At 60.6% G+C, this 57,671-nt stretch carries 47 protein-coding genes, 3 tRNA genes, 1 pseudogene and 3 riboswitches (1 of these 54 running past the window's edge); of the genes and pseudogenes, 29 read left to right on the top strand and 22 right to left on the bottom strand.

All coding sequences use genetic code 11. From position 1 onward, the window contains the following. The 3 genes in view from purS to purL are tightly spaced (each overlapping or abutting the next) and all read left to right on the top strand, a layout consistent with a single transcriptional unit that may run on beyond the window. Window positions 1-203, top strand: partial view of a phosphoribosylformylglycinamidine synthase subunit PurS gene (gene purS, locus CAY35_RS07425; RefSeq protein ID WP_109304001.1) — the 3' portion only. The gene continues 55 nt to the left of window position 1, outside the view; only the last 203 of its 258 coding nucleotides appear in the window; the start codon falls outside the window, past its left edge; its stop codon occupies window positions 201-203. Next, entirely contained in the window at window positions 203-964 is a 762-nt protein-coding gene (gene purQ, locus CAY35_RS07420) for a phosphoribosylformylglycinamidine synthase subunit PurQ (RefSeq protein WP_109304000.1), read from the top strand. Before purS ends, purQ begins: the two co-directional genes overlap by 1 nt. Further along, on the top strand, window positions 961-3,267 hold the full coding sequence (gene purL / locus CAY35_RS07415) for a phosphoribosylformylglycinamidine synthase subunit PurL (protein WP_109303999.1): 2,307 nt from the start codon (window positions 961-963) through the stop codon (window positions 3,265-3,267). The genes purQ and purL overlap by 4 nt, the downstream gene beginning before the upstream one ends. Window positions 3,268-3,389: 122 nt before the next feature. On the opposite strand, the gene CAY35_RS09505 is transcribed toward purL, so the two are convergent. Together CAY35_RS09505 and CAY35_RS07405 are read right to left on the bottom strand one after the other, a co-directional pair. Beyond that, entirely contained in the window at window positions 3,390-3,947 is a 558-nt protein-coding gene (locus CAY35_RS09505) for a hypothetical protein (RefSeq protein ID WP_146191942.1), read from the bottom strand. A 489-nt stretch (window positions 3,948-4,436) separates the two neighbouring features. After that, complete coding sequence (locus tag CAY35_RS07405) at window positions 4,437-5,873, bottom strand: LLM class flavin-dependent oxidoreductase (protein ID WP_109303997.1); 1,437 nt, start codon at window positions 5,871-5,873, stop codon at window positions 4,437-4,439. Between the two features lie 30 nt (window positions 5,874-5,903). Next, window positions 5,904-6,017, bottom strand: a riboswitch (SAM riboswitch). A gap of 194 nt (window positions 6,018-6,211) precedes the next feature. On the opposite strand from CAY35_RS07405, the gene CAY35_RS07400 reads away from it, so the two are divergent. From CAY35_RS07400 to CAY35_RS07385, 4 genes are all read left to right on the top strand, one after another. Next, entirely contained in the window at window positions 6,212-7,123 is a 912-nt protein-coding gene (locus CAY35_RS07400) for a trimeric intracellular cation channel family protein (RefSeq protein WP_146191941.1), read from the top strand. A 111-nt stretch (window positions 7,124-7,234) separates the two neighbouring features. Next, window positions 7,235-7,330, top strand: a riboswitch (SAM riboswitch). Window positions 7,331-7,338: 8 nt separating this feature from the next. Next, a complete protein-coding gene (acs, locus tag CAY35_RS07395) occupies window positions 7,339-9,348 on the top strand; it encodes an acetate--CoA ligase (RefSeq protein ID WP_109303995.1) in 2,010 nt (669 codons plus the stop codon). A gap of 149 nt (window positions 9,349-9,497) precedes the next feature. Next, the gene (locus tag CAY35_RS07390; protein WP_109303994.1) at window positions 9,498-10,949 is read left to right on the top strand and encodes an amino acid permease; all 1,452 of its coding nucleotides are present in this window, start codon (window positions 9,498-9,500) and stop codon (window positions 10,947-10,949) included. A 9-nt stretch (window positions 10,950-10,958) separates the two neighbouring features. After that, on the top strand, window positions 10,959-11,897 hold the full coding sequence (locus CAY35_RS07385) for an HpcH/HpaI aldolase/citrate lyase family protein (RefSeq protein WP_109303993.1): 939 nt from the start codon (window positions 10,959-10,961) through the stop codon (window positions 11,895-11,897). Window positions 11,898-11,987: 90 nt separating this feature from the next. On the opposite strand, the gene CAY35_RS07380 is transcribed toward CAY35_RS07385, so the two are convergent. Both CAY35_RS07380 and CAY35_RS07375 read right to left on the bottom strand, forming a co-directional pair. Then, window positions 11,988-13,226 (bottom strand): M20 metallopeptidase family protein, encoded by a 1,239-nt coding sequence (locus tag CAY35_RS07380; protein WP_109303992.1) that lies wholly within the window; start codon window positions 13,224-13,226, stop codon window positions 11,988-11,990. A 92-nt stretch (window positions 13,227-13,318) separates the two neighbouring features. Further along, window positions 13,319-13,978 (bottom strand): histidine phosphatase family protein, encoded by a 660-nt coding sequence (locus tag CAY35_RS07375; RefSeq protein WP_109303991.1) that lies wholly within the window; start codon window positions 13,976-13,978, stop codon window positions 13,319-13,321. A gap of 126 nt (window positions 13,979-14,104) precedes the next feature. Next, a riboswitch (SAM riboswitch) is annotated at window positions 14,105-14,209 on the top strand. 12 nt (window positions 14,210-14,221) lie between these two features. Between CAY35_RS07375 and CAY35_RS07370 the strand changes: the two genes are divergently transcribed. The 3 genes from CAY35_RS07370 to CAY35_RS07360 all read left to right on the top strand — a co-directional run bounded on the left by CAY35_RS07370 (window position 14,222) and on the right by CAY35_RS07360 (window position 17,256). Beyond that, complete coding sequence (locus tag CAY35_RS07370) at window positions 14,222-15,538, top strand: O-acetylhomoserine aminocarboxypropyltransferase/cysteine synthase family protein (protein ID WP_109303990.1); 1,317 nt, start codon at window positions 14,222-14,224, stop codon at window positions 15,536-15,538. Continuing rightward, a complete protein-coding gene (locus tag CAY35_RS07365; RefSeq protein WP_109303989.1) occupies window positions 15,538-16,050 on the top strand; it encodes a CoA-binding protein in 513 nt (170 codons plus the stop codon). Before CAY35_RS07370 ends, CAY35_RS07365 begins: the two co-directional genes overlap by 1 nt. Before the next feature lie 99 nt (window positions 16,051-16,149). Beyond that, window positions 16,150-17,256, top strand: coding sequence for a magnesium and cobalt transport protein CorA (locus CAY35_RS07360; RefSeq protein WP_109303988.1), 1,107 nt, complete (start codon window positions 16,150-16,152; stop codon window positions 17,254-17,256). A 107-nt stretch (window positions 17,257-17,363) separates the two neighbouring features. On the opposite strand, the gene CAY35_RS07355 is transcribed toward CAY35_RS07360, so the two are convergent. From CAY35_RS07355 to CAY35_RS09620, 5 genes are all read right to left on the bottom strand, one after another. Beyond that, the gene (locus CAY35_RS07355; protein WP_101629768.1) at window positions 17,364-18,164 is read right to left on the bottom strand and encodes a carbon-nitrogen hydrolase family protein; all 801 of its coding nucleotides are present in this window, start codon (window positions 18,162-18,164) and stop codon (window positions 17,364-17,366) included. Window positions 18,165-18,305: 141 nt separating this feature from the next. Continuing rightward, on the bottom strand, window positions 18,306-19,607 hold the full coding sequence (locus CAY35_RS07350) for an adenylosuccinate synthase (protein ID WP_109303987.1): 1,302 nt from the start codon (window positions 19,605-19,607) through the stop codon (window positions 18,306-18,308). 95 nt (window positions 19,608-19,702) lie between these two features. Then, window positions 19,703-21,139, bottom strand: a complete 1,437-nt coding sequence (locus tag CAY35_RS07345) for an MFS transporter (protein ID WP_109303986.1) — start codon at window positions 21,137-21,139, stop codon at window positions 19,703-19,705. Next, the gene (locus CAY35_RS07340; protein WP_109303985.1) at window positions 21,111-22,307 is read right to left on the bottom strand and encodes a CaiB/BaiF CoA transferase family protein; all 1,197 of its coding nucleotides are present in this window, start codon (window positions 22,305-22,307) and stop codon (window positions 21,111-21,113) included. The genes CAY35_RS07345 and CAY35_RS07340 overlap by 29 nt, the downstream gene beginning before the upstream one ends. 200 nt (window positions 22,308-22,507) lie before the next feature. After that, window positions 22,508-22,648: a hypothetical protein gene (locus CAY35_RS09620; RefSeq protein WP_181377524.1), complete on the bottom strand. Its 141-nt coding sequence runs from the start codon at window positions 22,646-22,648 to the stop codon at window positions 22,508-22,510. Here CAY35_RS09620 and CAY35_RS07335 point away from each other — a divergent pair. Beyond that, entirely contained in the window at window positions 22,642-23,868 is a 1,227-nt protein-coding gene (locus tag CAY35_RS07335) for an acyl-CoA dehydrogenase family protein (protein ID WP_109303984.1), read from the top strand. The genes CAY35_RS09620 and CAY35_RS07335 overlap by 7 nt on opposite strands. 134 nt (window positions 23,869-24,002) lie before the next feature. Here the strand turns inward: CAY35_RS07335 and CAY35_RS07330 are convergent, their stop codons facing one another. The 5 genes from CAY35_RS07330 to CAY35_RS07310 form a co-directional block, all read right to left on the bottom strand. Continuing rightward, on the bottom strand, window positions 24,003-24,416 hold the full coding sequence (locus tag CAY35_RS07330) for a DUF3151 domain-containing protein (RefSeq protein WP_101629764.1): 414 nt from the start codon (window positions 24,414-24,416) through the stop codon (window positions 24,003-24,005). Then, window positions 24,416-25,438 (bottom strand): class II fructose-bisphosphate aldolase, encoded by a 1,023-nt coding sequence (gene fbaA, locus CAY35_RS07325; protein ID WP_101629763.1) that lies wholly within the window; start codon window positions 25,436-25,438, stop codon window positions 24,416-24,418. The genes CAY35_RS07330 and fbaA overlap by 1 nt, the downstream gene beginning before the upstream one ends. Before the next feature lie 199 nt (window positions 25,439-25,637). Further along, window positions 25,638-26,288, bottom strand: a complete 651-nt coding sequence (locus tag CAY35_RS07320; RefSeq protein WP_258265693.1) for a TrmH family RNA methyltransferase — start codon at window positions 26,286-26,288, stop codon at window positions 25,638-25,640. A gap of 335 nt (window positions 26,289-26,623) precedes the next feature. After that, window positions 26,624-27,313: an FMN reductase gene (locus tag CAY35_RS07315; RefSeq protein ID WP_109303983.1), complete on the bottom strand. Its 690-nt coding sequence runs from the start codon at window positions 27,311-27,313 to the stop codon at window positions 26,624-26,626. A gap of 11 nt (window positions 27,314-27,324) precedes the next feature. Then, window positions 27,325-28,488, bottom strand: a complete 1,164-nt coding sequence (locus CAY35_RS07310; RefSeq protein WP_109303982.1) for a CE1758 family FMN-dependent luciferase-like monooxygenase — start codon at window positions 28,486-28,488, stop codon at window positions 27,325-27,327. Between the two features lie 390 nt (window positions 28,489-28,878). Between CAY35_RS07310 and CAY35_RS09500 the strand changes: the two genes are divergently transcribed. The 5 genes from CAY35_RS09500 to CAY35_RS07290 are packed head-to-tail and all read left to right on the top strand — an operon-like array spanning window position 28,879 to window position 32,571. Further along, window positions 28,879-29,736, top strand: coding sequence for a hypothetical protein (locus tag CAY35_RS09500; protein WP_146191939.1), 858 nt, complete (start codon window positions 28,879-28,881; stop codon window positions 29,734-29,736). Between the two features lie 51 nt (window positions 29,737-29,787). Further along, window positions 29,788-30,051, top strand: coding sequence for a hypothetical protein (locus CAY35_RS09725; protein WP_146191938.1), 264 nt, complete (start codon window positions 29,788-29,790; stop codon window positions 30,049-30,051). After that, window positions 30,041-31,036 carry an ABC transporter ATP-binding protein gene (locus tag CAY35_RS07300; RefSeq protein ID WP_109303980.1) on the top strand — a complete coding sequence of 332 codons (996 nt, stop codon included), beginning with the start codon at window positions 30,041-30,043 and terminating at the stop codon, window positions 31,034-31,036. Before CAY35_RS09725 ends, CAY35_RS07300 begins: the two co-directional genes overlap by 11 nt. After that, complete coding sequence (locus CAY35_RS07295; protein WP_219930464.1) at window positions 31,033-31,800, top strand: ABC transporter permease; 768 nt, start codon at window positions 31,033-31,035, stop codon at window positions 31,798-31,800. The genes CAY35_RS07300 and CAY35_RS07295 overlap by 4 nt, the downstream gene beginning before the upstream one ends. After that, window positions 31,801-32,571 carry an ABC transporter gene (locus tag CAY35_RS07290; RefSeq protein WP_109303979.1) on the top strand — a complete coding sequence of 257 codons (771 nt, stop codon included), beginning with the start codon at window positions 31,801-31,803 and terminating at the stop codon, window positions 32,569-32,571. Between the two features lie 303 nt (window positions 32,572-32,874). Here CAY35_RS07290 and pyrE read toward each other — a convergent pair. Then, window positions 32,875-33,428: pseudogene (gene pyrE, locus CAY35_RS07285) on the bottom strand (orotate phosphoribosyltransferase). A 94-nt stretch (window positions 33,429-33,522) separates the two neighbouring features. On the opposite strand from pyrE, the gene CAY35_RS09720 reads away from it, so the two are divergent. The 7 genes from CAY35_RS09720 to CAY35_RS07250 all read left to right on the top strand — a co-directional run bounded on the left by CAY35_RS09720 (window position 33,523) and on the right by CAY35_RS07250 (window position 42,096). Then, the gene (locus CAY35_RS09720; RefSeq protein ID WP_109303978.1) at window positions 33,523-34,314 is read left to right on the top strand and encodes a hypothetical protein; all 792 of its coding nucleotides are present in this window, start codon (window positions 33,523-33,525) and stop codon (window positions 34,312-34,314) included. Between the two features lie 69 nt (window positions 34,315-34,383). Further along, entirely contained in the window at window positions 34,384-35,211 is an 828-nt protein-coding gene (gene nadE / locus CAY35_RS07275; protein WP_109303977.1) for an ammonia-dependent NAD(+) synthetase, read from the top strand. A gap of 190 nt (window positions 35,212-35,401) precedes the next feature. Beyond that, window positions 35,402-37,132 carry an AMP-binding protein gene (locus CAY35_RS07270; protein WP_109303976.1) on the top strand — a complete coding sequence of 577 codons (1,731 nt, stop codon included), beginning with the start codon at window positions 35,402-35,404 and terminating at the stop codon, window positions 37,130-37,132. 61 nt (window positions 37,133-37,193) lie between these two features. Then, entirely contained in the window at window positions 37,194-37,997 is an 804-nt protein-coding gene (locus CAY35_RS07265) for an exodeoxyribonuclease III (RefSeq protein ID WP_109304030.1), read from the top strand. A 38-nt stretch (window positions 37,998-38,035) separates the two neighbouring features. Next, window positions 38,036-39,058, top strand: coding sequence for a hypothetical protein (locus tag CAY35_RS07260; protein ID WP_109303975.1), 1,023 nt, complete (start codon window positions 38,036-38,038; stop codon window positions 39,056-39,058). 804 nt (window positions 39,059-39,862) lie between these two features. After that, window positions 39,863-40,525 carry a MarR family winged helix-turn-helix transcriptional regulator gene (locus CAY35_RS07255; RefSeq protein ID WP_258265692.1) on the top strand — a complete coding sequence of 221 codons (663 nt, stop codon included), beginning with the start codon at window positions 39,863-39,865 and terminating at the stop codon, window positions 40,523-40,525. After that, window positions 40,522-42,096 (top strand): SDR family oxidoreductase, encoded by a 1,575-nt coding sequence (locus tag CAY35_RS07250; RefSeq protein WP_258265691.1) that lies wholly within the window; start codon window positions 40,522-40,524, stop codon window positions 42,094-42,096. Before CAY35_RS07255 ends, CAY35_RS07250 begins: the two co-directional genes overlap by 4 nt. 1,114 nt (window positions 42,097-43,210) lie before the next feature. On the opposite strand, the gene CAY35_RS09880 is transcribed toward CAY35_RS07250, so the two are convergent. Continuing rightward, window positions 43,211-43,408 carry a hypothetical protein gene (locus tag CAY35_RS09880; protein WP_258265690.1) on the bottom strand — a complete coding sequence of 66 codons (198 nt, stop codon included), beginning with the start codon at window positions 43,406-43,408 and terminating at the stop codon, window positions 43,211-43,213. Between the two features lie 166 nt (window positions 43,409-43,574). Between CAY35_RS09880 and CAY35_RS07240 the strand changes: the two genes are divergently transcribed. Beyond that, a complete protein-coding gene (locus CAY35_RS07240; RefSeq protein ID WP_109303974.1) occupies window positions 43,575-45,761 on the top strand; it encodes an MMPL family transporter in 2,187 nt (728 codons plus the stop codon). 660 nt (window positions 45,762-46,421) lie between these two features. Next, complete coding sequence (locus CAY35_RS07235) at window positions 46,422-47,600, top strand: IS1249 family transposase (RefSeq protein ID WP_109303973.1); 1,179 nt, start codon at window positions 46,422-46,424, stop codon at window positions 47,598-47,600. Window positions 47,601-47,734: 134 nt separating this feature from the next. Here the strand turns inward: CAY35_RS07235 and CAY35_RS07230 are convergent. From CAY35_RS07230 to CAY35_RS07220, 3 genes are all read right to left on the bottom strand, one after another. Further along, a tRNA-Phe gene (locus CAY35_RS07230) sits at window positions 47,735-47,807 on the bottom strand. A gap of 49 nt (window positions 47,808-47,856) precedes the next feature. Beyond that, window positions 47,857-47,930, bottom strand: a tRNA-Asp gene (locus CAY35_RS07225). Window positions 47,931-48,004: 74 nt separating this feature from the next. Further along, a tRNA-Glu gene (locus tag CAY35_RS07220) sits at window positions 48,005-48,077 on the bottom strand. 135 nt (window positions 48,078-48,212) lie between these two features. Between CAY35_RS07220 and CAY35_RS07215 the strand changes: the two genes are divergently transcribed. After that, window positions 48,213-48,581: a metallopeptidase family protein gene (locus CAY35_RS07215; RefSeq protein WP_109303972.1), complete on the top strand. Its 369-nt coding sequence runs from the start codon at window positions 48,213-48,215 to the stop codon at window positions 48,579-48,581. An 84-nt stretch (window positions 48,582-48,665) separates the two neighbouring features. On the opposite strand, the gene nagB is transcribed toward CAY35_RS07215, so the two are convergent. Next, window positions 48,666-49,457: a glucosamine-6-phosphate deaminase gene (gene nagB / locus CAY35_RS07210; protein WP_109303971.1), complete on the bottom strand. Its 792-nt coding sequence runs from the start codon at window positions 49,455-49,457 to the stop codon at window positions 48,666-48,668. A gap of 395 nt (window positions 49,458-49,852) precedes the next feature. On the opposite strand from nagB, the gene CAY35_RS07205 reads away from it, so the two are divergent. Beyond that, entirely contained in the window at window positions 49,853-51,721 is a 1,869-nt protein-coding gene (locus CAY35_RS07205; protein WP_101629747.1) for a C40 family peptidase, read from the top strand. A 129-nt stretch (window positions 51,722-51,850) separates the two neighbouring features. Here the strand turns inward: CAY35_RS07205 and CAY35_RS07200 are convergent, their stop codons facing one another. Next, window positions 51,851-52,963, bottom strand: coding sequence for a universal stress protein (locus CAY35_RS07200; protein ID WP_109303970.1), 1,113 nt, complete (start codon window positions 52,961-52,963; stop codon window positions 51,851-51,853). Window positions 52,964-53,253: 290 nt separating this feature from the next. Further along, on the bottom strand, window positions 53,254-54,069 hold the full coding sequence (locus tag CAY35_RS07195; RefSeq protein WP_109303969.1) for an SDR family oxidoreductase: 816 nt from the start codon (window positions 54,067-54,069) through the stop codon (window positions 53,254-53,256). A gap of 413 nt (window positions 54,070-54,482) precedes the next feature. Between CAY35_RS07195 and CAY35_RS07190 the strand changes: the two genes are divergently transcribed. Both CAY35_RS07190 and CAY35_RS09490 read left to right on the top strand, forming a co-directional pair. Next, on the top strand, window positions 54,483-55,928 hold the full coding sequence (locus tag CAY35_RS07190) for an NCS2 family permease (RefSeq protein WP_109303968.1): 1,446 nt from the start codon (window positions 54,483-54,485) through the stop codon (window positions 55,926-55,928). Window positions 55,929-56,567: 639 nt separating this feature from the next. Then, window positions 56,568-57,137 (top strand): DUF6318 family protein, encoded by a 570-nt coding sequence (locus CAY35_RS09490; protein ID WP_219930463.1) that lies wholly within the window; start codon window positions 56,568-56,570, stop codon window positions 57,135-57,137. Window positions 57,138-57,671: the final 534 nt, after the last annotated feature.

Raw genomic sequence — 57,671 nt, 5'->3', positions numbered from 1 at the left:
GTAAAGCAATTCTCGGTGCATTCCCTCGCCTCGGTTTCAACCAGTTCAGCGAAGTCCGTCAGGGCAAGCGCTTTGAACTGACCGTGGACGGTGAAGTGACCGAAGATACCTTGGCTGCAGCTCGCGAAGCCGCTGAGACCCTGCTGTCCAACCCGGTCATCGAAGACGTTGTCAACGTGGCTGTGGTTGAGGACGGTCAGTAATGCCCCGCACCACTGATTTCCCTTTCTTGGTTGATAACTCCGTGGACACCTACCCGAACTCGGGCGTCAAGATCGGCGTTGTCACGTTCCCTGGAACGCTCGATGACCGCGATGCGTGCCGTGCGGTGCGCTTGGCCGGCGGCGAGCCAGTGAACCTGTGGCACGCGGATGGCGACCTCAAGGATGTTCAGGCTGTTGTGATCGCTGGCGGGTTCTCCTACGGCGACTACCTGCGCCCGGGCGCTATCGCTCGTTTCGCGCCGGTCATGGACAGCATCATCGACGCCGCTAACTCGGACGATAAGCTCCCAGTGCTCGGTATCTGCAACGGTTTCCAGGTCCTCACGGAAGCCCACCTGCTTCCGGGGTCGATGATCAAGAACGATCACCTCAAGTTCATTCGCCGTGATCAGCCGCTGACCATCGAAAACAACGAAACCAAGTGGACCCGCCTGTACGAGAAGTACCAGAGCGTGGTCTACCCGCTGAAGAACCAGGACGGCCAGTACGTCGCTGACGAAAAGACCCTCGACATGCTCGAAGCCGAGGGCCGCGTCGTGTTCCGCTACGAAGGCTGGAACCCGAACGGTTCCCGCCGCAGCATCGCCGGCATCACGAACGAAGCCGGCAACGTGGTTGGTCTGATGCCTCACCCAGAGCACGCAGTTGAGCTGGGCTTTGGTCCCGACGACGGCCGCGGCCGCGATGGCCTGACCGTGTTCACTTCCTTGATTAGCAACTTTGTGGAGGACGCCAAGTGACCACCCAAGACTTCATCCTTGACACCGTCGCTGACGCCGAATCCACCCCAGACGTAGAACAGCCGTGGGCTGAACTGGGTCTCAAGGAAAACGAATACGAGGACATCAAGAAGATCCTCGGCCGCCGCCCAACGGATTCCGAGCTCGCGATCTACTCCGTGATGTGGTCGGAGCACGCTTCCTACAAGTCGTCGAAGATTCACCTCCGTTCCTTCGGTAAGAAGGTCGACGACGAGATGAAGAAGCACACCCTGGTTGGTATGGGCCAGAACGCTGGCGTGACCGACCTCGGTGACGGCTGGGCCGTGACTTTCAAGATCGAGTCCCACAACTCGCCGTCCTACGTTGAGCCGTACCAGGGTGCCGCTACCGGCATCGGCGGTATTGTTCGCGACATCATCTCGATGGGTGCCCGCCCCGTAGCGGTCATGGACCCGCTGCGTTTCGGCGCGATCGACCACCCAGACACCGCCCGCGTCGTGCACGGCGCCGTCGCCGGCATCGGCGGCTACGGTAACTCGCTCGGCCTGCCGAACATCGGCGGCGAGACCGTGTTCGACTCCGTCTACCAGGGCAACCCGCTCGTCAACGCGCTCGCTGTGGGCGTGATGCGTCACGAGGACATCCACCTCGCGAACGCTAAGGGCGAAGGCAACCGTGTGGTCCTGTTCGGTGCGCGCACCGGCGGCGACGGCATCGGCGGCACCTCGGTTCTGGCTTCCGCTTCCTTCGAGGAAGACAAGCCGTCCAAGCGCCCTGCCGTTCAGGTGGGTGACCCGTTCGCTGAGAAGGTCCTCATCGAATGCTGCCTCGACTTGTTCCGTGAAGAGCTCGTCGTCGCGATCCAGGACCTCGGCGCGGCAGGTATTTCCTGCGCGACCAGCGAGCTCGCCTCCAACGGTGGCGTGGGCATGAACGTTGAGCTCAAGGACGTGCTGTTGCGCGACCCGAGCCTCAACCCATCCGAGATCCTGATGTCCGAATCTCAGGAACGCATGATGGCCGTAGTGACCCCTGAGAACGCTGAAGCGTTCGAGAAGGTCCTGGAACACTACGGTGTCGAATACTCCTGGATCGGTGAGATCACCGAGGAACCACGCCTCATCATCACCTGGAACGGCGAGGTCATTGTGGACATTGATCCGCAGACCGCCGCTGAAGAGGGCCCTGAATACGACCGCCCATACGCTCGCCCTGACTACCAGGACGCGCTCCAGGCTGACACGTTCCGTTCCTCCGAGGCCGGTAAGAACCTGCCGGAGCAGGGCGAGGACCTCAAGCAGGCGATGCTCGAGCTCATGGCGCGCCCTAACCTGTGCGATAAGTCGTGGGTCACCCAGCAGTTCGACGCCAACGTTGGCGGTAACACCGCGATGGCGTCCCCTGACGACGCCGGCGTGATTCGCGTAGACGAGAACACCGGCATGGGTGTTGGCTTCGCAACCGACGCGAACGGCCGCTACGCCTTCCTCGACCCATACGCTGGCGCTCAGCTGGCTTTGGCCGAGGCGTACCGCAACGTCGCGACCTCGGGCGCTACCCCGATGGCCGTGACCGACTGCTTGAACTTCGGTTCCCCTGAGGACTCGAACGTGATGTGGCAGCTGGTTCAGGCGATCGAGGGTCTTTCGGATGCATGCCTCGAGCTTCAGGTTCCGGTCACTGGCGGTAACGTTTCGCTCTACAACCAGACCGGCGAGACCCCGATCCACCCGACCCCTGTCGTGGGTGTCATGGGTCGCTTCGACGACGTCACGGCACGCACCGTGTCCGGTTGGCGTGAAGAGCACGACGGCAACGCCGTCTACCTGCTCGGCGTGACCCGCGATGAGCTGGACGGCTCCGAGTTCGCCGCGATGCGTGACCACCTCGGCGGCCTTCCTCCTAAGGTTGACCTGGACGCCGAGCGCACGCTCGGCCAGCTTCTGGTTTCTGGTTCCCGCGACGGCATGTTCGATGCCGCACACGACCTCTCCGAAGGCGGCCTCGCTGCAGGCCTGGTTGAGATGTCGATGCGCTACGGCGTTGGCGTGCGCGTGAACCTGGATGAGCTCAAGCAGCGTGACGGCATCGACACGTTCACCGCTCTGTTCTCCGAGTCGCAGGCTCGCGCACTCGTGTGCTTGCCACGTTCCGAAGAAGAGCGTTTCACCGCTATGGCTGCGGCGCGCGGCTTCGCGCACGTTCGCCTAGGTGTTGTCGATGCGTCTTCCAACGCGATCGAGGTTCAGGGCGAGTTCTCCGCGACCCTCGACGAGGTTCGTGAAGGCTGGGGCAAGACCATGGAGCGCTACTTCGGCTAAGCCGGTGTGCTGAGTAACCCAGCGCAGCCATCGAATACAGCGCAGCCTCTAATACAGCGAAAAGGTGTGGGTGCCAGGATCAACCTGGTGCCCACACCTTCGCTTGTTAAAGCGTTCTCTGGCTAGATTCTGTGGCCGCGTAGCAGGCCCCACAGAGCGATCGCGAACAGCGCGACCCCACCGCCGACCGCGGTGCCGATGCCTTTAGCGGTCTCGTTAACGTCCGCTACAGGTTCCACGTTCACCGTGCCCAACGTCGGTTCAGGAGCTTTCTCGACCTTGTAGATCACGTGCATCTTGGTGCTCGTAGGAGCGCCGTTTGTCGGCGGGGTCCCGTTCGGAACTTCGCGCAGCACCACAGGGACACGCTTCGCTTGGGTCGGTTTGAGACCTTGAGGTGTGGCCATTCCCGGACCGCCGTGGATTTTGCTTCGTTGCGTATCGACAGTGGTTGCGTGCGCCGGCGCGTCGAGCGGCGTCTCCGATACGACTAGGCTTTCGGATGCCGATGCGGTGGGCCCGTCCCCTTGTGTTGGCCCAGTGGAAGGAGTGAAGTCCTCACTCGGTGCCGTAGGGCTTGGATGCGTCGGGTGCGGGTGCGTCACGCTCGGGTTCGTCGCGCTCGGATCCGTTGGGCCTGGGTTCGTTGGGCCTGGATGCGTTGGAGCCGGGTGCGTCACGCTCGGGTTCGTTGGACTCGGATGTGTAGGGTTCGGGGTCCTTGGTTCCGAAGTCGATGGCGTCGTTGGCGCCGGCTCCGCTGGTGCCGTGCCGGCCGGATCTGAACTTCTCGGATCTGAACTTACCGGTGCCGAACTTACCGGCGCCGAGCTTCCCAGCTCTGAATTTCCCGGAGCGCTTGATTCCGGCAAAGACGGCATGTTCGAATTACGATCCGAGTCCTCGGAAGCGACCGCCGAGTGCGCCACATCGGCAGCTTGAATGTTCACCACCGGATACGCACACGCAAAACCAAGCGCCGCGATTCCAAGCCCTGCTTTAACAGCAAAAGAAACACGAGGTGCACGCTGACACACTGGTCTAGCGTTGCAACCTCGCGGTTCCTTCATGTCTTATTTCCCTACCCTGGTGATATGGCACACAACATGCCTACATAGTTCACATCTTCTTGTGTCTCCAGAGCAGAGTCAATAGGTGAAGGGATTCTTTCACTTACCGCGACGCACCGCAGCACCCGGGTGGTTCTCCGGCAGACGGTCGCCACGACCGAACAAAGCGTGACGCAAAGAAGAGCCGGCCTGATCCTCAGCAGGGCGGTCCGCGTCCCACGCGATCGTGTCCTCCGCGAACTCTTCCGCGGTCGGATAGACACCCAGCGCTTCAAGCTCCGGAATCACATAGTCAACGACGTCGCGGAACGTGCCCGGCTTGACCGCGTAAGCAACGTTGAAGCCGTCAACACCGGTATCCCGGACCCATTCATGGAACTGCTCGGCAATCTCACGGCCCGTGCCCACAGCAACCGGACCGAAGCCACCCACACCGATGTAGCGAGCCAGCTGGCCCACATTCCACGGCTTATCGGAATCACCCGAGGCCGCCTGGAACATGCTCACAGCCGACTGGATCGCGTTGGATTCCACGTCCTCACTAATCACCGCGTCCAACGGGTATTCAGACAAGTCGATGCCCGTCCAGCCCGCGAGCAACGCCAACGCGCCCTGCTCATCGGCATAAGACTGGTATTCGCGGAATTTCTCCCACGCTTCTTCGTTCGTCTTACCCACAACAGGGGTGATCATCGCGAAAATCTTGACGTCGTCAGCGTTACGTCCGGCCGCAACGGTAGCCTCGCGGATCTTCTTAACCGTCTTGGCCAGGCCCTCCTTGGTCGCCTGCGAAACAAACACAGCCTCAGCGTGCTTACCCGCAAAAGCCATACCGCGGGAGGACGTGCCGGCCTGGAAAATCACCGGCGTACGCTGACGGGACGGCTCCGTAATCGCGATGCCCGGAACGTTGAACCACTTACCTTCGTGCTCGAGCTCGTGCACCTTGTCCGGGTCCACAAACAGGCCGGATTCGCAGTCGGCAACAACTGCATCGTCCTCCCACGAACCCTCCAGCAGCTTGTACACGACGTCGATGTACTCGTCCGCGTGATCGTAGCGTTCGTCGTGCTCCATCTGGCGGGTCTGACCAAAGTTCTTCGCCGCAGACTCAAGGTAGCCCGTCACAACGTTCCAGCCGACGCGGCCGCCAGTGTAGTGGTCCAAGCTCGCCAAGCGGCGGGCCAGGCCAACCGGGTGCTCGTAAGCGGTGCCCGCGGTGACGCCGAAACCGAGGTTCTTCGTCGCCGCCGCCATGGCCGAAACGATGACCGCCGGATCAGCCAACGGGATCTGGGCGCCCGAACGCAGTGCGGTCTCCGGGGAATTCTGATAGGCGTCATAGACACCCATCACATCGGCGAGGAACAGGGCGGCAAAACGGCCCTCTTCGAGGATCTGCGCAAGCTCAACCCAGTGAGAAAGCTTGTTGTAATCCCGCGACGTGTCCTCAGGGTGCTTCCACAGGCCCGGGGACTGATGACCAATCGTGTTCATCGCAAAAGCGTTGAGAAGAATCGGTTTTTCAGACGACATGCTAACCCTTTCCCGCAGCCCTGAAATGCTGCGCCATCGTCTTCTGGCGGGAGCACCTTTCCCTCACGATTCCCACTAGGGAACCCACCGGGATGGTTGCTGCGGCGTCAACGAGCCAGATCTCTCGGCCGCTCTGGATGGATACGGATTCAGCATAAAGCCACACCTGGCACCTCACGCAAATCGAGGTTTTCGATGACGTTAAATGACGCCACCCACCGGTCAATACTGGGATCATCAAGCACTACACTTGCGGAGGAATAGCAGCATCTCAGAACACGGGTTTCTGCAAGCGAAAGGGCTACAGCGACGTGGAATTTGCACGGCCAGAAGTGTTTTTGACCGTCGATATCATCGCGCTTGTCACCAACGGGATCATGGGCGGCGTGATCGCTCGGCGCATGAACTTCGACCCCGTCGGCTTCGTTGTCATGGCGATCGTCACCGCGCTCGGCGGCGGTATTGTCCGCGACCTCATGATCGACCAGGGCCCACCCGTCGCAACCACCAACCCGTGGTATCTGCCGGCCGCGATCCTGGGCGCGTTTATCGCGTTCCTCATGCCGCTCAACGGCAATTGGACGACGCGCGTGCTCACTGTCTTGGATGGTCTCGCGTTGGGTGCATGGTCGGCTACCGGAACTCTGAAGGCTCTCGCTGCTGGCTTGGACTGGTTGCCCTCACTTCTGTTGGGTGTCATGACTGCTGTGGGTGGCGGCATGATCCGTGACTTCATGGTCGGTCAGGTGCCGACCGTGTTCAGGCGCTCCCCGCTGTACGCGACGGCCTCGCTGTTCGGTTCCGTGCAGATGCTCGTGTTTTTCTACGTCAAGCTCCCCGATTGGGGCATGTTCGTTGCGATGTTCAGCGTCGCGATCCTCGTGATTCTCGCCCAGAAGTACAACCTGTATCTCCCCGGCCCGGCGGAGATCCGTTTGCCGCGGCGACGCATCCCGTCGATCCTGCGGCGTGAGGCCCGCAGCGCGAACCCGTCCACTGGCGCGATCCCCGTGGTCGATGCGGCGGCTGGGTCCCGCACGGACGGCACCACAGATTCCGCTTCCGATGCGGTGGTCACTCAGCGGGAAACCAGCGGCTCTGTCACTCAGAACCAGCCTCGGCCGCGGGCAGATCAGCAGCGCCGTGCACAGGCGCGGCGCGTCCATCACATGCGAGCCCAGCGTTCACAAGCGCGCACAGAAGGTGCGGCACCTAAGTGGCGGCTGCGGCAATCCCGTAACAACCGCTGAAACGCAACCACCGCATCGGACGCTTTCGCTACGTTTCGCATGTTGAGCAACATGACACACACGCCCACGTGATTTGCGTGAGGCCGCCTTCGTCACCCACCATGGACACCACAACCATCCAGAGCGGCTGAGAGATCTGGCTCTACGACGCCGCAGCAACCACCCCGGTTACGCCGGGCATGGTGCTCACGCCAGGATCGATGGAGTGACACAGCATGACTTTGACGTCAACATCCGCGCATCAAGCTAGCACCGCACAGGACGCAGGTGCACAGCTCAGCCCCGCAGAGCATCAGGCGTACTGGGCGGAACAGGCCGCCCAGCTCACGTGGGAGACCCCGTGGGACACCGTGCACACGCTGACCCCGCCCAACCCTGAAACTCAGGAAGGGCTCCAGCAAACCTGGTTCGCGGGAGGCACCCTCAACGCCGCCGTCAACTGCGCGGACCGCCACGTTGCCGCCGGCAGCGGGGACAAGGTCGCGCTCTACTTCGAAGGCGAGCCGGGCGACCGCCGCACCGTGACCTACCGCGAACTCACCGAGGAAATCTCCCAGGCCGCCCACGCGCTCACGGAACTTGGCATCGGCCGCGGCGACCGCGTCGTGGTCTACCTTCCGGTGCTCGTCGAGACCATCGTCATCACGCTTGCTTGCGCACGCATCGGCGCCGTGCATTCGCTCGTTTTCGGCGGATTCAGCGCGGAAGCACTGCGTTTCCGCATCGAAGACACCCGCGCCAAACTGCTCGTCACGAGCGACGGCCAATACCGCCGCGGCAAAGCCGTGCCCGTCAAAGACATCGCGGACGAAGCCGCGTCCGGCGACAATCAGCTTCAGCACGTGCTCGTGATCGACCGCACCGGCCACCGCGACATCCCGTGGACCGAAGGCCGCGACATCTGGTGGGACGAAATCGTGCCACGCCAGCCCCGGGAGCACACAGCGGAAGCGTTCGATGCGGAAAACCCGCTGTTCATCATGTACACCTCCGGAACCACAGGGAAACCGAAAGGCCTCGTGCACACGACCGGCGGCTACCTCACCGGAGCAGTGGCCACCTACAACCAGATTTTCGCCCACCCGGACCCGGAACAGCGCGACAACGACGTGCACTGGTGCACCGCAGACCTCGCGTGGGTCACCGCCCACACCTACGAAATCTATGGGCCACTCGGGGCCGGCGCGACGCAGGTTATCTACGAAGGTGTGCCGAACGTGCCACACCCTGGCCGGCACTTCGAGGTCATCCAACGCTACGGCGTGACCTCCTACTACACCGCGCCAACCCTCGTGCGGTCACTCATGGGATGGTTCCCTGACGGAATCCCGGCCGAATACGACCTCTCGAGCATCCGCCTCGGCGGAACAGTGGGCGAGGCCGTCAACCCTGAGGCCGCCCGCTGGCTGCGCCAACAGATCGGCCGCGACACCTACCAGCCCGCCAACCCCGAAATCGGGGAGCCTGAGCGGGGCATCAGCATGGTCGACACGTGGTGGCAATCAGAAACCGGCTCCACAGTCCTCACACCACGGCCTGACGCAGCCACCGTTAAGCCCGGCAGCGTAGGACGCGACATGCCAGGAGTCGCAACCGCGGTCGTCGACGACCAAGGCAATCCAACCCCGGCCGGAACCCAAGGCAACATCGTGCTCACCCAGTTCCCGCCATCCATGGCGCGCACCGTGTGGGGCAATCCGGAACGCTGGTACACCTCCTACTGGAAGGCCTACGCCGAATACGGTTGGTTCACCGCAGGCGACGGCGCGAAAATCGATGCCGACGGCGACACCTGGATCCTCGGACGCACCGACGACGTCATCAACATCTCTGGTCACCGGCTCTCGACCATCGAAATCGAGTCCGCACTCGTGACCGATGCCGGCGTCGTGGAGGCCGGCGTGTGCCCCGTACCGGATGCGAAAACCGGCCACGCGGCCGTCGCATTCGTGGTCCCCGGAGATCAGAGCCTGCTGGGCGCTGAGGCTGACCCGGAAGCGATCGCGGAGTTCACGCAGCGACTGCGCGACACCGTAACCAAGGAGATTGGCCCCATCGCTAAGCCGGCCCGCATCATCCTCGTGCCCGACGTACCGAAAACCCGTTCAGGCAAGATCATGCGGCGCATCCTGACCCAGGCCTGCACCGGAGAACAGCTCGGCGACACCACGAGCCTGCGCAACGAAGAATGCATCCCGGACGTGCTGGCGGCCGCGCGGGGTTAGCTGGCCTCGGCACGTATAACTCAATCCGCACCGGAGAAAATGCGCGCTTTGAGCTGATTTGAGATCAGTTCGTCCAAGCTTCGACGGAAGGCCGACAGAAGCCCTCACGTGAATGTGCATTGGATCACTGTTCGTCCTAGTCTCGATGCATGCGTTCTAGCAAAGACACGGCTTTTAGCAGAGACACGTCGTCAGAGACCGACGCTTCACCTCAGGTTGGCCACCAGACCGCGCAAACTTCCCTCTCCAAAGGGCTGACCGGGCGCCACATCCAGTTCATGGCGCTCGGTTCCGCGATCGGAACCGGGCTGTTCTATGGGTCAGCGGACGCCATCAAGGCCGCTGGCCCCATCGTTCTGCTCGCCTACATCGTGGCAGGTGCCGCGGTGTTCATCGTGATGCGCGCCTTGGGTGAGATGGCGGTGCGCAACCCCGTCGCCGGCGCGTTTTCTGACTACGCGACCCGGTACCTCGGACGGTATCTGGGCTTCACGACCGGCTGGACGTACGTGTTCTGCATGCTCGTCGTCTCCATCGCGGACGTTACCGCGGTGTCCGTCTATATGGGGTTGTGGTTCCCTAACGCGCCGCAATGGATCTGGGTTGCGGCGGTCGTGTTGCTGATCGCGGGCATCAACACCCGGCACGTCAAGGTGTTCGGTGAGATGGAGTTCTGGATGTCGATCATCAAGGTCGGCGCCGTTATCGCGATGATCCTCGGCGGCATCGCGATCCTGATCTTCGGCATGAGCGTGCCGGGCGAGGCCACCCCGGGCCTGCATAACCTCTTCGATCACGGCGGCTTGGCACCTAACGGCGTGATGGGTATTTTGGCGTGCCTCACGATGGTCGTGTTCAGTTTCGGTGGCATTGAGACCATCGCCGTGACCGCGGGTGAAGCCAATGATCCGCACACCGCGATCCCCCGCGCTGTGAACTCCGTGCCGATCCGCATTCTGCTGTTCTACGTTCTAGCTTTGGGCGTCATCATGACGCTGGTTCCGTGGAACCACATGAGCTCGGACACCTCCCCGTTCGTACAGATTTTCGCGACCCTGGGCATCCCGGCGGCTCAGCACATCTTGAACGTTGTGGTGCTCACGGCCGCGATCTCCGCGATCAACGCGAACTCGTATGGTGCCGGCCGTATGTTGTTCGGTATGGCTCACTTGGGGCAATCGCCACGAGCGTTCACACGGACCACGGGTAAGGGCGTTCCGTGGGCTGCGGCGCTGCTCATGATGGGCGCGCTGACCGTAGGCGTGGTGTTGAACTTCTTGATGCCGGAGTCGGCTTTCGCGGTCGTCGCTTCGGTTGGTGCGTTCGCGATCACGTGGCTGTGGTGCATGGTTCTGCTCTCCCACACCGCGATGCGCATCAAACTGCGCCGCGAGGGCGTCCCTAAGGAAGAGCTTGAGTTCCCGGTTCCGTTGTGGCCGATCACCCCAATTTTCGCGGGCTCGTTCTTGGTTCTGGTGATCGGTTTGATGGCGTGGTTCCCAGGTACGCGGGTCTCGCTCATCGCGGGCGCTGTGTGGATTGCGTTGATTTCGGCGATATATGTTGTCACAACGTGGGTTAAGAAGCGCCAGACTCAGTAACGTGAGGTCATGGCTCCTATTTTCCCTGCACAGATCCCTACCGCCGCTGGTCAGAAGATCGGCCCGGACCTCGCTCGTTCGTGGCTTTTGACGAACGCTGCGCACCCTGATCGCTTCGCTGAGGCTGAAGAATCCGCCGCCGATGTGGTGGTTTTGGACATCGAAGACGCCGTCGCTCCCAAGGATAAGGTTGCCGCCCGTGAAGCCGCGGTCGAATGGCTGACGACGGGCCACACGGCTTGGGTGCGCATGAACGGCTATGCGACCAAGTACTGGGAAGGCGATGTTGAGGCTCTAACTCGCACGCTGCCGGCCGCCGTGGGCGGCCCTGTGGCTGAGGGCGGCCTAGCGGGCGTGATCCTTGCGATGGTTGAATCGACCGACCACGTCAACGAGACCGCACGTCGGCTCCCGGGGATCCCTGTGGTTGCTTTGGTTGAGACGGCGCGTGGCTTGCAGCGTATTGATTCGATCGCCGCGGCGAAGGGTACGTACCGTTTGGCGTTCGGGATCGGCGACTTCCGGCGCGATACCGGTATGGGTGACGGCCCGATGGCGCTCGCTTATGCGCGTTCGCAGTTCACGATCGCGCCCCGAGCGACCGGCCTGCCTGGCCCAATCGACGGCCCGACCGTGGGGACGACGGGTCTCAAGCTCGCCGAAGCCGCCGCGGTCACGACCGACTTCGGCATGACCGGCAAGCTGTGCCTGGTTCCGGAGCAGACCGCAACCATCAACGAGGGCCTCTCTCCTTCCGGCGAGGACGTTGCGTGGGCGCACGAGTTCCTCGCGGAATTCGAGGAAGACGGCGGCGAAATCCGCAACGGCTCCGACCTTCCGCGCCTTTCCCGCGCGAACAAGATCCTGGAGCTTGCGCAGGCCTACAACGTGCACTGGCGGAAGGCATCCGATCCGGCCCCGGCCCCATCGGACACCTACCACTACTAGATGTTCGCGTCCGCGGCTCATCAGGGCCGTGGACCCGCACATCGCAGACCCGACCGCCGCGGGCTGGTCGTTCGTTGCTACGTCTTGTTGCTACTGCGCGACGGGCCCGCGGCGTAGCGCGAGCTCCGCGAAGAGCCGCGCTCCGCGGCCGAGCACGCGGTCGTCAAAGATCGCGTGCGGCGAGTGGTTGCCCGGCACCTTAGTGGGGTCTTCGCCTTGGGTCACAGCACCCAGGAAGATGTAGGCACCCGGAACGCGCTCAAGCACTTCGGAGAAATCTTCCGATCCGGCTTCGGTACGCGGAAGCTCCCGGTAGGCGTGCTCCCCGAACAGGTCACGCGCGGTCTCCGCGACGTAGTCGACGTGTGCGGCGGAGTTGACCGTCACCGGGAAGTCGCATTCGACGCTGTAGCTTGCGCTCATACCGTGCGCTTCCGCGATGCCCTTCGCGACTTGCTTGACCGCCGGCACGAGCTTTTCGCGCGAGGCGGGGCTGAAGGAACGCAGCGTGACTTCGATAGTCGCGGTGGACGGGATGATGTTCGCGGCTGAGCCCGCCTTGATCGACCCAACCGTCACGACGACGGGGTCGAACGCGTCGAACTGGCGGGTCACCATGGTCTGCAGGCCAAGGACGATCTCTGCCGCGACTGGCACCGGGTCCGCGGCTTGGTGCGGGGCAGAGCCGTGGCCGCCTTTGCCATGGACCGTGATGACGAGGTCATCGCATCCGGATTGGATGGTTCCCGGCTTGGAGACGAACGTTCCGTGTGGGTAGCGGTCGGCGTACACGTGGATCGCGTACGCTTCATCGACCGGCTGGCCCGCGGCTTCGAGCAGGCCTTCTTCGATCATGATTTTGGCGCCGCCAGCGGTTTCTTCGGCCGGCTGGAACATGCCCACAACATCGGCGGTGAGTTCCTCGCGACGTTGCGCAAGGTACAGCAGGGCACCCACGAGGCCCGCGGTGTGCATGTCGTGGCCGCACGCGTGCATTTTCCCGACTTCGGTCGGCGAATATTCGAGCCCGGTTTCTTCCGTGACAGGTAGCGCATCCATGTCACCACGAAGCAGAACCACGGGGCGGCGCGTGCCTTCAGGCAACGGCGCGGCGCCGCGCAGGACTGCCGTCACAGAAGACTGGGCCTTCCCGGTATGAAGCTCGATCCCCTCGGTGCCCTCGAGCGCATCCAGCACAGCCGTTTGGGTCACTGGCAGGTGCCGGTCCAGCTCCGGATTCGCGTGCAAATAGCGGCGCAACCTCACGATCTGCTCGTTGAGTTCTGCTGGGATCGGCTCGTGTGCCGTAGTCGAATTGGCGGTGCTCATGATGGAATTCCTTGGCTTGCATCCGTGAACGGCGTCACAGCCAGTGTAGTGGGTGGCCGTGACGCAGCGCCGAGCCGTGACGCAGCGCCGAGTTAGGGCAGTGCGTTCCGGATGTGGTGCAAGTGGGCTTCTTGGGCTGGGGTGAGGTAGCGGATGTCGCAGTTGCTCAGGCCCGGGTTGCTGATGTTCCACTCGTCCAGGGTGTTGAGGAGACAACGGGTGGTCGAGCCGTGGGATACGGCGATGACGCGCTGGCCGGGGTTGCCCTGGAGCGCTTCGGCGAGCGCTGTTACGGCCCGGTGGCCGGCGTCTTTCGAGGATTCGACTCCTTCGAGAATTCCGAGCTCTTTACCGCGGGCCTCGATCTCTTCGACGTTGGGTAGGTGCGCCGGGAAGAGATAGGTGAAGGTCTCTTTGTCGAGGTCGCCGTAAGCGCGGCCCTCGTAGGGCCCGTATGAGCGTTCCTTGAGCCCGGCGACGACGCGCGGCGCCTCAAGCCCGAGGTGTTCAGCGATGATCTCAGCGGTTTCGCGTGCTCTGAGCTGCGGGGAGGTGAGGATAACGTCCCACGGGCTACCCCATTGTGATGCGGCATCAGTTCGCAGGGTTTCTGCGGCGGCGCGGGCCTGTTCGATGCCGGTTGCGTTGAGTGGCACCTCGCTACTCCCCTGGAAACGGCGTTCCTTATTCCAGTCGGTCTGGCCATGCCGGACCAAAGCAAGCGAGGGGATCTGAAGTGGGCTCGTGCTCATACGTCCAGCTTAAGCCGCGCCACGCATCGTGCGATGACCCTGCCCACCCATGCCGCACCATTCCCTGCGCGCCTTAGTACGTCATACGCGTTTGCCCTGGCTGTGGTGCGTGCGCATAATGGTGGCTGACCATCTAGAGCGGTCGAGGGACCTGGCCCTGTGACACCGCAGCAACCATCGACGCAGCGCCACCGCTGCAGCGAATGGTGCTCATGCCGGGATCGATGGAGTTAAAGGAGTTCCATGTCTTCTGCCGACCGTCAATTCGGTTTCCGTACCCGCGCTCTGCACGCGGGTGCCACCCCTGATTCGGAGCACGGTTCGCGTGCTGTCCCGCTGTACAACACGACGTCGTTCGTGTTTGAAAACGCGGACGATGCGGCAACGCTGTTCGCGCTGCAAAAGTACGGGAACGTGTATTCGCGTATCGCTAACCCTACGGTCGCGGCGTTCGAGGAGCGCGTGGCTTCGCTTGAGGGCGGTATCGGCGCGGTTGCGACGTCCTCGGGTATGGCCGCTGAGTTCATCACGTTCGCCGCGCTGTGCCAAGCCGGCGATCACGTGGTCGCGTCCTCGAAGCTCTACGGCGGAACCGTAACGCAGCTCGACGTCACGCTGCGCCGCTTCGGTGTAGAGACCACGTTCATCGACTCGACCGAGGTCGAGGATTTCGCCGCCGCGATCCAGCCGAACACCAAGGTCCTCTACACCGAAGTCGTAGCGAACCCGTCCGGGGTCATCACCGACATCGAGGGCCTCGGCGCCCTCGCCCACGAACACGGCATCCCGCTCGTTGTGGACTCAACCCTGACCCCGCCGTACATTTTCCGTCCGCTCGAGCACGGCGCGGACATCGTGATCCACTCAGCCACCAAATTCCTGGGCGGCCACGGAACCACGCTGGGCGGCGTCGTCGTTGAATCCGGCCGTTTCAACTGGGGCAACGGCAACTTCCCGTCCATGACCGAACCGGTCCCTTCCTACGGCGACTTATCGTGGTGGGGCAACTTCGGCGAGTACGGTTTCCTGACGAAGCTGCGCAACGAACAGTTGCGTGACATCGGCGCGTCCCTGGCGCCGCAGTCCGCGTGGCAGCTGCTCATCGGCATCGAAACCCTGCCGCAGCGCATGGACGCGCACATCGCCAACGCCCGCAAGGTAGCGCAGTGGCTCGCTAACGACGACCGCGTCGAGTGGGTCTCCTACGCCGGCCTCGAAGACCACGCCTACCACGAGCGCGGCAAGCAGCTGCTGCCGAACGGCGTCGGTTCCGTGTTCAGCTTTGGCGTCAAGGGTGGGCGCGACGTCGGGGCTGAGTTCATCGCGAACCTGCAGCTGGCCAGCCACCTGGCTAACATCGGCGACGCGAAGACCCTCGTGTTGCATCCGGCGTCCACGACGCACCAACAGCTCAGCGCCGAACAGCTCGTTGCTGGCGGGATCGGTGAAGACCTGATCCGTATTTCGGTGGGTCTTGAGGATGTTGAAGACATCATCTGGGACCTCGACCAAGCGTTGGAAGCCGCCGTGAACGGTGCCGCGAACGGGGAGGAAGCGTAATGAGCAACGAAACCGCCACTACTGAAGCGAATAGCACGTGGGTTGGCCCGTCCGCCCCGCAGCGGCTGAACCTGTTGCGTGCCGCGAAGAGCGTTGCGATCGTCGGCGCCTCCACGAACCCTGCGCGTGCCGCGTACTTCGTGGCGACCTACCTGCAGTCTTCCGCGCCGTACAAGCTGTACTTCATCAACCCGCGAGCCACCGAGCTGTTGGGTGAGCCGGTCTATCCAAGCCTCGATGACCTGCCAGAGGTGCCCGACGTCGTGGTTGCGTTCCGCCGCAACGAAGACCTCCCGAGCGTGGCTGAGGACGCCGTGCGCGTGGGCGCGAAGGTGTTCTGGGCGCAGCTCGGCCTGTGGAACGAGGAAGCGGCCCGCATCGCGGAGGCCGGCGGACTCGCTGCTGTGATGAACCGGTGCATCAAGATCGAGCACGCACGCTTCCACGGCGGGCTCCACCTCGCAGGCTTCGACACCGGGGTCATCTCCTCGAAGCGACAGTTGCGCGCGTAACGGCCGCGGTTGCCGCGGCGCGGTTCACAGTCGGTGTTGCAGGCCTCACCGTGCGGCGTGCTGACGAGAAACCGCCGGAACTGGTGCCAGAATAGAGGCATGTCTGCACGCAACAAGATTCGCTCCAAGCTCGGCCTGCCCCCTCTCCCGGGGCGTTCGAGTCATAAGCGCACCCCTGTTGCTTCCCGGACCCCTCACGTGCCGAAGGACAACATCCGTGCTGTCTCTTTCGACAGCGAAGGCGCGTTCCCGCTGACCGGCGCCCACACCATCGAGACTGCAGGCAAGTACTCCGAGGAGCACCCTGACCAGATCGTCGTGATCTCGATGGATAAGCCGACCGATCAGCAGATCGAAGAGCTCGCCGAAGCCTGGGATCTGCACCCGCTGTTGCTCGAGGATCTGCAGGCGCCGTCGCAACGCGCTAAAGCGGAACGGCAAGGTGACACCTTGTTCGTCGTGACCCACTCCGTCGCGTATCAGGACGACATCGAAGAGGTCGTGTTCGGCGAGTTCAACCTCTTGATGCGAGGCAACCAGGTGGCGGTTCTGTGTCAGGACCAGGCGGCGGTGCGTGCGTGGCAGGCGAAAGGCTTCCGGCTTGAGCACCGCTTCGGCGAACAAAACGAGCTCCTCCAGCACGGCCCTGAAGCCGTGTTGCACGCAGTGCTCGATGCGGTTGTTGACGGATACGGCCCCGTGCTGCGTGGCCTCGAGACTGACAAAGAGGAAATTGAGCGGCAGGTGTTCTCAGGTGACCCTGCGGCTGCCGAGCGCATTTACCGCTTGTCCCGCGAGATCATCGAGCTACGCCAAATGTCTAACGGCTTGGCGACCGTGATCCGCCGCCTGTTGATCGGTACTACCCGGTACGGGACCGACGCCGAACTGCGGATGTACCTCGACGACGTCTCCGACCACTTATCACAGATCATCCCGGACATCGCCGAACTACGCGACGCTCTGAACCAGATCCTGCAGGTCAATGCGACGCTCGTTTCGCAGCGGCAAAACGAAGACATGAAGAAGATCTCCGGCTGGGCGGCTATCATCTTTGCGCCCACGCTCATCGGCGCGATCTACGGCATGAACTTCACCAACATGCCCGAACTCGAATGGAGCTTCGGCTACCCGCTCGCGCTCGCAGCGATGTTCGGGTTCGCGGCGTTCCTGTTCATCGTCTTCAAAAAGAAAGACTGGATGTAGCGGCGCCGCCCGCGCGGCGCTGAGTCCTTAAGCCAGCTGACCCCGCGGGCCGGGCAGGCCGACGCCGCGGCTAGCCCGCGGTCAGCAATCAAGCCTGTGGTCAGCGATCAGGCCTTTGGCGCATCGACCCCTAGGCGGCGGTTCTCAAGAACCGGCAAGTATTCGCGCACGTTCTTGAGCTTCTTGCGGCCGACCTTGCCCGTGACCAAGCCGTACGGCTCGTCCTCGAGGTAAGCGACAGGCTGCGCCAACGGATCCAGAATGACCGAGTAGCCGATCGTCTGATTCGACGCCGTACCGGCGGCGACAACCCACACCGTGTTCTCCACGGCCCGAGCCTTCAGAAGCGTCTGCCAGTGGTCAATCTTGTTCTCGCCCTTGTACCACGCAGCCGGAACCAGCAGAACATCAGCGCCAGCCAGGGCGAGGTTGCGGGCGAGCTCAGGGAAACGGACGTCGTAGCACGTCATCATTCCGAACGTCAGGTTCCCGTACTTGAACGTCGCAACCTGGGACGGGTCGCCAGCCGAAATACGGTTCGATTCCTTGAACGTGAACGCGTCATACAAGTGGATCTTGCGGTACGTCTCTAGCTCCGCGCCATGCGCATCCACAGCCAGAAGCGTGTTGTACGGCTTGCCGTTCTCATTCGGTTCATAGCCGCCCACCACAACAGCGATGCCGTGGCTCGCCGCGATCAGGCCAACCTGGCGGGCGAAACGCTCCCAGCCCTTCTCAACAAGGTCAGCGAAATCATCGCCAGCCTGAACCAGCGACAGCATCGATTCCTCTGGGAACACGATCATGTCCGCCTTCTCAGAGGCGGCCTGCCGCGCCAACTTATCCAGTGTTTCGAGGTTCTCGAAGACATCGGCGGTCGGGCTGAACTGGCCAACGGAAATCTTCATCGCGTTCTCCTTGCTGTCTGCAACAAGCGGTGTGAGGCCTACTCTACACACTCAGGGGTAAAGCACAGCGTGCATAGAACAAACGCTCTATGCACGCTGGCTTCACATGTTAGTAACGGTCTTTTTCAAGACCCGATGGGGTCAGTTGTCCTCAACCGGGCCGATCAGGTCGCGCACGACGATGGTCGCGTCACGGTCCGGACCCACGCCGATCGTGGAGAAGCGGCAGCCCGACATCTCCTCGAGCGCCTTGACGTACTTACGCGCGTTTTCCGGGAGGTCATCGAGCGTGCGGGCGCTCGAAATGTCCTCGGTCCAGCCGTCGAAGTATTCGAAGATCGGCTTAGCGTGGTGGAATTCCGACTGCGTCATCGGGACTTCGTCGTGGCGCACGCCGTCGACGTCGTACGCGACGCACACAGGGATCTTCTCGATGCCGGTCAAAACGTCGAGTTTGGTCAGGAAGTAGTCGGTGAAGCCGTTGACGCGGGACGCGTAGCGAGCCATCACGGCGTCGTACCAGCCGGTGCGGCGCGGACGGCCAGTGTTGACGCCGAACTCGCCACCCACGGTGCGCAGGCGTTCGCCCATGTCGTCGAACAGCTCGGTCGGGAACGGGCCGGCACCCACGCGGGTCGTGTAGGCCTTGATGATGCCGATCGAACGCTGGATGCGGGTCGGGCCGATGCCCGCACCCACGGACGCGCCGCCGGCGGTCGGGTTCGAAGAGGTCACAAACGGATAGGTTCCGTGGTCGACGTCCAAGAACGTTGCCTGACCGCCCTCCATGAGGACGACCTTGCCCTCATCGAGCGCCTTATTGAGTTCGAGCTCAGCGTCGATCACCATCGGGCGCAAGCGGTCAGCGAAGCTCAGGAAGTATTCGACGATCTCCTCGACCGTCACCGCGCGGCGGTTATACACCTTGACCAGGAGTTCGTTCTTCTGGCGCAGCGAGCCCTCGATCTTCTGACGCAGGATCGATTCGTCGAAGATGTCCTGGACACGGATGCCGAGGCGGCCGATCTTATCCATGTAGGTTGGGCCGATGCCGCGGCCAGTGGTGCCGATCGCGCGCTTACCCAAGAAGCGTTCCGTAACCTTATCCAGCGTCTGGTGGTACGGGGCCACCAAGTGGGCGTTCGCGGAAACACGCAAACGCGACGTGTCAGCGCCGCGGGCCTCAAGCGCATCGATCTCCTCGAAGAGCGCCTCAAGGTTCACAACGCAACCGTTACCCAAAACAGGGATCACGTTCGGGGCCAAAATACCTGCCGGGATGAGCTTGAGCTCATACTTTTCACCACCCACCACAACGGTGTGGCCCGCGTTGTTACCGCCATTCGGCTTCACAACGTAATCAACACGACCACCTAGCAGGTCGGTTGCTTTGCCTTTGCCTTCATCGCCCCACTGGGCGCCAACAATAACGACGGCCGGCATGCATCTACTCCTCGCGCACATGTGCTCTAGTGCGTTGGCAGGGAAACACCCTCATCGTCGGCGCACGCTCCAGCGCGCGCTTTCGACTGAGGGTCTTACTCGCTGATTCTATCAATCCCAGACCCACACAGCTTGAGAGCCGAAACCAACGTCAACACGGCGAACGACGACGCCATCACAGCAACAGGCCAGATGTGCCCGCTGGTCATCGTGAGCATCGCGGACCCGATGAGCGGCGCCGAACCCGAGAACACCGACGAGGCGACCTGATAGCTCAACGAAATGCCCGTGTACCGGACCTCGGGCGGGAATGACTCCGAGAGCAAGCCCGCGAGCGCCGAGAAATACAGCGCGTGCGGGATCGTGACCGCGAAAATCCCTGTGACCGCAAGCGCAGGGTTGCCCGTGCTGATCAGAACGAACATGAGCGGGAGCAACACGATCTCAGGGATCAGCATCGCGGCGACCGTACGGCGGACGCGGCCGCGCTCCTTCGCACGATGCACCAACAGAGCACCCAGCGGCTGAACACAGAACTGAACCACCAAAGCCGCCGTGACCATAGCAAGGAAACCCTGCCGCGTGAACAAGCCCGCATCCGTGGCCCACGACAGCGCGAGCGTGGCCTTGAAATACGTGACCGTGGTCGCCAAAACACTCGCGCCCACGCCCCAGAGAACCATCGCCTTATGCTCCCGGAACAAAGTCACGATGGGGGCCTCGCGGCGAGCGCGCTTGTTGCGGTCTGGTGCAGGCTTGGTTGCGGTGGCGGCGGAGGCAGCCGACTTGCCGGCGCGTGAGGCGCGGGCGGGAGCGGCGTTGAGGTCGTCATCGTGGCGGTGGAGGTTGCCGCGCATCATCGCCGGGGATTCCTCGACGGAAACCCTGATCCACAGGCCTATCGCCACGAGTGCGGCAGAAACCAGGAACGGGATGCGCCAGCCCCACGTGAAGAACGCGTCGTCGGGAAGCATCGCAACCAGAAGCCACATACCGGAGGCGCACAGGTTGCCCGCCGGGGAGCCTTGTTGCGCGAACGCAGCATACAGAATCCCCCGGTTGCCAGGGGCGTGCTCCGCGGCGAGCACCACGGCACCGCCCCATTCGCCGCCCATCGCAACGCCCTGCACCAGCCGCAGAACAACCAGGGCTACCGGCGCCCACCAGCCCACCACGTCGTAGGTTGGAAGCAAACCGATCGCGGTAGTGCACCCGCCCATGAGCAACAGCGTTGTGATGAGGGCGTTCTTGCGGCCAAACGTGTCACCCCAGTGGCCGAAGATCACGCCGCCGAGCGGGCGGGCGAGGAAGCCAGCCCAGAACGTCGCGAAAGACGCGAGGACACCGAGCTCCCCCGGGAAAAACAGCGGCCCCAGGACGAGAGCGGCCGCGGTTGAATACGTGTAGAAGTCGTACCATTCGATGGTCGTGCCGATGAACGCCGCGAAACCCGCTTTACGGGCTTGCCGCGTGCGTTCCGGCGCCGGCTTATCTGTGGCGCGGCTAGTCTTTGAGCCACGCCAAGATTGCATCACGATCCTCATCTATCCGTGGCGGCTCCTTGCGATATGCAGGCTCCGCGTCTGAAAGCCACAGCGGCGTACGCACCGTAGGCACCCCATCGGGATTGCCTTCCGGCGTCATCACCGGGTCCAAGCCGAGCGAATCAGCGAAAGCAACACCCTCGTCGACCCCAAGGATCGGCGACGCCGGCAGCCCTACCTCGCGGAAGGTTGCGGCCCACTCGTCGGCCGTGGCGCGGGCGAGCTGCTGTTCAAGCAGGGGGCGCAACGCAGCACGGTTGCGGTTGCGGGCGGGCATCGTTGCGTAATCCTCGTTCTCCGCGAGCTCTGGCGCGCCGAGCACCTTGGCGAGCAGCGTGAACTGGCGGTCGTTGCCTACGCAAATCACCACATGCCGGTCGGCGCACATGAACGGGCCGTACGGGAACAGGCTCGGGTGGTCGTTGCCCATGCGGAACGGGACCGCGCCCGCGCCGACGAAGCCCGAGGTTTGATTCGCCAGCCCCGACAGCGCGGAACTCAGGAGGTTGACTTCGATGTGCTGGCCGCGGCCCGTGTGTTCGCGCTGGCGGAGGGCGGCAAGGACGCCGACGGCTGCGTGAAGGCCGGCCATGATGTCGAAGATCGCGACGCCGCCGCGCTGCGGGTCGCCGTCAGGTTCGCCGGTGAGGGACATGAAGCCCGAGGTCGCTTGAGCCAACAGGTCGTAGCCGGGCATGTCCGCGCCACCGCGGGAACCGAAACCCGTGATGCTCGCGTGGACGACGTGCGGGTGCTTGTCTCGGACGCTCTGCGGGTCGAGGCCGAATTGCTTGAGGCCGCCGGGACGGAAATTCTCCATGAAAACGTCGGCTTTGGCGACGATGCGGTGGGCGGTTTCGAGGTCGTGTTGGTCTTTGAGGTTCAGGGCGATTGCATGCTTGTTGCGGTTGACGCCCAGGTAGTAGGTGGCTTCGCCGTCGCGGGCCGGGGGTTGCCACGTGCGGGTGTCGTCACCGCTGGGAGACTCAACCTTGATGACGGTCGCGCCGAGGTCAGCGAGAAGCATCGTCGCGTACGGACCCGCAAGAATACGGGTGAAATCCGCGACGACGAGACCCTCCAGAGGGCCCTGAACCTGACCTACATTCTGGGCCGCGTCGCGGCCCAGAACCTGACCTACACCTGATGTGAGCATAGTCACATGACATCACGGCGAACCCGAGCTGTCCAGAATCTTGACGGAGTTTAGGTCGGCGCGCGGCGAGAGGGGTGCGAACGCGACTGCCGTGCCGAGACCGCGGGCACGGGCGCCAGCGGCGCACCCCGGCCTCAGCTTTCCGCCGCGCGAGCCCGCTTCAGCTTTCCGCCGCGCACCATCCGGTGGCAAGATGGAGCCTAGGGTGTGACCCACGCAACAGACCTGCTTGCGTTAGGGCCGCATCGTGCGCTGACCACCAACGCAACCAACCACGAACGCAACGGCCGCGGCGTAGCACGTGCCGCATCGGCATCATCACGGAAGGGAACCCATGCCACGCAACCGGACAGACCTCATGAACATCGACGGGATGCTTAGCGAAACCGAGCGCGAGACCCGCGATCGCGTGGCGGCGTTTGTGGACGCCGAGATCCGGCCGCACATCGCCGACTGGTTCGATTCCGCGACGCTTCCGGTTGAGTTGCTGCCGAAGATGGCGGCGGAGGGGCTGTTCGGGATGCACTTGAGCGGCTACGGGTGCGCGGGGCGGTCCGCAGTCGAGTATGGGCTTGCGATGCAGGAGCTTGAAGCCGGGGATTCCGGTTTGCGCACTGTGGTTTCGGTGCAGGGTTCGCTCGCGATGTCGGCGATCTATAAGCACGGTTCCGAGGAGCAGAAGCAGCAGTGGCTTCCACGGATGGCCGCGGGTGAGGTGATCGGTTGCTTCGGGTTGACGGAGCCGACCGCGGGCTCTGACCCGGTTTCGATGCTGACGCGCGCCCGCTGGGTTGACGGCGACTGGGTCCTGGATGGGGCTAAGCGGTGGATCGGGTTGGCGTCGATCGCGCAGGTTGCCGTGATTTGGGCGCATGTGAGCAACGAGGACGCCGCGGCCGCTGGCGTTTTGGATGAGTCCCGTGTGAAGCCGGGCGTTGATTCGATGGTGCGCGGGTTCATTGTGCCGACTGATTCGGAAGGGTTTGTGGCGACGCCGATCACGCAGAAGCTTTCGATGCGTGCTTCGTTGCAGTGCGACATCACCCTGGATGGGGTGCGGCTTGGCCCGGATGCGGTGCTTCCGGGGGCTCAGGGGTTGAGTGGGCCGCTCGCGTGCTTGAATGAGGCGCGGTACGGGATCGCGTGGGGCGCGATGGGGGCTGCGCGGGATTCGATTGAGGCGGCGCTGGGGTATGCGTTGGAGCGTGAACAGTTTGGGCGGCCGTTGGCGGCGTTCCAGTTGACGCAGGAGAAGCTCGCGCGGATGACGGTCGAGCTGAATAAGGGCCAGCTGTTGGCGTTGCAGTTGGGGCGCGCGAAGGATGAGGGGACGTTGGAGTTCCACCAGATTTCGGTTGCGAAGCTCGCGAACGTCAAGACCGCGATCGAGATTGCGCGGGAGGCGCGCACGGTGTGCGGCGGTAACGGGATCACGTTGGATTATTCGCCGCTGCGGCACGCGAACAACCTCGAGTCGGTGCGCACCTATGAAGGCACCGACGAGGTGCACACGCTGATCCTGGGTGAAAAGCTCACGGGCATCAGCGCCTTCGCAAGCTAGCGGGGCGGTGCGGACGCGCCGCAAGCGGCGCGAAACCGCGGTTTAAACATCTTCGGCATCAAAATTGCTGTAAAAAAATTAATGCTCTCGCATAAATTTGCAGCAATTTTGATGCCGAAGGTTAAAAAAGGGGGTTAGTTGGCGGCGAGCTTCGCTTCCGCTTCCGGGTCCGAATCGCGCAAGAAATCACTGATGCGCTGAACCTCTTCGGTTTCACCAATCCGCTCGGCAGCGAGCTTCAACTGATACAAGCAACGCAAAAACCCACGGTTCGGTTCGTGCTCGTACGGAACCGGGCCCTGCCCCTTCCAGCCAGCACGACGCAACGCATCCAAACCACGGTGGTAACCCACCCGGGCAAACGCGTACGCCTCAATGTCGCGGCCATCGGCGGCAGCATCCTCAGCCATCAAAGCCCACGGAAGCTGCTCGGCAGGGAACTGACGCACCAAATCCTCAGCCTCATCGCCCGCATCGTACCGGGCCACCAACTCAGGGTTCTCAGGGATTCGCGTCTCCGGGATCCCCAACAGGTTACGGCCGATCATTACTTGATCGCCTTCCCTGCGGAACCGAGGTCCTGGCACGCCTCAACCACGCGGTCAGCCATCGACTTCTCAGCCGCAGCACCCCACGAACGTGGGTCGTACAGCTTCTTGTTGCCGACCTCGCCGTCAATCTTGAGCACGCCGTCGTAGTTGCGGAACATGTGCTCAACCACTGGGCGGGTGAACGCGTACTGCGTGTCGGTGTCGATGTTCATCTTGATGACGCCGTAGGAAACCGCGTCCGCGATCTCCTGCTCGGAGGAGCCGGAACCGCCATGGAACACAAGGTCGAACGGCTTGTCCTTGCCGAGGCGGCGGCCGATTTCGTCCTGGATTTCCTTCAACAGCTCTGGGCGGAGCTTGACGTTACCCGGCTTGTAGACGCCATGAACGTTACCGAACGTCAGAGCGGTCATGTAGCGGCCGAACTCACCGGAGCCGAGCGCCTCAACGGTTGCGGCGGCATCGTCGATGGTCGTGTAGAGCTTTTCGTTGATCTCGTTCTCAACGCCGTCTTCCTCGCCACCGACAACGCCGATCTCAACCTCAAGGACCTGCTTGTTCGCCGCGGTGAGCGGGAGCAGTTCGCGCGCGATGCGCAAGTTTTCGCTCAGCGTCTCAGCGGAGCCGTCCCACATGTGGGAGTTGAACAGTGGGTCGCGGCCGGCCTGAACCTCCGCCTTGGAGGCCTCGATGAGCGGCATCACCCACGAGTCGATCTGTTCGCGTGGCGCGTGGTCGGTGTGCAACGCGACGGTGATCGGGTAGTTCTTAGCGACCTCACGCACGTACGCGACGAACGCGAGAGAACCTGCGATGCGGTCCTTCACGGTGGAACCGGAGAAGTACTGCGCGCCACCGGTGGAGATCTGCAGGATGCCGTCAGAACCTGCTTCCGCGAGGCCGGCGAGCGCCGCGGAAACCGTCTGGGAGCTGGTCACGTTGAACGCAGGGTAAGCGAATCCGCCGGCTTTGGCGGTGTCGAGCATCTGGTTGTACTGGTCCGGTGTTGCAACACCCATGTGGGCTCCTTCTATATAGGGGCTGGCGCGGCTGTCTAGGCGCACGATGCGCTGGCCGGTTTGGTCTTGGCGTGCCGGCCGGCGTGTGCGCACGTAACGGTTCCGCTGGAAGGCGGTGCCGCTGTCTTCCTCTATGCTACCGACCCGCGGTGGTGCAGCGCTGCGTTGAAGCGCTGGGGTGGCGCGGTGGTGTTGGCGTTTAGGGATGTTGGTTGAAGACGTGTTGGCGGATCCAGGCGTGCATCGCGATTCCGCTGGCGACGCCGGCGTTGATCGAGCGGGTTGATCCGAATTGTTCGATCGAGAGGGTGTCGACCGCGGCGGTGCGCATCTCTTCGGAGAGTCCCGGGCCTTCTTGGCCGAAGACGAGCACGCATCGCTCTGGGAGGTCGTAGGTTTCGAGTTGGACGGAGTCGGGGAAGATATCGATCCCGAGGATCGGGATGTTTTCTTGCCGAGCCCAGGCCACGAAGTCTTCGACGGTCGGGTGGTGCATCACGGTCATGTAGCGGTCGGTGACCATGGCGCCGCGGCGGTTCCAGCGGCGACGACCCACGATGTGGACGGCGGCTGCGTTGAATGCGTTGGCGTTGCGGACGACGGTGCCGATGTTGAAGTCGTGTTGCCAGTTTTCGATGGCGATGTGGAGCGGGTGGCGGCGGGTGTTGAGGTCGGCGACGATGGCTTCGTGTTTCCAGTAGCGGTATTCGTCGAGGACGTTGCGGCGGTCGCCGTGGGCGAGGAGTTCGGGGTCCCAGTGGTCGCCTTCGGGGTGGGGGCCTTCCCACGGGCCGACGCCGACGACGTGCTCGGGGGTTTCGTTCTCGTCCGGTGTTTGGTTCTCGCTCACGGGATACAACTGTACGTCCCCCGTTTTAATCTTGGGCAACGTAATTGCTGAAATAACGCTGCCCGGTTCGAGAACCGAAACAACCTTGAGCAACGTGAGTGCTGCTATTTTTGCGCAGCCACCCTCCGTTTTAACCTTCGGCATCGCTAGTGCTGTTATTTTTCGCCGCGGGTTCCGCTGCCACTGCGCCTTGGTTTGGTGCGACCGCGTGCCTTGGTGGTGTGGCCGTGCCCCTTGGCACGGCTGCCGCCTCCCCTGCCGCTGCCAGCGGTAGCGGCAGGAGCACTACCAACGAAATAACTACAATTTCTGTGCCGAAGGTTAATCTGGTGGGGTTAAGCCTCGGAAGTTGGGGTTCCGTCGTGGCCCTCCAGCAGGGTCGCGAAATCCACCACATCCGTCAGCTCATTCCCGGACGTCCGCTGACGTCTGTCCTTACCGGCCGGCTGCTGCATCGCCGTGAATCCAGCAACTGTGTTGCCGAAACTCATCATCGCTTGAGTGAGCTCATCCGCCGCCTGCGCGATACGGCCCTCAAGATACTTCGCCGCATCGGACCCGAAATCTTCGGTCGCCGCGAACACACCAGTCGGGACCACGGTCGCGTGCAGGTACGCGAACATCGGACGCATCGCATGATCGATCACCAGCTGATGCCGCGGCGTCCCCGCCGTCGCCGCCGCCAACACCGGCACACCCCGCAACGTATCCACATCAAGCGAGTCGAACAGCATCTTGAACAGCCCCGACATGCTCGCGGTGAACACCGGCGTCACCGCAACGACTCCATCGGCCGCCGCAAGTTTTGCGCGCACCTCAGTCAGCTTCGGGGTCGGCATCCCGCCGGTCAGCATCGTCTGCGTGAGGTCTTGAGCGATCTCACGGACCTCAATGACCTCCGCCTCAACGTCTTCGCCGCGCGCGGTCACCGAGGCGCGGACGGCGTTGACGATCTGATCGGTCAAAAGCCTGGTGCTCGATGGCTGCGAAAGCCCCGCTGTTACTGCAGCAAGTTTGAGTGCCATGTCTCCCCCTCTTAGTTGTTGCTCTCCGCCGCTTCGGCCCGCTTCGCAGCTTCCGCCGCGCGGGCCACCGGCGAGGAGATCACCTGGTGGTAGTCGTGATCCTTCGGCAGGGCGGCGAGCTCTTCGTGGCTTGGTGCCCGCGACGGGACGCCGGCAGGTCTGCGCGCCTCGAATTCGCGGCGGAGCACGGGCACGATGTCGCGGCCGAGGATCTCGATCTGCTCCAACACAACCTCTTCCGGCAGGCCTGCGTGGTCGATCAGGAAGCCTTGCCGCTGGTAGTCGCCCACGGCATCGGCGAATCCAAGCGTCCGTTCGATCACTTGTTCCACGGTACCGACGGTCAGCGGGGTGTCCCGCGTGAACTCTTCAAGCGACGGCCCGTAACCGTAGACGGGCGCCTTGTCGAAATATGGACGGAAGAATTCCTTGGCTTTCTTCTCAGTTTCGCCTACGAAGATGTGCCCGCCTAGGCCGACGATGGCTTGCTCGGCTCCGCCGTGGCCGTAGTGTTCGTAGCGTTGGCGGTAGAGCTGAACCATGGATGCGGTGTGTTCCATGTTCCAGAAGATGTTGTTGTGGAAGAAGCCGTCGCCGTAGAACGCGGCTTGCTCGGCGATTTCTGGGGAGCGGATGGAGCCGTGCCACACGAATGGTGGGGTGTCGTCGAGTGGTCGGGGCGCGAGGGTGAAGCCGTGGAGCGGGGTGCGGAATTTACCTTCCCAGTTCACGGTTTCTTCGCGGAAGAGTTTGCGCAGCAGGTGGTAGTTCTCGATGGCAAGTGGGATGCCTTGGCGGATATCTTTGCCGAACCACGGGTAGACGGGGCCGGTGTTGCCGCGGCCCATCATGAGGTCGATGCGGCCGCCGGATACGTGTTGCAGCATCGTGTAGTCCTCGGCGATGAGGACGGGGTCATTGGTGGTGATGAGTGTTGTTGAGGTGGTGAGTTTGATGCGCTCGGTTTTCGCGGCAATGTAGGCGAGGTTGGTGGTTGGTGAGGACACCACGAACGGTGGGTTGTGGTGCTCGCCTTGCGCGAAGAAGTCGAGGCCAACTTCTTCGGCTTTGATCGCGTATTTCTGGATGGACCGGAGACGTTCGTGTTCGGTCTGGATTTTGCCGGTGGTGGGGTCCGGGGTGAGGTCTCCGACGGTGAAGATACCGAATTCCATGGTGGTTTCTCCTAGATGCCGGGGCTTAAACCCCGAACTTTGCTGACGTGTCAAATATATCAACCGCCGAGTGCGCCGCTTCATCCCTGCCAGCCTCAAATTCACGTCAACTACACTGCGACCGAGGAGGTCACCTCCAAGCAATCCGAGCCACTGGACAGTTTTTCTCAAACTATGGCAATAAAGCCTTGGCCTCGGATACCCCCTGTGTCACGATTGATCTATCGCTGTGATGTACAACACAGTCAAGGCATGGATCGTAACTCTAAGGAGAATACAAAATGAATAAACCCGCAGAAATTGCAGCACAGCTTGCAAACAACAAGCTCCACACTTTTGCACAACTGATGACAGCTTGGAATCACGCATCAGATAGCCCTCGGTGAAACGTTGAATAGTATTCCCGACCACATTGCGGAGCTGAGGCAAGCCCTCAGATATCGACGCCATTCACCTGCTTTCTTCGAACGCTCAAATCTCATCCTGAACTCACTGCAACCGCCGGAATCGCGTGCATCTCAGTGGAGAAGCCTTGCTGCACCAGTAATCAGTAACGATCTAGGTGTCCGGCGGTTCAGTGATTTCAGAGTTTTCTATCTCGAACATTGCAAAATCGCTTCCGTTGACCCGATCGAAGGTGAAAAAATCACTTCATGGATAACGGAAGATAGGAAAAGTTTTAGCACTCGAACAGATGCGGCGATTACATTCTTCGGGGATTACGCTTGCGTTGCAGAAGCGATAACTGAAGTTGGTGAGTGGCTCAAGGGACACGGTTCTTACCACGATCTTCTACTGTCCGGAACGATACTTGCAGCATTAAGCAAAGTGGAATCAACCGATTATTTTGAACTAAGCGCGCAGAGGGCGGAAGATTCAGCCCAACGTTACTTGGCGAACCACCGGTTAGCCGCCTCTCAGTTCAAAAGGTTTGGCCATGCCGATAGAGCTACCGAAACTTTAGACAAGTCTCTATCCATGGAAGACGTTCCAGAACGATCTCGTCCTCTAGAGAGAGCTCTCAAGCTCAACCTAATTGCGCTTGTGGAACTGAAAGGACCTGACTACTCAAATTCTGTTTCGTTGTTACACGAAGCTGAGGACTTACTCAAGCAATTCCTATCAACAAATACAGCCAGTCCTCTTGAACTGTCGATGGGCGCCCGATACGCAAGCCAGATAGCAATTAACGTCGCTCAGATACGTGTTCTGAAGGACGACTTTGTTGGCGCAGTCAAGGTACTGTAAAAGAATTGTGGATTCGTCGCGAAAACGGCTCCGGAGTATCTTGCAGAGGCATTGTCTGAACTTTCCTGTGCCCTCTACTATTCGGGAGATTACCCTGGCGCAATATCTGCCGCCGCGCATGCATTCGGTAGGCTTTTCTTCCTTGGTGCAATCAACTCAATGAACACCTTACGGAGAATCGTCGTCGCTTCCTATCACTCCCTAGGTGCCGAAGAAGCCGCAGAGGCAGTCGCAAAAACACTAGAAAGAGACCCTCTAGGCTTCCTAGGTTTTGGGCTTGACGAAGTAAAGATAGGGGAAGAATATTTCTACTGATTCGAATGATTCGAAGGTTCCCGCATTAGAGTTCCGCAATGTTTCGCGGACGTATGACAAGGGAAAGTTCACTGCAGTCAGTGACGTTTCACTCACCGTTGAACCTGGCCAGATCCATGCGCTCATCGGGCCGAACGGCGCAGGAAAAACCACCTTGGTGAAGATGGCGGCCTCCATCCTGGACCCCAGCCGAGGTGAGGTCATCGTCAACGGCCACAACACCACAACACATTCGCAGCAGGCCCGCCGCGACGTCGGGCTTGCCCTCGGCGGCGAACTCGGCTTCTACCCTAGGGCGAACGCTATCAAGAACTTGCGTTTCTTCGCCAACGTCGCAGGCATCCCAGCGAAAAACATCCCTGCAGAGACTGAAAGAGTTCTTGAGGCTGTCGGTTTATCTCAAAATGGCAACCAGAAAGTCAATTCTTTCTCGCGGGGAATGGTTCAGCGTCTTCACATCGCCCGCGCACTTCTGGGGCACCCGGCTTTGCTCGTCATGGATGAACCAACGAACGGGCTCGACCCAGACATCGCGCTATCCATCCGTGCCCTGCTGAAGGATCTCGCTAACAACGGACATGCCGTCTTTCTCACCAGCCACACGATGTCTGAAATCGAGGACGTGTCTCACGTCATTTCGGTCATCGGTGCCGGCCGCATCCACTTCACAGGCGGCCTCACGGAAGTCGTGAATTACGCAGGTGTTACCGCTACAACCACTGCAACAATCCACGCAGGCGACACCGAGATCGTCGAAGCGCTACGCTCCCAGCCGCAGGTGAAGGAGCTGCGTCAGTCCCCGAAAGGCGCACGATGGGGGCTCACTGTTTTCTGGGAAAGCGGCCAAACCCCCGCACAGATTCAAGCTGAAGTACAGCGTATTTTCCGGGAACACAGCATCGAAATACCGAACGATTTAGTAACCAGGCAACCCACGCTTGAGGAAGCCTATTTGTCGTTGGCAGGTGAGCTCAAACGCACATGATGCGCTACTTCCGTATGGTTGCTTTCCACCTGGGCGAGTTCGCTCGGGTTCCGTTTTTCGTTTCGCTGATGGCCACATCGACCCTCGGCATTCTCGCTATTCAAGCGCTCGCCTACTATGCGTGGGGTGGCGACTCGTGGGTTGCGTGGATGCGTAGCGGCATCGTTGGCATGTGGACCACCACAACTGTTGCCGCGGGAATCCTTGGATTCGAACGGTTCAAAGGCACGCTTGTCCACCTATTCAGTGCACGCATCAACGTTCTTTCCCCGGCGGCTGCCGTTGTGTCTGCGGCCTCGGTTTTCGGGCTTCTATCCTTCGCGGTCGCTTGGCTCGCGTGGGGTCTACTGTGGATTGCGACTGACGTAGGCCACGGCACTCCCCCGGTTTCAGGGGCCTCGGTTGCGGTCAGCATCCTGTTGCTGTGGGTTTCATGTCTCAGCATTTCTTTTGTGATTGCAGCGCTTTTCGTGCTGACACCGAACGCTATTGCGTATGAAGAGCTTCTTCTGATTCCTGTTTTCATTCTTTCTGGTCTTGTTTTCACTTCTACAGACGCGCCACCGGTATTACACGAGCTGAGCTACATTATTCCGCTGTCAGCACCAACCCAGGTTTTGTTGGGCCAAGTCCCGGAAGGCGAGGTCATGTTCCGTCTCCTCGTCGGCCTGGGCGTGACAGCGTGCTGGTTCGCCGCATCGTACTGGCTCGGCAAATCAGCTATCCGTAAGGCCCGTTCCGCTGGCACATTGGCGGTGATCTAGATGAGTTTCGCATCTCGTTTTGGAGCCGCGTTCCAGGTTTCTTTGGCGTCATCGATTGCGTACGCGACCATCGGGACCCTGCTGGTCTCGATACTTGCGATCCCGCTGCTGGAAATTCTGTTCAGTGTTCTGCTCGCCAAGGACGTCGGGTCCATGGATGTGTTGCGAACCGCGTATGCGTCCACGCTGGTGGGTATCGGTTTGGGCGTGTGTTCCGGGGTGGTTTCCAAGACCGCGACCGACCGGAACCTCGGCGTGTTCCAGGTTGTGCACGAATACCGGCGGGTGGATCTCGCGTACTGGCTGGCGTCGATGGTGATGCCGGTACTACTCGCGTTGCCGGCGGGTGTGGCATCGCTTGCGGTGATCACCGTGATGTCCGGACGCGGGGACTTGCCGGTGGTGGCGCGGCTCGCCTTGTTGGTGGTGTGCGCTTTGCTGGTGGGTGGCTTGTTGGGGATTTCGATGTCGGGCATCGGTTTGGCGTTGTCTGACCCGTATCAGGGTGCCGCGTTCGCCGGCGCTGTTGTGCCGGTTATGGCGGGCGTGATTGTGCCGGTCGCGTTGTTCCCGCAATGGCTGGCCCCGTTGAGTGCGGTGGTCCCGCTGACTGGTGTGGTCGATGCGGTGGGTAACTTGAACTCGGGGGTGGCCTGGTCTGTGCTTGCGTTCGATGCGGTTCGCGGCTTGGCGTGGGCTGTTCTGGGGTTGCTGATGGTGCAGATCGCCCGTTCGCGGCTGCGTGCGGGGCATAAGTTCAGCGTGATCTAGCCGGGCCTTTAATCTTGGGCAACGAAATTGCTGAAATAACGCTGAGCGAATTGAGCGCATAAATAACCTTCGGCATCGTGAGTGCTGTTATTCCGCAGCCAAGCAGCGCCGTGTTTAACCTTCGGCATCACTAGTGCTGCTATTTTCCTGCCGCAACCATCCGCGCACATAACCCGGGCACAAAAAGTGGCTGCCGCCCCAGCAAGGGGCGGCAGCCACAATTTATTTCGACACTTACGGTGCTAAAGATTATTTCAGCACTCTTGTTGCTAAAGGTTATTTCAGCACTCTTGTTGCCAAAGGTTAGAGGCCGAGGTCGTTTTTGCTGAACAGCGCGATGTACGGCACGCCAGCTTCTTCCTTGATGCGTTCGGCTGCGCCGGTGTCACGGTCAACGATCACCGCTACAGCAACCACGTTGCCGCCCGCCTTCCGTACACCTTCGACCGCGGTAAGCGCGGAACCGCCGGTCGTCGACGTGTCTTCCACGATCAGCACGTCGCGCCCCTCACGCCCGGCCCCTCAACCTGCCGGCCCATGCCGTAGTCTTTCGCGGCCTTCCGCACCACGAACGCGTCAATCTCACGCCCGGCTTCCCGCGCCGCGTGCATGATCGCGGTACCCACAGGGTCGGCGCCCATCGTGAGACCGCCAGCCGCCTCAAAGCTCACACCGGCGTCGTCGCAGGCTTCCAGCAACTGACGACCAATCAAAATCGAGGCTTCGTGATGCAGCGTCACCCGCCGCAGATCAACGTAGTAGTCGGCTTCTTTCCCGGAGGAGAGGATCACTTTGCCTCGCACCACGGCGAGGCCGCTGATGAGCTGTTGCAGGCGTGCGCGTTCGTTGCTGGTCATGTTCCCTAGTTTAGGCGCTCCGCCGGGTTTTCCTCATTTCCCTCACGCCTTATTCACCGTATTCTGGGGTTAGGTCAACGATTGGGGGTACCCGATGTCTCTTCCTACTCCTCCTGGCCCGGCCGAGGATGTTGAGCCGTTCGATGCGGCTCCTGCCGAGCTTGAGATTCCCGAGCCTCATTCTTCGTGGGAGCCCACGGATTGGGAACCTACTGATTGGGAACCTGATGCCGATGCGGTTGATGCCGCGATCGCTAAGCGCCTCGGCGCTGATTCTGAGGACATTTATGCCGCGGTTCGTGCCGCCGAGCATGAGGCTGAGGCGATCGCTGACCCGCATATTCGTGCGGCTCAGCCCGTGATTCCGGCGCCTCAGGTCCCGGATGATGTCGGCCTGGACGCCCCGGTTTCCGAGAAGGTTTCGATGCGCGGCGTTGTTGAGGCGGCCGCGGCTGAGGTTGATCAGGAGATCGCTCAGAGCGCCGGCCCGCACAGCAAGGAAGCCGACGATGCGGCAGCACCTAACGTCGAGCCCGCGGCTAACGCTGAACCCACAACGACCGATGCGGCTCAAACTGAAACCGAACGTCACAGCACGGAACGTCGCGTCACCGGTCGCCGCAGCGCTGGCTGGCACAGCGCAGGTAGGCATAGCGCCGTTCCGGCGGACGGTGGATCCGAAGCTCCCGATGCGCCCGTAACCCACGACGCAGCCGCGCCTAACGCTGAGCCCGCGGCTTCCCCACAGTTGCCACCTCCGCCTGCGCCACCAACAAACACTGCACCGCCAGCTGACCCTGCGCCGCCAGAAGAACAGCAAGAATCGGAAGACAACACCACCCCACGCGGTTTCTTGCCGCCGCCACCGGCGCCGCCCGCATCGTAAGCCGGCGCCACCCCGCGCCGCCGCCCACGCACCCACCCACATACCCACGCCTAGGACTAAGCTGGGTTTATGAGGTCTCTGCAGCAACAGGTCATCGCTGAAATGGGTGTCAAACCCAAGATTGACGCGGCTCAGGAAGTCGAGGATCGCGTCCAGTTTTTGGTGGATTACGCCCTCACGGCGCATGCGCGCGGCTATGTTTTGGGTATTTCGGGCGGGGTTGATTCGTCGCTCGCGGGCCGCCTCGCGCAGCTCGCGGTCGAACGCCTCCGCACCCAACACAGCACAGACGCCACGTTCACCGCGGTTCGTTTGCCGCACGCGATCCAGGCCGATGAATCCGACGCGCAGGCCGCGATGGACTTCATCCAGGCCGATGACCCTCACACGGTGGATATCGCGCCGGGTGTCGCCGGTCTTGAGCAGCAGATCGAAGCCACCACGGGCTCCCCGCTCACGGATTTCAACCGCGGCAACCTGAAGGCCCGCATGCGGATGGCGGCACAGTACGCACTCGCAGGCGAACGCGGCCAGCTGGTGGTTGGTACGGATCAGGCCGCTGAATCGACGATGGGGTTCTTCACTAAGTTCGGGGACGGCGGCGCCGATGTGCTCCCGCTGGCTGGGCTCACGAAGGGGCAGGTCGGTGAACTGTTGCGTCACCTCGGGGCGCCGCAACGCGTGGTCGATAAAGTCCCGACCGCTGACCTCTTGGACGACCAACCCGGACGGCTCGATGAGGACGAAATGGGTGTTTCCTACGCCCACCTCGACGCGTATCTGCGCGGCGAAACCGTCCCAGACGAAGCAGCAGAACGCATCGAAGCCGCCTACCTCCGTAGCCGACACAAGCGCCGCACCCCAGCCACCCCATCGGACGCCTGGTGGAAAGAATGAGGCAGTGGCGGAACTGACCCCGCCACCACGAATGACCTTCGTCATGGTCCGTATCTTTCCGGCTCGCCGGCGCATTTATCGATAACCTAAACAACAATCCGTTCAACACAAACCTCGTCAAAACCGCGCGAACCAGCGCGCCCCGCCCGCCTCAATAACGGCGGGACCGACGAACCCCCGGGAGGAACCCATGTCGCAACAATTCGAGCAGTACAAGGCCGCACGCGACCAGTTGCTGACCTACCGGGAGGACTACGAAAAAGCGCGTGAAACGTTCACGTGGCCGGACATCCCGGGCTTCAACTTCGGGTTTGACTGGTTCGATCAGGTCGCGGCCGGCGAGCGCGCGAATGACCCGGCGCTCATCATCGTTGAGGACGATGAGACACGCACCACGCGCACGTGGGAGGAGCTTTCGGAACGGTCGAATCAGGTGGCGTCGTGGTGGGCGCAGCTGGGTGTGAAGTTTGGCGACAAGATCATTTTGATGCTCGGCAACCGGGTTGAGTTGTGGGAGTCGGTTTTGGCGTCCGTGAAGCTCGGTTCGGTTTTGATCCCGACGACAACCCAGATGGTGGGGGCGGATCTTCAGGACCGCGTTACGCGCGGCGGGGCGCGCTGGGTCATCGCTGATCAGCATGATTTGGAGAAGTTCGCTGACATCGAGGGCGAGTATTCGTTGATCGATGTTGATTCGGTTTTCGCTGGGGCTCACCATTGGTCCGATGCGGATGCCGCGCCTACCTCGTTCGTTCCGGAACGCAAGGCCACCGGTGACGATTCGATGTTGCTGTACTTCACATCGGGCACCACACAGCAAGCGAAGCTGGTGGAACACACGCATTATTCATACCCAATGGGGCATCTGTCCACGATGTATTGGATCGGCATTGAGCCAGGCGATGTGCATTTGAACGTCGCGTCCCCGGGGTGGGGTAAGCACGCGTGGTCGAATGTTTTTGCGCCGTGGATCGGCGAGGCGACCGTCTACATCTATAACTATGAACGTTTCGATGCGATCAAGTTGATGGAGCACATGTCGGAGGAGTCGGTCACGAGTTTCTGCGCGCCGCCGACCGTGTGGCGCATGCTGATCCAGGCTGATCTGACGCGTCTGACGAACCCGCCGAAGAAGCTCGTCTCCGCTGGTGAGCCGCTCAACGCCTTTGTGATCGATACGGTCGCGAAGGCGTGGGGCCAGACGATCCGTGACGGTTTCGGGCAGACCGAATCCACGGTTCAGGTCGCCAACCCTCCTGGTATGCCGGTCAAGATTGGTGCGATGGGGCGTGCGATGCCGGGCTATGAGCCGGTCTTGATCGACACGACCACGGGTGAGGAAGCGCAGCTCGGTGAGTTGTGCTTGCGTCTGGATCCCCGCCCGGGCGGGCTCATGGCGGGCTACTACAACGAGCCGGAGCGCACCGAGCGGGCGATGCGCGGAGGCCTCTACCATACGGGCGATATCGCTGAGGTGGATGAGCGCGGGATCTACACGTATGTGGGGCGCGCTGACGACGTGTTCAAGTCGTCGGACTACCGTATTTCGCCGTTCGAGCTGGAGTCTGTTCTGGTTGAGCATCCCGCCGTCGCTGAGGCCGCGGTGGTGCCTTCTCCGGATCCGATCCGTTTGTCTGTGCCGAAGGCGTACATCATTCTCGCGGCCGGGCACGAACCGACCCCGGAAACCGCGGAGTCCATCTTCCGTTACTGCAAGGAAAACGTGCCGCCGTTCCGCCGGATCCGCCGCCTCGAGTTCGCGGATCTGCCTAAGACTGTGTCAGGCAAGATCCGCCGCGTTGACCTGCGCAACGAAGAGGCCGAGAAGCGTGGACCTGACGGACAGCTGTTGCCTAACGCTCAGGGCACCGAGTATAAGGAGCGCGACTTCCCGGCGCTGAAGTCGGTCCGGTCTAAGTAGCCACCGATGCGGGCGGCGGCCTTGCACTGCCGAGGCGCCGCACGTTGATACGGTTATGTGCGTGAAGATTGCAACGTGGAATGTGAATTCGCTGCGGGCCCGCGCTGACCGTGTTGAGGCGTGGCTTGAGCAGAATGATGTTGATGTTCTGGCCATCCAGGAAACCAAATGTAAGGATGAGAACTTCCCGTGGGAACTGTTCGAGTCGCTCGACTACGACGTAGCGCATTTCGGTTTTTCGCAGTGGAATGGTGTTGCGATCGCGTCCCGCGTGGGGCTTGAGGATGTTGAGCGGACCTTCCCTGGCCAGCCTGGGTTCGGCAAGGGCGGGGTGGATCCGGTTCAGGAGGCTCGCGCGATCGCCGCGACCTGTGGTGGTGTGCGCGTGTGGAGCTTGTACGTGCCGAATGGGCGCGCCCTGGACGATGAGCACATGCCGTACAAGTTGGAGTGGCTCGCTGAGCTGAACCGTCAGGCGGCCGGCTGGCTGACGGAGGATCCGCAGGCGCAGATCGCGTTGACGGGTGACTGGAACATCGCCCCGCGTGATGAGGACGTGTGGGACATGCAGTACTTCCTCGACAACGGGTTGACGCACGTGTCACAGCCTGAACGCGACGCTTTCCACGCGTTCCTGGATACGGGTTTTGCGGACCCGATGCGTGAGCGTCACCCCGGCCCCGGAGTGTTCACCTACTGGGATTATCAGAAGCTGCGTTTCCCTAAGGGTGAGGGGATGCGCATCGATTTCCAGCTGCTCTCTCCCGCTTTGGCTGCGCGGGTGACGGATGCAGCCGTTGACCGCGAGGAACGCAAGGGTAAGGGCCCGTCGGATCACGCGCCGGTCGTCGTGACGTTGGCGTAAGGTTCCGCTGGGTTGGTCGAGTTGAGTTCAGCGGTCTGATGGCGACTTTTTCAGGCAACGACGACAACGGCACCGGTAGCAGCACTGGCAGCGGCAGCGGCACCGGCGGTTTTCCGGAGATGTCCATGGGGACGTTGCGTAACGCACCGCCTACCGCGTATTTGCGTGTGTATTCGCCGTTTTCCAGTTTCGATGACGCTGAACAATCTCTGATTGTCACGCCGGGGCATACGTTGGATGCGCCGTTCTATGAAGAGGCTGCGCTGTGGCGTTCTTTGGCGCGTATTTCGCGGCCGCGGGTGGATCCGTTTCCGCATGGGACTGTCGAGCAGTATCGCATGATTGTGCTCGACAGGGATCATGGCGATGTCGTGATGTTTTGCCCTGCGCAGGAGCCGTTGCGGGCGGGCATTGCGGCGTCTTTGTTGGAGGATTACGCGCCCGAGGATGTTTTGGATGTCTGGTTCCCTCCGGCTGCGGCGGAGGCTCATAGTGAGCGTTTGCAGGAGCACGGGATGTGGCTGGCCGATTCCCCGTTGTTCACGCGGATGTCTACGTGGCGGGTCCCGTTGAGTTGGTTCACCCTGTTCCGTCCCGGGGATGAGGAGGAGGTCGTCACGGCGGATGATTCGCAGCCGCTGACGGCCGCGGTTCGGGTTCCTTTGGTGTTGGCTCGCCAGCGGGCTTCGTATGCGGTTGAGGCGTTGTCGTCCCTTTCTATGATCATGAGCGATGAGTCCGATGCGAACGAGTTCGATGAGGATGGCGAGCTATCCGGTCTGTTTGGCGCGTCAGGTGTGGCTGATGACGGGTCAGAACCGGGTGGCATGTTGGCGTCGGTTGCCGAGTTGCATGATTGGTTGGGACAGTTCCGCCCGGATTCCATGGTTGAGCTGGATTATGGCTTGTTGACGGCGAGGGCGTGGCCGGATGATTCGGCTTTGGATGTCGCCGATGGGTTGGATGCGTTATTGGATGAGGATGTGTCGACTGCCGCGTCCGCTTATTTCCGGTTGCGGCGGCGGTGGGATTCAATTTCGATGTGGGCGCACGCTGGTTAGCGGCTGACGCCTCGGGCGGGGCGGGATTGTTTTCTGAACGGATCTGCTCCCCGTCCGCTCAGTCTTTGCGTTTCTTCATGAGCGAGGGATGCACGTTACAGGCATGCCCTTTGGGGTTGGTGTTTTTGGCGTGGTGTGAAGATGGTGAGGTCTTGTTTTTGACAGGTTGGATCGTTGGTGGGGTTGCCGGGTGGGCATGGTTGAGAGACGTTGATGGCGGTCAAGGTCCAGGCGTGGACGAAGATGCTTTCCACCGTTCAGCTGCGCTGCAGCGAGTTTACAAAGTTCCAAAAAATGAACTCCGTAGGCCCCTGAGGGGCTGCCCGAGAGTCGATAATCTTCCGTATCTCGACTTCGATCTCAGTGGGCGTTTCGTTGCCAGTGGTGCGACTCACCGTTGTGTCAAACGTTGCAATGTCCTCCTAGGAGAGCACCGAGCTGGTGCTACTGCGGTAGCTGCTCCCTCATCCACGGGCTGAGCGCTTGGGGTGCAGCAGTGACAGCTTCACCTAAGGTTCCGGGAGTACCCGACGTGTCGCGAGTACCCTGCCGTGTTCATCGAACAGGTAGCACGAGAAAGCTAAATGCAAGGGCGTGTTCTCATCATGGACATCGGACTTGAGTCGGGTCCCAATGGGGGCTCCAGTGTGATCCACAAGTACGACCAATTCGGACGATGATGCCAATTTTGCACCCTAAAGGTAAGAGCGAAAGCTCAAGCAACAATGTTGTTTTTAGTACGATATAGTAAACCACAGGAAAGTAAACTGTAGTGGTTCTGTTGAAAATTTCGAGGAGTGACAGTTGGCAAGCGTCGAGTCGAGATCGGAAGAAACCCTCATCGAGCAAGATCTCGAACGATTGATGCATGCGTCGCAGGCGAACGGCATGTTCGAAGCACCGAATATCTCCGAACCCGAATTGCTGGAAGTCAACGAGCTCACACATTCTCTTGCGAATCTGCGCGATGCAGAACGTAAACTCACCGAAGCATCCCGCTCTGCCATGAACCTTTCCGCTCAGGAGATGCATGCGTTGCAGTTCCTTGTGGTCTCCTTGCGCCGAGGAAACGTTCCAACCCCGACGATGCTCGCTAAACATCTGCGCATCTCACCTGCTTCGACGACAAAGTTACTGAACCGGCTTGAACGTGGTGGGCACATCTCCCGCCGCATCCACCCGTCCGATCGACGAGCTTTCACGATTGAAGTGAGACCGCAGACCGAAGCGATGATTCAACGGTCCGTTGGCCGCGAACAAGAACGGACGTTTCTGGCGGCTTCCCGCTTGTCCAGCGGTGAACGTGCAATAGTGACCCGATTCCTTGACGAACTCACCCAGGGCATCACTGCGGATCGTCAGACCTGGGCGAGCGTAGAAAACGTGTTACAAATACTCGACTCTTCGCTATCAATGCCTGACGGTGGGTTGCGTCAGAAACCTAGAACAGTGAGGAGAGCGCCATGATGAGAGAGGGCGATGCCGAAAGCCTGCGGCTTGCGGAACACGAAGAATTAACGTACCCGACAGGTGCCGAAGATGAGCTGATCGCGCTCCCTCGTGATGATGGCAGGATACCGCTCGTGCTGGTGCTCGGAGGAACGGGGTATGTCGGCGGCCGGCTTATTCCGAGACTGTTGGCAGCTGGATACCGCGTGAGGGTTCTCGTTCGGTCGCGAGAGCGAATCTTGGCCATGCCATGGGCGCACAAAGTTGAGATTTGTGAGGGTGACGCATCGGAGGCCCTGTCTCTTCGAAGGGCGTGCGTCGGAGTCGACACCTTGTACTATCTCGTCCACTCGATGACCGCAGGGAAAGAGTTCGCCGCGACTGACCGAACGATCGCACAGGCAGTTGCTGCCGCGGCCGCTGATGCGAGCATACGACGCATCATCTATCTCGGCGGGCTCCATCCAAAAAACACAAAATTGTCGGCACATCTCGCTTCACGTGCCGAGGTTGCGAAGATTCTCCTGGACTCCTCAGTGCCCACGATCGTCCTGCGGGCCGGGGTGATCATTGGATCTGGTTCAGCGTCGTTTGAAATGGTACGGCACTTGACCGAGGTACTGCCGTATATGCCTGCACCCAAGTGGGTCCGAAATTTTATCCAGCCAATAGCGATCAGAGACGTACTTTACTACCTACTCGCTACTGCTCGTATCAACGAAGCGCTCAACCGCGAGTTCGACATCGGTGGCCCCGATGTTCTGCGATATGAGCAGATGATGAACGCATATGCACTTGAAGCAGGTCTGCCCCGACGTCACATTGCGGCGCTCCCCGTTCTGACCCCAAGACTTGCGTCTCATTGGGTTGGCCTGGTGACTCCCGTTCCGCGCCAGATTGCCAAACCTTTGGTGGAGTCCTTGCAGAATGATTGTGTAATGAGTGAGCATGACATAGATCAGTGGATCAGCCCACCGCCCCCAGGACTGACGAACTATCGCGCGGCCGTAAGATTTGCGCTCGGCCGCATAGCTGTTGACGGCGTCGAGACCAGCTGGGTCGATACTCGCGTCCCGCGAGCCCCAAGCGACCCGTTGCCAAGTGACCCCGTCTGGGCGGGGCGAAAAGTTTTCACGGACGAGCGGAGTCTTGAAACCTCAGCCACGCAGGAGGCGTTGTGGCAAGTCATCTCGCAGATCGGAGGCGCGCAAGGATGGTACTCAGCTCAGACACTGTGGTCATTGCGAGGGATCCTGGACCGCGCTCTCGGCGGAGTGGGACTGGCGAGAGGACGACGCACGAGCTCACAAGTGAGAGCCGGTGACGCAATTGATGTTTGGAGAGTTGAACTCGCTATCTCGAACAAACTTCTTCGCCTCAGAGCTGAAATGCAGCTCCCAGGAGAAGCTTGGCTGGAGCTCGGAGTCGACCCCAGTTCGTCGGGTTCCCGCTACTGGCAGAAAGCCACCTTCTTCCCACGGGGGCTGGCAGGAAGACTCTATTGGCTGAGCATGCTTCCGTTCCATGGGTTCATTTTTCGCAGTATGGCTCACCGTATCGTCTTGCAAGCAGAACAATTAGAGGAATAGGTTCCATGGGCCAATGCGCGACGTAGAGGTTGTGGTCAAGAAGACTATCTCGTGAATCGCGTCCTCTACCGTCGGGGTGGGCAGGAGGAACGGCCTATGCAGCTTCCTGGCAAGCGCCCTTCCGATCTCTGCATTGGTTGCATGAACGGGGCCTTCAAGATTTACCGGTCCGGTAATCGTGTGCGCCAGGATGTGATTAATCGCTCGAATCTGATCCTCCAATGAAATTCAAGACCAGACCTGTTTCCCGCTTCCGAGCGGCCCACCGAGACCGAGTCGTGTGAGCTGGATCATTGGACGCAACACTCCTTGCGGGTGCAGGATCGGGGCGGTGCGCAAAAGAGTCACCCCTGTGGTTTCGTCCGCCCTGAGTGCTTCGGATTTCCATGCAGCGCACAACTAGGCAAGAAATGTGTCGCCCACCGGTGACCGCTCCGTAAATTCGAAACCGGGCTTGGAGCCATAAAACCCGGTGGCCGAAGCAGAAATGAGGGAGGGAATAGGTTCGCCATTCTGAGCCAAAGCCCGAATTGCTGGACGATTGTGCGGGTCGCGTCAATTCGGGATCTCCAGAGCGTGTCTCGATACTTCGAGGTCCAGGGGAGATGGCCGACGCTTGCTCCGCCAAGTGAGACAATTGCACTTGCGTTGCGGAGAATATCCGGGTCAAGCTGCCCGGAGTCAGGATTCCAGCTGACCTCATCAGCCGACTTCACGGGGCGCCCCACGAGCCGCACCACACGCTTGCCCTGGTCACGTAGATCAGCAGTCAGTGCGGTCCCCACTAAGCCAGGTGAGCCCGCAATGATCACACTCATGGCTTTCACCTGTTCTTAGTGTTGTTGGGTAGCCCAGCGCTCAGTGGAGACAGCAAGCTCGTTTGCCATATCGTTGATACATCGTGCGACCACCTCGCACTCTTGAGAAGTGAACCGCGCAGCTGTATGAATTCGTTTTGTCTGCTGGCGACCCACCGTCTGCGTGGCGGTTTCGTGCGTGTCAGGCGTGATAGCGAGTGCGGCGGCTCATCTGCCTTCTGGATGAATTGACCGCGTGATGTGACCGCCTCCCTCGAGACGGTCTAACAGTTTTGTTATTGAAACAGTCGAGGGTTTTAGGTGGGTTGCCTACAGCCCCGGGTTGCTATCTTCTTTAAATTCGCTGCGACGATAAGAAAATGCAGAGCGCCCATGTCTTTCCACCCAAGTTTCATGTAAGCCAATGAGGCCTCAAACAGGCGATCCACCGCATCGCGGAGCGGGCCGAGCGCTGCCATGATTTCTCCGATTTGTTGCATGGATTGTTGATCCATTTCGGAGCGACCGATGATCCTGCCTTCAGGGTCATTCGCTTCGACAGCGAAGAGGTGCAGGCTCTCTTCTGGCGTTGAACTGGCAGCGGCCCCGGTATTATATTATCTAATATAAATTATTTACCAAGGTAAATAAATTTCCTTGGCTAGGTATAAGGGAAGCGCCATGAATCCACGTGCAGCACAACCGCTGACAGAATCAAAAGAAGCGCGGCCGAGAGTTCGCCGTTGGGCACGAGTACTGATTCCGGCGCTCCTGATTGTGCTGTGGGTGGGTGCTGGTAGCCTGGGTGGCCCATATTTTGGCAAAGTTGATGAGGTCTCATCGAATGACCAGACTGCGTATTTGCCCAGTTCGGCTGACGCCACCCAGGTGCAAGAACGACTTGCTGATTTCCGCGACTCCGAGGCAATTCCCGCGGTCGTGGTGGTCGCAAGTGAAAAAGTGCTCACTCCCAAACAGCTCTCTCAACTCAGCGATGCGGTGGCATCGCTCCCCAAAAGCGTGCCAGGCGTGTCCTCAGAGGTGTCTTCGCTTATTCCGTCCGAAGACGGTAAGGCCGCTCAAACCTTTGTGCCTATTGAAGGGAAGGATGGGGTTCGCGAAGCAACGACCGGAATAGGTGAGCATTTGCGCGCTGTGGCTCCCGAGGGCGTTCAAGTGTATGTCACCGGTCCGGCTGGGTTCACCGCTGATCTCGTGAACGCGTTTTCAGGGATTGACGGACTCCTGCTCAGTGTTGCACTGCTTGCCGTGCTCATCATCCTCATCATTGTGTACCGTTCCCTGCTCTTACCTGTAGCGGTGCTGACGACAAGTTTGATGGCGCTGACCGTTGCGCTGCTTGCGAATTGGTGGCTCGCAAAATGGGGGCTGTTCACGCTCTCCGGTCAGACTCAAGGCATTCTCTTCATTCTCGTGATCGGTGCTGCAACCGACTACTCCCTGCTATATGTGTCTCGGTTTCGTGAGGAGTTGCGGAAGACAAAGGATCGCGGCACTGCGACCCGGCAGGCCCTTCGCGGTTCGTTCGAACCAATCCTCGCTTCGGGAGGCACCGTAATCGCCGGGCTGCTGTGTCTACTGCTTTCAGACCTCAAGTCCAATAGTTCACTCGGTCCCGTCGCCGCTGTGGGAATTCTTTTTGCGATGCTTGCAGCCCTCACGCTGCTGCCCGCCATCCTTTTCGCATTCGGTCGTGCCGCTTTTTGGCCTAAGCGCCCACACTTTGAACCTGAGGTTGTCGCGGCAGAGCATGGAATGCCAGTGGGCATGTGGGCCCGCCTCGCCAACTTTATTCGTACTCATCCACGACCCACGTGGGTAGTTACTGTCGTGGTCCTCGCCCTAGGAGTGTTGGGGGCCAGCCAGCTCAACGCATCTGGAGTGTCTCAGTCAAACTTGGTGCTCGGAGCCAGTGAGGCTCGTGATGGACAGAAGGTACTCGGTAAGCATTTCCCCGGAGGTTCGGGAAGCCCCATGTATGTCCTCACTCCCGAAGCCACACTCCAGCAGACCAGCCAAACATTGATCGACATCGATGGTGTTGACAGCGTCTCGGTTGTAGCGGCAGATTCACCGAGCGGCACCGCACTGGTCACCAAAGACGGTCTTCAAGCTGTTGGCCCTCCAGGAACTCCCACACCGGAACCTACGGTTTCGCGCGGAGAAGTGCTACTGCAGGCAACGCTCAGCGTCGCAGCAGATTCTGAAGCCGCGGAGCAGGTTGTGCGTACCACTCGTGGAGAGCTTTCGGGTAGCGACGCGATCGTAGGAGGCGTGACGGCAACCGCCGTTGACACGAATGACGCGTCAATCCATGACCGCACGCTCATCATTCCCGTGGTGCTGCTAGTGATCCTACTGATCCTGATGCTGCTGCTTCGGTCAATTGTTGCGCCACTGATTCTTATCGCGACAACCGTACTGTCTTTCGGTACCGCGCTTGGTGTCGCCGCGTTGATGTTCAACCACGTCTTCAACTTTCCCGGCGTCGACCCGGCCGTGCCACTCTATGGGTTCGTGTTCCTTGTCGCACTCGGCATTGACTACAACATATTCCTAATGACCCGAGTGCGCGAAGAATCAGTTGCGCACGGCACAAGAGGGGGCATCTCGCGCGGTCTAGCCATCACAGGCGGCGTGATCACCTCTGCCGGTCTCGTGCTCGCGGCAACGTTTGCGGCTCTTGCGGTCATCCCAGTTCTGTTCCTCGCGCAAATCGCATTCATCGTGGCGTTTGGTGTATTGCTTGACACCTTTATTGTTCGATCGCTACTCGTGCCTGCCCTCGCAACAGATATCGGCCGCAAAATCTGGTGGCCCTCAAAGCTCGGAAAAGGCGAAATGTAGAACTGGGATTCAATGCCTCATGGGCATGTAGCTAGTGGGAGCTGGGGCAGAGTCTTGAACTCGAAGGTTCGACCGACGTCGGGCGATGCGATCTGTGCCGCCTATCTGCACAACGAGGTCAGACCATGACCTCGCGAATGCACGCGCGTTTCGTAAGCTAACTCATGCGCTACCCACGCTGCTAGGTCGTAAAACACAGCACACCTATCCACAGATAGGTTCCGCGGAAAGTTTGAAATCGTGAGGCAGAACGACTGTTCATAATTTCATGTGCGAGGGGGACGAAACAGTTCCAGTCCCCGACGCTACCCAGCACGGCCGCGACGCCCTGGTGGGAGCAGCCCGCGGCTGCGAGCCTTAGCGACCCAGCCCTGCGTAGCACTGAGTGCGACACCGTTGATGTTAGCCATTGTCGCTGACGGGTTCTCGTCGCCATGCCCTGAGAGCTTGCCGTGCTGCAGGGCGACGCAAGACGACGATAGAGCGACGCAGAATCGGCGGGTTAAGGGTCAAATTGTGTGTCCGGGGTCGGTGTTTTCGGTTGTGTTGGCGCGGGTTTCGCCGGATATGTATGGCTGTTGTGCATATATCGGTGGTGTGAGCGTTCATTCCTCGGTGTGGTGTCGTTGATGTGGTACTGGCTAGTGATGTGGTGGCTGGATGCCGAAGAACAGACCACGATGCCACTGCGGTGGCGATATGAAACGCAATGGCACCACCACAAACGGTAGGACGAGGTGGCGGTGCAAACTCTGCGGAGCATCCACCACCAAAACCCGAACGGATATCACCAACGCGGCGGTGTTCAGGCAGTTCATTGATCACTGCACCTCGAGTCGTAGCTTGAAAGACACCGCACAACAGGTTGGGGTGAGCCCTTCCACGTTGAAGCGACGGTTTAGTTGGTGCTGGCTGGTTGAAGTACCTGACCCGATGATCAAGCACGCCGGGACGATCTATGACCAGATCTTTATCGATGGAACCTATACCGGTGGCGGGTGTCTTATCGTGGCAGCCACCCTGGATTATGTCCTGGCCTGGCACTGGTGCAGGCGTGAAACCAGCCTGGACTACCAGAAGCTGCTTCAACGTATCCCCGCCCCGGTGATCGCTGTGATCGATGGAGGACAAGGAGCCGCCAGCGCTATCAAGAAATGCTGGCCTACCACCGTGATCCAACGCTGCCTGGTCCATGCACAACGAGCTGTACGACGCTACACCACCTCACGCCCGCGTACCGATGCCGGGAGGGCGATCTATCAACTAGCGCTGAACCTGACCCGAATCACCAACCTGGATGAAGCCGCCACCTGGGCGAGGCAACTCCATGAATACGGCACCCTCTACCGGGGATGGCTCAACCAGAAAACTTTCACCACAGACCCGCACACCCACCAACGACACTGGGCCTGGACACACCCGAACACCCGTAAGGCCTACAACAGCCTGCTACACCTATGGCGAAGCAACCTCCTGTTCACCTACCTCAACCCACCAGCCGAACTACAACACCGCCACCGCATCAAATCCACCACCAACAGCCTTGAAGGCGCAATCAACGCCCAACTGAAACTCCTCACCCGCACCCACCGCGGCCGGGCCGGGGAACACCAACGAAAAATGCTGGAATGGTGGCTCCACCAAAAAACAGAACTGCCTGACGATCCAACAGAAATCGCCAGGCAGTCCAACTGGGGCCAAAACCAACTCGCCAAAGTACCAGCCCTGACCCACAACGAGAACCAAGCCGACCACCACACAGGACGACCAGCCCTCTACGACAACGCTATCGACACCACCTACACACACTCAATCGGCATCCAAAAAGGCCACATCTAAACCCACGACACACCCAAACCAGACACACATTTTGACCCCTAAGCCGAATCGGCGGCGTCTGACCAGGAAAAATAAGAGAACCCCCACGAGTAGAAACCTCATGGGGGTTCAGCAATGGTCTAATGACCACTACGTGGCTCCGACCGGCGTCGATCCGGTGACCTTTCGATTTTCAGTCGAACGCTCTACCAACTGAGCTACAGAGCCGAACGGCCATCTTGCGATGGCCGTTCAGATGCTTCTTTCGAAGATCTCGCGACCCTGACGGGACTTGAACCCGCGACCTCCGCCGTGACAGGGCGGCGCGCTAACCAACTGCGCTACAGGGCCGTGAAGCGAAAACGCTCACAAGGTCAAAACTCTACCAGGACTTCTCTTGTAGTCCAAATCCAAAGTTTTGAACGTACCCCCAACGGGATTCGAACCCGTGCCGCCGCCGTGAAAGGGCGGTGTCCTAGGCCGCTAGACGATGGGGGCCTAGTGCGTTGTGCACCGAGATACCAGTGTAATGCATAAACGCGAAGTAGACTAATCGAACACAAGATTTAACCTAAAACCCCGAGATTTCAAGGTTTAATCGGCGTGTCACCCGGTGCCACATATGGTTAAAACATGGCTTTCCGCGTCACCACCGAAGCGTTCGAATACGCTGCCCACTCCGTATACGAGCAGCTGCCTCGCGAGCTCACCGCCGCGATGAACAACATCCACATCTTTATCGAGGAAGAGCCCGAGCCTGGTTTCGGCGAACACCCCGACACCCTCACCTACGGCTACTACGACGGGACGCCACTGACCGAACGCGGCGAAGACGAAATGGGGCAGCTCCCCGACCGCATCGTCCTCTTCAAAAGCACCTTCGAAGAAACCTGCGCCAACTGGACCGAGATCGTGCGGGAACTGCACATCACGTTCGTCCACGAAATCGCCCACCACCTCGGCTTCGAAGAAGACGAACTACACGAACTCGGCTGGGGCTGACCACCCCCGTTAAAACCTTTGGCATCGTGTGTGCTGTTACTTGCGACGCAAAATAACAGCACACACGATGCCAAAGATGAAAAATTAGCGGCGAGGCTTCGGAATCGCGTCCTCGTTCGCGGAAACGAAATCGTAGTAATCCCGCGCCTTCAACGCTGCGCCAGCAACCGCATCGACATACACATCACAGCGACGATGGAACTGAAGCACAGACGCCGGAACCATCGCTGCAACAGGACCTTCGACCATGCCCGCGACCGCAACAGCCTTCGCCGCGCCCGTCGCAATCATGAGCACCCGGTCCGCGTCCATAACGGTACCGATCCCCTGCGTAATGCAGTGAACAGGGACAGCATCGATGTCATTATCGAAAAAGCGGGAATTATCCTGGCGCGTCTGCGGGTGCAGCGTCTTCACGCGAGTACGCGAACCCAGCGCGGAGCCCGGCTCATTGAACCCGATGTGGCCGTTGCTGCCGATACCGACAATCTGCAGGTCAGCGAAACCACGCTTAGCCATCTCAGCTTCGTAATTCTCCGCCTCAGCGCGTGGATCCTCAGCCATGCCATTAGGGATGAAAACCTGCTCAGGCTTCAAACCCCACTGCTCAGTTACGTATTTAGTCAGCACCGAGTGATAGGACTCCGGATGCGTTGGTTCCAAGCCAATGTACTCATCCAACGCAAAACACGTGATCTTCGACACGTCTAGCCCGTGGTCGCGAACATGCTCCGCCACGTAGTTGTAAATGCCGATCGGCGAAGAGCCGGTTGCCAACCCGAGAACCAAATCCGGCTTGCGACGGATGGCGTCAACAACTTCAGCGCCAGCCTTCTTTTCGGCATCTGTTCTTGTCTTAGAAATGATCACGTCCATAGAACTACTCTAAGCGCCAACCCGACTCATTCCGCGTAGATTCCGCTGAGTTACCCGAAAGGGGCGCGTCTCTTTTCAGCTCCCCATCCCCTGTAATCAAACCTTCGGCATCAAGAGTGCTGTTATTTCTGCGTTACCTATACGGCCTGCGAGGCCATGCCGCTGCATCCTTCCTGTACTTAATAACGACAATTTTGTTGCCAAAGATAAAGATCTGTGGGGCGAATGTTACTCGTGTTACTCATGTGACTACTGTGGATTGTGTTTACGATGTTGCCAACGTTATAGAAGTTTCGTAGAGTGTCCGAGAGACCTTTACTGAATCGTGATCTCGCCGCAACAAGCGGGCCGCGATTCAGGCAAATCAGAGCTTCCCCAAACAAAAGGACTTCCCCATGGCACAGCGATTCCGCCTTGCCGCCGCGGTCACCGCCGTCGCGATCACCGCAACCACCTTCGTCGGCGTCGCCAACGCATTCCCGGGCGCACCAACCGCAAAGCCACTGCAGAAGCAGCGGGCAAACGTCCCATCTGCACACGAAGTCAACACTGCGAAGCTTTCCCCAGCATCCGCTAAGGAAATGCGCAAAACCCTCGAGACGCAGCTAACCCAGACGTCTCTCACCCTCAATTCCGCCCAGGCCAACGCACAGCTTGCTTGGGACGCCCTCAGCGCCGCTCAGCAGCGCGCTGTCCAGAAGGGTGAAGAAGCCGCTGAAGCCAAGCGCCAGCTCGAGGCCGCACGCAAGGCAGAAAAGCGCGCCAGCAAAGACCTCGGCCGCATCGCGTCGGAAACCTACCGCAACGGCGGCATCAAAGTCGGCCCAGCAGAACTCCTCACCGCCGAAGACCCGCAGGAGCTCCTGAACCGCTCCGACGTTCTCCGTCACCTCTCCGACGCACGCGCCCGCGACCTCACCAACGCACGCAACGCAACCGAGCTCGCATCCCAGTGGGACGCGTACGCACAAGCAACTGCACACGCCGCTGAGAAGGCACTCGGCGAGCAGACCGACGCCGAAACCAAGGCGCAGAAGGTCGCCACTGAAACCCGCGTCACCGTTCTGCAGGCAACCGCAGACCAGAACGAACTGCTTGACCGCCTCGCTGACCTCAACGGAACGAGCCGCTCCGAAGAAGAAAAGGCCTTCCAGAAGCGCGAAGACGAACGCCTCCAGCGCGAATTCGAAGCCGCACAGGCAGCTCAGCGTGAAGAAGAAGCCCGCGCCCAGGCTGAAGCTGCGCGCGCCGAAGCCGAGCGACAGGCCGCAGAGCAGGCCAGCTCCGTCGTCGACGGCATCGAACGCCCTGAAAACGTCATCGAAGAAGAAGCTGACGATGCGGCTGCAGGTGACGCCGCATCGAGCGAAATCGTCGACGGCCCGAGTGACGAAGAGCTAGCTGAAGCACAGCGACAAGCAGAGGAAGAAGCCGCCCGCGTAGAAGCCGAACGCGAGGCCGCCGAGCAGGCCGAACGCGAACGTGTGGCCGAAGAGAAGCGCAAGCAGCTCGAAGCCGAGCAGGCTGAAGCCGCTAAGAAGGCTGCAGAAGCACGCAAGGCGCAGGAAGAAGCCAAGCGCAAGGCTGAAGAAGCTCAGCAGGCCGAACGCGAACGCCTTGAGCGCGAAGCTGCCGAACGAGCCGAAGCCGCTAAGAAGGCTGAAGAGGCTCGGAAGGCTGCTGAGAAGAAGGCGGCTGAAGAGGCCGCTCGCGCTGAAGCCGAGCGGAAGGCAGCTGAAAAGCGCGCCGCTGAGAAGAAGGCCGCTGAGAAGCGTGCCGCTGAAAAGAAGGCTGCCGAGAAGAAGGCTAAGGAAGAAGCGGCTAAGAAGAAGGCCGCTGAGAAGAAGGCTAAGGACGCCAAGAAGAAGAAGGCTGCATCCGCCGGAACAGGAAAGCAGGCCGCTCTCAACTGGGCGCTCAACATCGCCAACTCCAGCGGTTACGGCTACGTATTCGGCGCCAACGGTCCACGGTACTTCGACTGCTCGTCCTTCGTGCAGAACGCGTTCCGCCAGTCCGGTATTTCAACGCAGCGCGTTGCAAGTGCACAGTTCACCGGCGCACCACAGCAGGTCAACCTCAAGAACCTGCAGGTCGGGGACCTCGTGTTCTCCTCCAACAACGGTGCCCCATCGGGTATCTACCACGTAGCGATCTACATCGGTAACGGCCAGGTAGTTCACGCCCGCAACCCGCAGGCAGGTATCTCCGTCACCCCGATCAGCTACGTCAACAACATCTACCCGCTGGCGGCACGCTACTAAACCCCAGCAAACTAACCTTTGGCATCGTGAGTGCTGAAATTATTTCAGCACTCACGATGCCAAAGGTTTTAAAAAGTGAGGGCCTGGCCATGCCCCACCGACATGACCAGACCCCACAAAACGCGGCGGTTAGTTCTCCTCAGCCTCCGGCATCGGACCGAACTCGCCACGGTTCTCAATACGCTCATCCTTACGGGCCGGAACCACCAGCACCGGGCACTTCGCGTGGTTCAACACCGACTGCGACGTCGAACCCAGCAGCATGCCCGCGAAGCCACCGCGGCCACGCGTACCAGTAATCAGCAGGCGAGCCCGCTTCGATTCCTCAATCAAAACCTGAGCAGGAACACCCTCAACAACAACAGTCGAAACGCGCAAACCCTCGAAGTGGTGGCGCAACCAGTCAGCCGCCGCGGAAAGCTGCGTGTTCATCTCCTGAATCACCGACTGCTGATCCATCGCGGAAGCCGCCCACATCTGCGTGCCCGAAAGCGGCGGCAAAGCCCACACGACCTTCAACTCGCACCCGCGTGCAACAGCTTCCTGAGCCGCATCCAGCATCGCCAAACGAGCAGCAGTCGAACCATCGACACCAACAACAACCGTGTCCGACGTTTCCTTACGCGCCAGCGAGCCCTTCGGCACAACCACGGTCGCGCAATGTGCATGCGGCGGAACAGCCGAAGCAACCGACCCCAAGATGCGGCCGAAGAAACCGCCACGGCCGCGGGCACCCATCACAACCATCTCAGCGTGCTGCGAGTACTCCAGCAAAGTGCCCGCCGCATCGCCCGTTTCAACGTAGGCGCGCACGCGGTCAGCCGGAGCGAACGGAACCTCAGGGTTCTCGTGACGGCGGCGATCCAGGTCCGCCAGGGCTTCACGCAAAACCGTCTCCGCACCGGAACGCAGTGTCTCGTCATCCAGCGCCGAATAGCCTGCGTCCATCGCGGTCGCCACGAACGTTGGAATCGTATACGACATCACGGCCTCAACCGGAAGGTTACGACGGCCGCCCTCAGCCGCTGCCCACGCAAGGGCCTCGAGCGACTGCTCCGAACCATCGACACCCACGACGACCGCGCCGGCGCCAGGCGTGTTCTTCTTCTGCGCTTCTTCCCTGTTGCGGGCGTCCTCCTGCTTGCGCGCTTCCAAGCGGATCGCAGCGAGGTCCAGCGCCGACGTGTCAACGTCTGGCTCGTTGGCGGGAGGGGTTGGGGTGGTCTCTGGGTTTTCGGTCATGGTGAAACTCCTACAGATGATTCGCGTTTTCCGCGTTCTACTTCCACCGTACCCGCGAAACCTATGTATCCGCGAGAAGTCGTGGTCTATAACCGGAGATTAATAACAGCACTGGCGATGCCGAAGGTTCAGTTTTTACAGCACTCACGTTGCCCAAGGTTAAAAAGGACGATGGGGTGGCCGCGTCGGCGCCGCTTGTCACCTTCAGTTGGTGTTGGTTGGTTAAAGCGACGGTGTCGGGATCCTTGCGGGTCCCGACACCGTCTGCCGTTGAATCTAAAAACTGCGCGTTATGCGATCTCGTCCATACGCTTTGGTTCGTGCCAGATGTCGGCGCCGCGGCCCTGATCCATGCTGTCGAAACCACCGTCGACGTAGATGATCTGGCCGGTCATCGAACGGTTGCCCTCTGACACGAGGAACGCAAGCACTTCGGCGATCGCTTCCGGCTTCACGGCGCCGTTCAGTGGTGCCGGCATAACGCTCAGCACGGCCTTGCGGCCTTCTTCGGTCGCGAGCAGCTCCTTCGTCATCGGGGTCTCAACAACGCCCGGGCCAACCGCGTTGATCGCGATGCCCTTGCCAGCGAACTCCCCCGTCGGGGCGACGGTGCGAACCCAGGTAGCGATAGCGCGCTTCGACGCCGAGTAGTTCGCGTAACCGATTTCCGGGCCCTTCTCAGCGAGCGCAGTGCCGTACTCGATGGCCTCATCGCGATTGCCGTCCAACAGAAGCTTCACGAGGTTCACGTCAGTTGGCTGAAGCGAAGCTGCCGATGCGGTGACAGCTACGCGTGGATTGTCCGACTTCTCAAGCAGAGGCTTGAGCGCCTCGATCGTGTCAACAGCGCCGAAGAAGTTCACCTTCACATCGAGCGAAGTCTGCGAAGCGGTACCAGCGTTCGCAACGATTCCGTCGATGTGATCGTGCTTCTCGCTGATCGCCTCAACCATGTCCCCGATCGACTCGATGTTCGTCAGATCGACCTCAAGATCAGCGCCCTTCAAGTCGACCCCAATCACGGTTTCACCGCGCTGCCGCAACAGATCCGCAGTAGCCTTACCGATTCCAGAACCAGCGCCGGTGACGACAACAATTCGAGCCATTGAACTCCACCCATTCCTTGAGATCGTGGATTAATGAGACGCCTTAATGATATCAACGCAGTCGCAAAGTATATAGCTTTCAAAGTGACAAAATAGCGACATTCCAGCCGACACCTTGTAGCAGGTCATGTATCGTCGTGCAAGCCATCACGGGCGCGATGTCCCCGCAACCCCTCACCAATCTTTCACACAACCACGCACTAGAAAATCACAACTAAAGCATCAATAAATCGACTACAAAGCCTGCATCTATTCGATAACTTTCAAACCAATAATCATTCACCCTTCAACCTGACACCCCAGACCAGCCCCACCGCGCATCGGACGCCGGCCCACAAAAGCGACCAAAAACACCACGCAAAGCCGCGACATCAAGCCTCACCCCACGTCGCGCAACGGATAGAATTCACACCATGTCATCACCACAAACCACCCAAACCACCAGTGGGTTCGACAAATACTTCAAGCTCACCGAACGAGGCTCAACCCTCGGCCGTGAAATCCGCGGCGGTTTCGCAACCTTCTTCGCGATGAGCTACATCGTCGTCCTCAACCCACTCATCCTCCAAGGCGCCGACACCAACGGCTACGAACTCGGCATCGCCCGCGTCGCAGCAGCAACCGCATTCGTCGGCGGCATCCTCTCCATCATCATGGGCCTCTGGGCGAAACAGCCCTTCGCCCTCGCAACCGGCCTCGGAGTCAACGCGCTCGTAGCCGTCACCGTCGCGACCAACCCAGGGCTCTCATGGCAAGCCATGATGGGCCTCGTGGTCATCGCGGGTGCCATCATGTTCGTCCTCGTGCTCACAGGGTTCAGAACCGCGGTCTTCAACGCGGTCCCGGCCGGGCTTAAGACCGCGATCGTCGTCGGCATCGGCGCGTTCATCACGCTGATCGGCCTCGTCAACGCAGGCTTCGTCCGCACAGGCCCAGGCACCGTCGTCACCCTCGGCATCAACGGCCGGCTCGTCGGCTGGCCAACCCTCGTGTTCCTCTTCGGGCTGTTCCTCACCATCGCCCTCATGGTCCGCAAAGTACGCGGCGCGATCCTCATCGGCATCATCGCGTCCGCAATCCTCGCGAACATCCTGCAGGCGACCCTCAACATCGGCGCAGGCGGCGGAGACAACCCGACAGGATGGGCGCTCGTCGTCCCAGGCCAGAACTTCACGTGGCAACTACCTGACCTGTCCCTCATCGGGCAGGCCAACGTCGTCGAAGGATTCACCCCAGCATCCGTCGGCGCAATCGGCGCGATCCTGCTGGTATTCGTGATCCTGCTGTCCATCTTCTTCGACGCGATGGGCACCATGGTCGGCCTCGCAACCGCGGCCGGCACCATCGATAAAGACGGCAAGATCGAGAACGTGGACCGCGTACTGCTCGTCGATGCCGCAGGTGCGGTCGCCGGTGGTGGCGCAGGCGTTTCATCGAACCAGATCTTCGTCGAATCCTCCGCAGGTATCGCCGAAGGCGCGCGCACCGGTATCGCAGCCATCGTCGCCGGCGTCCTGTTCCTGCTCGCGATGTTCCTGACCCCGCTCGTCCAGTTCGTGCCGTTCGAGGCCGTCGCTCCAGCGCTTGTGACCGTCGGCTTCCTCATGATGAGCCAAGTCACCAACATCGACTGGAACGACATCGGCATCGCACTGCCAGCGTTTCTCACCATCCTGTTCATGCCGTTCACCTACTCCATCGCGGACGGCATCGGTGCAGGCTTCATCGCGTTCGTCTTCATCCGGCTCGTACAAGGCCGAGTCAAAGACGTCCACCCACTCATGTGGGTCGTCTCCGCGTTCTTCATCCTGTTCTTCGGGATGGGGCTAGTCGACGGATGGACAGGCGCCTCCGCCTAACCAAATCTCACCTTCGGCATTAAAATTGTAGAAATAATGCCGACCCCAGCGGAGCTGTTGCGACCAGTGAAAACTGGCCGCGGCAGCCCCGCTTTATATTGGTGAGGTGGGTGGTGGGCGTTGCGAAGGCCGGCGATGCGGGAGGTCGGGTGGCGGTGGTGAGGTGAGTCTGGCGGTGTGGCTCGGTGGTGCGGACCGGCGGCCGGCGGGTGGCCGGCTGGCGGCGGTACGGCCCTCACCGGGGCAACGCAACCGGCGCGCTACCGGCGCGCTTATGCAGCTTTGATGACTCTCGACGTCTTTCACGCTTGTTGTTATCCGCAGGCTCGGACAGGTTCAACAAGGCGAGGCGGTCGTCCTGTTATCGATTCCCGCGGAATTACAGGGAATCCGACCGTTGAAAGCTGTGCTCAGGTTGTGAATCTAATATGAGTTTTGTTCTTCTATGGTGCATCTAGTTGTGTTTGCCTACCTTAGTTTCTGGACGCAGTGACATGTTTAAGGGGCACATTCATGCCAGATCTAAGACGAAGTACTATCGCAACGGGACTCACGCTGGCTCTCGCGGTTGGGCTAGCCGCCTGCGGCGCTAATAACAACGACGCGGCGCCGGCTGATACGGCGCCGTCTGTATCCCAGGTGGCCGACACATCAGCAACACCGTCGGCAACGCCGTCGGCGTCGGCATCTCCCACATCACCATCTGAATCAGCATCGCCATCGGGACCATACGAGCCGGCCACATCCAAGCATCCGGCACGCAACGTCCCCGACCCGGGACCGCTGCCCAAGGTAGCGAAAGAGAAAAGCAAAGTTGGGCAGATAGCTTTCGCTGAGCACTGGTTCAAAGAAGTCAACTATGCGTGGGAAACAGGTGGCTTCCGGGACGAGTTCTGGGAGATCACTTCACGCGACTGCAAATACTGCCAAGCTGCCGAGAAAACGTTTGCGCGCATGAAGAAAGATAATGCTTGGATTGTCGGCGGATACAACCACTTCGAGAATATCCACGCTCCCAATAAGAAACTTGATGACGGAACGTACTACGTCACGTTTACCGCTTATGAAGAAGAGCGGGTCTTCTTTAGGCCTGGCGAGTCAGCAGCAGTAGAAACAACGGCAGCGGGCTCGACTGATGCAGGAACACTCATCTTGGAACGCAAGAATGACGGCTGGGAAGTCCAAGGGGTATACGGTGCTGGGCGCTAAAACTCGCAACAAGATCACCGGCGCTATTGCGGCAATCATCAGCTACTTCTTAATCGTCAATGGTGGTATTGCAAACGCCGCAAAGGTTTCCTACGACGGAGAAGGAGGCAGGTTGGAGGTACACGACGTGCAAGAGGAACGGAACGTCAAAACCCTTCCCGGGGCTTCTTCGCCAGAGCCGGCTACCGCTGCTCCGGTGCGGTTGGGTCCGCGGCCGGTGTGGCATCAAGTATGCCGGACCACGGGTGTCGCGGCACGGTCTGGCGCGGTCACCGGATCAACCACAGTGGTTGGGACCGGGCTGCATATAGCCGAGGTTCAGGATTCTCGGGCTCTCAAGGCAGCTCGTACCCAAGCGTGTACCCACCGGGCCGTGAGCGAGTGCGGTGAACGATCCGACCTGCTCTACACCAAGACCGGGGGCCAGTCCCGGGTCGCATGCCGATACAAAGGCAAACCATCCAAGCAGGCACCAGAGCAGCGGCCACTAAGCCTGAGCGAGGTCCGGACTTTGGTCGCGTCAGAGACGAAGCA

The sequence above is a fragment of the Pseudoglutamicibacter cumminsii genome (genome assembly GCF_003143995.1).
GTDB lineage: Bacteria > Actinomycetota > Actinomycetes > Actinomycetales > Micrococcaceae > Pseudoglutamicibacter > Pseudoglutamicibacter cumminsii_B.
The sequence above is the reverse complement of the archived record's forward strand: the minus strand, read 5'-3'. Positions and strand labels throughout refer to the sequence as shown.

Coding starts and splice junctions, on each gene's coding strand:
- CAY35_RS09720 (WP_109303978.1), top strand. CDS start 33,523: ATGTCTCTTCCTACTCCTCCTGGCCCGGCCGAGGATGTTGAGCCGTTC.
- CAY35_RS07375 (WP_109303991.1), bottom strand. CDS start 13,978: ATGAGCACGAGCCCACTTCAGATCCCCTCGCTTGCTTTGGTCCGGCAT.
- CAY35_RS07335 (WP_109303984.1), top strand. CDS start 22,642: ATGCCACGCAACCGGACAGACCTCATGAACATCGACGGGATGCTTAGC.
- CAY35_RS07390 (WP_109303994.1), top strand. CDS start 9,498: ATGCGTTCTAGCAAAGACACGGCTTTTAGCAGAGACACGTCGTCAGAG.
- CAY35_RS07360 (WP_109303988.1), top strand. CDS start 16,150: ATGTCTGCACGCAACAAGATTCGCTCCAAGCTCGGCCTGCCCCCTCTC.
- CAY35_RS07405 (WP_109303997.1), bottom strand. CDS start 5,873: ATGTCGTCTGAAAAACCGATTCTTCTCAACGCTTTTGCGATGAACACG.
- CAY35_RS07270 (WP_109303976.1), top strand. CDS start 35,402: ATGTCGCAACAATTCGAGCAGTACAAGGCCGCACGCGACCAGTTGCTG.
- CAY35_RS07200 (WP_109303970.1), bottom strand. CDS start 52,963: ATGACCGAAAACCCAGAGACCACCCCAACCCCTCCCGCCAACGAGCCA.
- CAY35_RS07260 (WP_109303975.1), top strand. CDS start 38,036: ATGGCGACTTTTTCAGGCAACGACGACAACGGCACCGGTAGCAGCACT.
- CAY35_RS07365 (WP_109303989.1), top strand. CDS start 15,538: ATGAGCAACGAAACCGCCACTACTGAAGCGAATAGCACGTGGGTTGGC.
- CAY35_RS07330 (WP_101629764.1), bottom strand. CDS start 24,416: ATGATCGGCCGTAACCTGTTGGGGATCCCGGAGACGCGAATCCCTGAG.
- CAY35_RS07290 (WP_109303979.1), top strand. CDS start 31,801: ATGAGTTTCGCATCTCGTTTTGGAGCCGCGTTCCAGGTTTCTTTGGCG.
- CAY35_RS07195 (WP_109303969.1), bottom strand. CDS start 54,069: ATGGCTCGAATTGTTGTCGTCACCGGCGCTGGTTCTGGAATCGGTAAG.
- CAY35_RS07385 (WP_109303993.1), top strand. CDS start 10,959: ATGGCTCCTATTTTCCCTGCACAGATCCCTACCGCCGCTGGTCAGAAG.
- CAY35_RS07190 (WP_109303968.1), top strand. CDS start 54,483: ATGTCATCACCACAAACCACCCAAACCACCAGTGGGTTCGACAAATAC.
- CAY35_RS07370 (WP_109303990.1), top strand. CDS start 14,222: ATGTCTTCTGCCGACCGTCAATTCGGTTTCCGTACCCGCGCTCTGCAC.
- CAY35_RS07315 (WP_109303983.1), bottom strand. CDS start 27,313: ATGGCACTCAAACTTGCTGCAGTAACAGCGGGGCTTTCGCAGCCATCG.
- nagB (WP_109303971.1), bottom strand. CDS start 49,457: ATGGACGTGATCATTTCTAAGACAAGAACAGATGCCGAAAAGAAGGCT.
- CAY35_RS07355 (WP_101629768.1), bottom strand. CDS start 18,164: ATGAAGATTTCCGTTGGCCAGTTCAGCCCGACCGCCGATGTCTTCGAG.
- CAY35_RS07350 (WP_109303987.1), bottom strand. CDS start 19,607: ATGCCGGCCGTCGTTATTGTTGGCGCCCAGTGGGGCGATGAAGGCAAA.
- CAY35_RS07380 (WP_109303992.1), bottom strand. CDS start 13,226: ATGAGCACCGCCAATTCGACTACGGCACACGAGCCGATCCCAGCAGAA.
- nadE (WP_109303977.1), top strand. CDS start 34,384: ATGAGGTCTCTGCAGCAACAGGTCATCGCTGAAATGGGTGTCAAACCC.
- CAY35_RS09880 (WP_258265690.1), bottom strand. CDS start 43,408: ATGGATCAACAATCCATGCAACAAATCGGAGAAATCATGGCAGCGCTC.
- CAY35_RS07235 (WP_109303973.1), top strand. CDS start 46,422: ATGCCGAAGAACAGACCACGATGCCACTGCGGTGGCGATATGAAACGC.
- fbaA (WP_101629763.1), bottom strand. CDS start 25,438: ATGGGTGTTGCAACACCGGACCAGTACAACCAGATGCTCGACACCGCC.
- CAY35_RS07240 (WP_109303974.1), top strand. CDS start 43,575: ATGAATCCACGTGCAGCACAACCGCTGACAGAATCAAAAGAAGCGCGG.
- acs (WP_109303995.1), top strand. CDS start 7,339: ATGACTTTGACGTCAACATCCGCGCATCAAGCTAGCACCGCACAGGAC.
- CAY35_RS07215 (WP_109303972.1), top strand. CDS start 48,213: ATGGCTTTCCGCGTCACCACCGAAGCGTTCGAATACGCTGCCCACTCC.
- CAY35_RS07295 (WP_219930464.1), top strand. CDS start 31,033: ATGATGCGCTACTTCCGTATGGTTGCTTTCCACCTGGGCGAGTTCGCT.
- purQ (WP_109304000.1), top strand. CDS start 203: ATGCCCCGCACCACTGATTTCCCTTTCTTGGTTGATAACTCCGTGGAC.
- CAY35_RS07345 (WP_109303986.1), bottom strand. CDS start 21,139: ATGCAATCTTGGCGTGGCTCAAAGACTAGCCGCGCCACAGATAAGCCG.
- CAY35_RS07310 (WP_109303982.1), bottom strand. CDS start 28,488: ATGGAATTCGGTATCTTCACCGTCGGAGACCTCACCCCGGACCCCACC.
- CAY35_RS07340 (WP_109303985.1), bottom strand. CDS start 22,307: ATGCTCACATCAGGTGTAGGTCAGGTTCTGGGCCGCGACGCGGCCCAG.
- CAY35_RS07205 (WP_101629747.1), top strand. CDS start 49,853: ATGGCACAGCGATTCCGCCTTGCCGCCGCGGTCACCGCCGTCGCGATC.
- CAY35_RS07250 (WP_258265691.1), top strand. CDS start 40,522: ATGATGAGAGAGGGCGATGCCGAAAGCCTGCGGCTTGCGGAACACGAA.